This window comes from Pseudomaricurvus alcaniphilus, from assembly GCF_011440395.1.
GTDB lineage: Bacteria > Pseudomonadota > Gammaproteobacteria > Pseudomonadales > Cellvibrionaceae > Pseudomaricurvus > Pseudomaricurvus alcaniphilus.
The window spans coordinates 1-57,671 of sequence record NZ_JAAOIX010000013.1; the positions used below are offsets into that span (position 1 = coordinate 1).

The 57,671-nt window shown below is 57.7% G+C and carries 54 protein-coding genes and 1 riboswitch (1 of these 55 running past the window's edge); of the genes, 19 read left to right on the forward strand and 35 right to left on the reverse strand.

Translation table 11 applies throughout. The annotated features are described in order from the left end of the window. Positions 1-394 precede the first annotated feature (394 nt). The 3 genes from G8764_RS20100 to G8764_RS23095 form a co-directional block, all read right to left on the reverse strand. Positions 395-1,885: an ISNCY family transposase gene (locus G8764_RS20100; RefSeq protein WP_166167354.1), complete on the reverse strand. Its 1,491-nt coding sequence runs from the start codon at positions 1,883-1,885 to the stop codon at positions 395-397. A gap of 360 nt (positions 1,886-2,245) precedes the next feature. Beyond that, entirely contained in the window at positions 2,246-3,796 is a 1,551-nt protein-coding gene (locus G8764_RS20105; protein WP_166167357.1) for a relaxase/mobilization nuclease domain-containing protein, read from the reverse strand. A 34-nt stretch (positions 3,797-3,830) separates the two neighbouring features. Continuing rightward, entirely contained in the window at positions 3,831-4,154 is a 324-nt protein-coding gene (locus G8764_RS23095) for a plasmid mobilization protein (RefSeq protein ID WP_166167360.1), read from the reverse strand. A gap of 427 nt (positions 4,155-4,581) precedes the next feature. On the opposite strand from G8764_RS23095, the gene G8764_RS20115 reads away from it, so the two are divergent. From G8764_RS20115 to G8764_RS20125, 3 genes are all read left to right on the forward strand, one after another. After that, positions 4,582-5,085 carry a hypothetical protein gene (locus G8764_RS20115; RefSeq protein WP_166167363.1) on the forward strand — a complete coding sequence of 168 codons (504 nt, stop codon included), beginning with the start codon at positions 4,582-4,584 and terminating at the stop codon, positions 5,083-5,085. Between the two features lie 236 nt (positions 5,086-5,321). After that, entirely contained in the window at positions 5,322-5,486 is a 165-nt protein-coding gene (locus G8764_RS23100; RefSeq protein ID WP_166167366.1) for an MbcA/ParS/Xre antitoxin family protein, read from the forward strand. Between the two features lie 144 nt (positions 5,487-5,630). Further along, positions 5,631-5,969: a hypothetical protein gene (locus G8764_RS20125; protein ID WP_166167369.1), complete on the forward strand. Its 339-nt coding sequence runs from the start codon at positions 5,631-5,633 to the stop codon at positions 5,967-5,969. A gap of 208 nt (positions 5,970-6,177) precedes the next feature. Here G8764_RS20125 and G8764_RS20130 read toward each other — a convergent pair whose 3' ends face one another. Together G8764_RS20130 and G8764_RS20135 are read right to left on the reverse strand one after the other, a co-directional pair. After that, on the reverse strand, positions 6,178-6,549 hold the full coding sequence (locus G8764_RS20130; RefSeq protein ID WP_166167371.1) for a hypothetical protein: 372 nt from the start codon (positions 6,547-6,549) through the stop codon (positions 6,178-6,180). Between the two features lie 155 nt (positions 6,550-6,704). Further along, complete coding sequence (locus tag G8764_RS20135) at positions 6,705-7,181, reverse strand: hypothetical protein (RefSeq protein ID WP_166167374.1); 477 nt, start codon at positions 7,179-7,181, stop codon at positions 6,705-6,707. A gap of 78 nt (positions 7,182-7,259) precedes the next feature. Between G8764_RS20135 and G8764_RS20140 the strand changes: the two genes are divergently transcribed. The 3 genes from G8764_RS20140 (at position 7,260) to G8764_RS20150 (ending at position 9,610) form a co-directional block, all read left to right on the forward strand. After that, positions 7,260-7,478, forward strand: a complete 219-nt coding sequence (locus G8764_RS20140; RefSeq protein WP_166167377.1) for a helix-turn-helix domain-containing protein — start codon at positions 7,260-7,262, stop codon at positions 7,476-7,478. Positions 7,479-8,555: 1,077 nt separating this feature from the next. After that, positions 8,556-9,086 carry a hypothetical protein gene (locus G8764_RS20145; protein WP_166167380.1) on the forward strand — a complete coding sequence of 177 codons (531 nt, stop codon included), beginning with the start codon at positions 8,556-8,558 and terminating at the stop codon, positions 9,084-9,086. Positions 9,087-9,151: 65 nt separating this feature from the next. Further along, positions 9,152-9,610, forward strand: a complete 459-nt coding sequence (locus G8764_RS20150; RefSeq protein WP_166167383.1) for an RDD family protein — start codon at positions 9,152-9,154, stop codon at positions 9,608-9,610. Positions 9,611-9,661: 51 nt separating this feature from the next. Here the strand turns inward: G8764_RS20150 and lptG are convergent, their stop codons facing one another. Together lptG and lptF are read right to left on the reverse strand one after the other, a co-directional pair. Beyond that, positions 9,662-10,723 (reverse strand): LPS export ABC transporter permease LptG, encoded by a 1,062-nt coding sequence (gene lptG, locus G8764_RS20155; RefSeq protein WP_166167386.1) that lies wholly within the window; start codon positions 10,721-10,723, stop codon positions 9,662-9,664. Further along, the gene (gene lptF, locus G8764_RS20160) at positions 10,716-11,849 is read right to left on the reverse strand and encodes an LPS export ABC transporter permease LptF (protein WP_166167389.1); all 1,134 of its coding nucleotides are present in this window, start codon (positions 11,847-11,849) and stop codon (positions 10,716-10,718) included. Before lptF ends, lptG begins: the two co-directional genes overlap by 8 nt. A gap of 179 nt (positions 11,850-12,028) precedes the next feature. Here lptF and G8764_RS20165 point away from each other — a divergent pair, with 179 nt between their 5' ends. The 3 genes from G8764_RS20165 to G8764_RS20175 all read left to right on the forward strand — a co-directional run bounded on the left by G8764_RS20165 (position 12,029) and on the right by G8764_RS20175 (position 14,861). Beyond that, entirely contained in the window at positions 12,029-13,519 is a 1,491-nt protein-coding gene (locus G8764_RS20165; RefSeq protein WP_166167392.1) for a leucyl aminopeptidase, read from the forward strand. Positions 13,520-13,619: 100 nt separating this feature from the next. Further along, a complete protein-coding gene (locus tag G8764_RS20170; protein ID WP_166167395.1) occupies positions 13,620-14,072 on the forward strand; it encodes a DNA polymerase III subunit chi in 453 nt (150 codons plus the stop codon). A gap of 114 nt (positions 14,073-14,186) precedes the next feature. Continuing rightward, a complete protein-coding gene (locus tag G8764_RS20175) occupies positions 14,187-14,861 on the forward strand; it encodes a hypothetical protein (protein ID WP_166167398.1) in 675 nt (224 codons plus the stop codon). A gap of 380 nt (positions 14,862-15,241) precedes the next feature. On the opposite strand, the gene G8764_RS20180 is transcribed toward G8764_RS20175, so the two are convergent. The 5 genes from G8764_RS20180 to msrP all read right to left on the reverse strand — a co-directional run bounded on the left by G8764_RS20180 (position 15,242) and on the right by msrP (position 21,163). Continuing rightward, positions 15,242-17,032: a sugar phosphorylase gene (locus tag G8764_RS20180; protein WP_166167401.1), complete on the reverse strand. Its 1,791-nt coding sequence runs from the start codon at positions 17,030-17,032 to the stop codon at positions 15,242-15,244. Next, entirely contained in the window at positions 17,029-18,255 is a 1,227-nt protein-coding gene (locus G8764_RS20185) for a glycosyltransferase family protein (RefSeq protein WP_166167403.1), read from the reverse strand. Before G8764_RS20185 ends, G8764_RS20180 begins: the two co-directional genes overlap by 4 nt. Positions 18,256-18,298: 43 nt before the next feature. Further along, positions 18,299-19,171, reverse strand: coding sequence for an HAD-IIB family hydrolase (locus tag G8764_RS20190; RefSeq protein ID WP_166167406.1), 873 nt, complete (start codon positions 19,169-19,171; stop codon positions 18,299-18,301). A gap of 333 nt (positions 19,172-19,504) precedes the next feature. Then, positions 19,505-20,128 carry a protein-methionine-sulfoxide reductase heme-binding subunit MsrQ gene (gene msrQ / locus G8764_RS20195; RefSeq protein WP_166167409.1) on the reverse strand — a complete coding sequence of 208 codons (624 nt, stop codon included), beginning with the start codon at positions 20,126-20,128 and terminating at the stop codon, positions 19,505-19,507. Positions 20,129-20,149: 21 nt separating this feature from the next. Next, positions 20,150-21,163, reverse strand: coding sequence for a protein-methionine-sulfoxide reductase catalytic subunit MsrP (gene msrP / locus G8764_RS20200; protein WP_166167412.1), 1,014 nt, complete (start codon positions 21,161-21,163; stop codon positions 20,150-20,152). A gap of 439 nt (positions 21,164-21,602) precedes the next feature. On the opposite strand from msrP, the gene G8764_RS20205 reads away from it, so the two are divergent. Then, positions 21,603-22,079, forward strand: coding sequence for a ferritin-like domain-containing protein (locus G8764_RS20205; RefSeq protein ID WP_166167415.1), 477 nt, complete (start codon positions 21,603-21,605; stop codon positions 22,077-22,079). Positions 22,080-22,259: 180 nt separating this feature from the next. On the opposite strand, the gene G8764_RS20210 is transcribed toward G8764_RS20205, so the two are convergent. The 4 genes from G8764_RS20210 to G8764_RS20225 all read right to left on the reverse strand — a co-directional run bounded on the left by G8764_RS20210 (position 22,260) and on the right by G8764_RS20225 (position 26,689). Beyond that, positions 22,260-23,759 carry a cobyric acid synthase gene (locus G8764_RS20210; protein ID WP_166167418.1) on the reverse strand — a complete coding sequence of 500 codons (1,500 nt, stop codon included), beginning with the start codon at positions 23,757-23,759 and terminating at the stop codon, positions 22,260-22,262. Then, a complete protein-coding gene (locus G8764_RS20215) occupies positions 23,756-24,709 on the reverse strand; it encodes a cobalamin-binding protein (protein WP_341806429.1) in 954 nt (317 codons plus the stop codon). Before G8764_RS20215 ends, G8764_RS20210 begins: the two co-directional genes overlap by 4 nt. 97 nt (positions 24,710-24,806) lie before the next feature. Further along, the gene (locus G8764_RS20220) at positions 24,807-25,676 is read right to left on the reverse strand and encodes a heme ABC transporter ATP-binding protein (RefSeq protein WP_166167421.1); all 870 of its coding nucleotides are present in this window, start codon (positions 25,674-25,676) and stop codon (positions 24,807-24,809) included. Further along, positions 25,676-26,689, reverse strand: a complete 1,014-nt coding sequence (locus G8764_RS20225; RefSeq protein ID WP_166167424.1) for a FecCD family ABC transporter permease — start codon at positions 26,687-26,689, stop codon at positions 25,676-25,678. Before G8764_RS20225 ends, G8764_RS20220 begins: the two co-directional genes overlap by 1 nt. 352 nt (positions 26,690-27,041) lie before the next feature. Beyond that, positions 27,042-27,218, reverse strand: a riboswitch (cobalamin riboswitch). A 276-nt stretch (positions 27,219-27,494) separates the two neighbouring features. Here G8764_RS20225 and G8764_RS20230 point away from each other — a divergent pair. Both G8764_RS20230 and G8764_RS20235 read left to right on the forward strand, forming a co-directional pair. Further along, complete coding sequence (locus G8764_RS20230; protein ID WP_207952000.1) at positions 27,495-27,884, forward strand: PilZ domain-containing protein; 390 nt, start codon at positions 27,495-27,497, stop codon at positions 27,882-27,884. A gap of 82 nt (positions 27,885-27,966) precedes the next feature. Next, a complete protein-coding gene (locus tag G8764_RS20235) occupies positions 27,967-28,359 on the forward strand; it encodes a PilZ domain-containing protein (RefSeq protein WP_166167427.1) in 393 nt (130 codons plus the stop codon). 265 nt (positions 28,360-28,624) lie between these two features. Here G8764_RS20235 and radA read toward each other — a convergent pair whose 3' ends face one another. Next, positions 28,625-29,992, reverse strand: coding sequence for a DNA repair protein RadA (gene radA / locus G8764_RS20240; protein WP_166167430.1), 1,368 nt, complete (start codon positions 29,990-29,992; stop codon positions 28,625-28,627). Positions 29,993-30,108: 116 nt separating this feature from the next. On the opposite strand from radA, the gene G8764_RS20245 reads away from it, so the two are divergent. Together G8764_RS20245 and G8764_RS20250 are read left to right on the forward strand one after the other, a co-directional pair. Then, positions 30,109-31,227, forward strand: coding sequence for a DnaT-like ssDNA-binding domain-containing protein (locus G8764_RS20245; RefSeq protein WP_166167432.1), 1,119 nt, complete (start codon positions 30,109-30,111; stop codon positions 31,225-31,227). Next, entirely contained in the window at positions 31,205-31,825 is a 621-nt protein-coding gene (locus tag G8764_RS20250; RefSeq protein WP_243748925.1) for a replication protein P, read from the forward strand. Before G8764_RS20245 ends, G8764_RS20250 begins: the two co-directional genes overlap by 23 nt. A gap of 73 nt (positions 31,826-31,898) precedes the next feature. On the opposite strand, the gene G8764_RS20255 is transcribed toward G8764_RS20250, so the two are convergent. From G8764_RS20255 to parC, 3 genes are all read right to left on the reverse strand, one after another. Continuing rightward, entirely contained in the window at positions 31,899-33,095 is a 1,197-nt protein-coding gene (locus G8764_RS20255) for an HD-GYP domain-containing protein (RefSeq protein WP_166167438.1), read from the reverse strand. A 54-nt stretch (positions 33,096-33,149) separates the two neighbouring features. Continuing rightward, on the reverse strand, positions 33,150-33,410 hold the full coding sequence (locus tag G8764_RS20260; protein ID WP_166167441.1) for a PilZ domain-containing protein: 261 nt from the start codon (positions 33,408-33,410) through the stop codon (positions 33,150-33,152). A 67-nt stretch (positions 33,411-33,477) separates the two neighbouring features. Beyond that, positions 33,478-35,724, reverse strand: a complete 2,247-nt coding sequence (gene parC, locus G8764_RS20265) for a DNA topoisomerase IV subunit A (RefSeq protein WP_166167444.1) — start codon at positions 35,722-35,724, stop codon at positions 33,478-33,480. Between the two features lie 309 nt (positions 35,725-36,033). Between parC and G8764_RS20270 the strand changes: the two genes are divergently transcribed. Both G8764_RS20270 and G8764_RS20275 read left to right on the forward strand, forming a co-directional pair. Further along, entirely contained in the window at positions 36,034-36,630 is a 597-nt protein-coding gene (locus tag G8764_RS20270) for a LemA family protein (RefSeq protein ID WP_166167447.1), read from the forward strand. 347 nt (positions 36,631-36,977) lie between these two features. Then, a complete protein-coding gene (locus G8764_RS20275) occupies positions 36,978-38,972 on the forward strand; it encodes a M48 family metallopeptidase (protein ID WP_166167450.1) in 1,995 nt (664 codons plus the stop codon). A gap of 85 nt (positions 38,973-39,057) precedes the next feature. On the opposite strand, the gene G8764_RS20280 is transcribed toward G8764_RS20275, so the two are convergent. Further along, entirely contained in the window at positions 39,058-39,675 is a 618-nt protein-coding gene (locus G8764_RS20280) for a Yip1 family protein (protein ID WP_166167453.1), read from the reverse strand. A 199-nt stretch (positions 39,676-39,874) separates the two neighbouring features. Here G8764_RS20280 and cysK point away from each other — a divergent pair, with 199 nt between their 5' ends. Next, positions 39,875-40,843 (forward strand): cysteine synthase A, encoded by a 969-nt coding sequence (gene cysK, locus G8764_RS20285; protein WP_166167456.1) that lies wholly within the window; start codon positions 39,875-39,877, stop codon positions 40,841-40,843. A 110-nt stretch (positions 40,844-40,953) separates the two neighbouring features. On the opposite strand, the gene G8764_RS20290 is transcribed toward cysK, so the two are convergent. The 8 genes from G8764_RS20290 to G8764_RS20325 form a co-directional block, all read right to left on the reverse strand. Further along, entirely contained in the window at positions 40,954-41,376 is a 423-nt protein-coding gene (locus G8764_RS20290; protein WP_166167459.1) for a ClpXP protease specificity-enhancing factor, read from the reverse strand. 35 nt (positions 41,377-41,411) lie between these two features. Then, positions 41,412-42,050: a glutathione S-transferase N-terminal domain-containing protein gene (locus G8764_RS20295; protein ID WP_166167462.1), complete on the reverse strand. Its 639-nt coding sequence runs from the start codon at positions 42,048-42,050 to the stop codon at positions 41,412-41,414. A gap of 85 nt (positions 42,051-42,135) precedes the next feature. Then, entirely contained in the window at positions 42,136-44,352 is a 2,217-nt protein-coding gene (locus G8764_RS20300; RefSeq protein WP_166167465.1) for a ubiquinol-cytochrome c reductase, read from the reverse strand. Between the two features lie 2 nt (positions 44,353-44,354). Then, complete coding sequence (gene petA, locus G8764_RS20305) at positions 44,355-44,954, reverse strand: ubiquinol-cytochrome c reductase iron-sulfur subunit (protein ID WP_166167468.1); 600 nt, start codon at positions 44,952-44,954, stop codon at positions 44,355-44,357. Positions 44,955-45,226: 272 nt separating this feature from the next. Further along, positions 45,227-45,619 carry a 30S ribosomal protein S9 gene (gene rpsI / locus G8764_RS20310; RefSeq protein ID WP_166167471.1) on the reverse strand — a complete coding sequence of 131 codons (393 nt, stop codon included), beginning with the start codon at positions 45,617-45,619 and terminating at the stop codon, positions 45,227-45,229. Between the two features lie 15 nt (positions 45,620-45,634). Continuing rightward, positions 45,635-46,063: a 50S ribosomal protein L13 gene (gene rplM, locus G8764_RS20315; protein WP_166167474.1), complete on the reverse strand. Its 429-nt coding sequence runs from the start codon at positions 46,061-46,063 to the stop codon at positions 45,635-45,637. Positions 46,064-46,152: 89 nt separating this feature from the next. Continuing rightward, positions 46,153-47,274 (reverse strand): cell division protein ZapE, encoded by a 1,122-nt coding sequence (zapE, locus tag G8764_RS20320; protein WP_166167477.1) that lies wholly within the window; start codon positions 47,272-47,274, stop codon positions 46,153-46,155. Next, complete coding sequence (locus G8764_RS20325) at positions 47,271-47,948, reverse strand: alpha/beta hydrolase (protein WP_341806431.1); 678 nt, start codon at positions 47,946-47,948, stop codon at positions 47,271-47,273. The genes zapE and G8764_RS20325 overlap by 4 nt, the downstream gene beginning before the upstream one ends. Before the next feature lie 191 nt (positions 47,949-48,139). Here G8764_RS20325 and G8764_RS20330 point away from each other — a divergent pair, with 191 nt between their 5' ends. After that, a complete protein-coding gene (locus tag G8764_RS20330) occupies positions 48,140-48,643 on the forward strand; it encodes a ZapG family protein (protein WP_166167483.1) in 504 nt (167 codons plus the stop codon). Between the two features lie 125 nt (positions 48,644-48,768). Further along, entirely contained in the window at positions 48,769-49,908 is a 1,140-nt protein-coding gene (locus G8764_RS20335) for a trypsin-like peptidase domain-containing protein (RefSeq protein WP_279538481.1), read from the forward strand. 18 nt (positions 49,909-49,926) lie between these two features. Here G8764_RS20335 and G8764_RS20340 read toward each other — a convergent pair whose 3' ends face one another. From G8764_RS20340 to G8764_RS20365, 6 genes are all read right to left on the reverse strand, one after another. Continuing rightward, positions 49,927-53,250, reverse strand: coding sequence for an EAL domain-containing protein (locus G8764_RS20340; RefSeq protein ID WP_166167486.1), 3,324 nt, complete (start codon positions 53,248-53,250; stop codon positions 49,927-49,929). Between the two features lie 156 nt (positions 53,251-53,406). After that, positions 53,407-54,717 carry a histidinol dehydrogenase gene (gene hisD, locus G8764_RS20345; protein WP_166167489.1) on the reverse strand — a complete coding sequence of 437 codons (1,311 nt, stop codon included), beginning with the start codon at positions 54,715-54,717 and terminating at the stop codon, positions 53,407-53,409. Positions 54,718-54,739: 22 nt separating this feature from the next. Then, entirely contained in the window at positions 54,740-55,369 is a 630-nt protein-coding gene (hisG, locus tag G8764_RS20350; protein ID WP_166167492.1) for an ATP phosphoribosyltransferase, read from the reverse strand. Positions 55,370-55,405: 36 nt separating this feature from the next. Beyond that, the gene (gene murA / locus G8764_RS20355; RefSeq protein ID WP_166167495.1) at positions 55,406-56,668 is read right to left on the reverse strand and encodes a UDP-N-acetylglucosamine 1-carboxyvinyltransferase; all 1,263 of its coding nucleotides are present in this window, start codon (positions 56,666-56,668) and stop codon (positions 55,406-55,408) included. Positions 56,669-56,704: 36 nt separating this feature from the next. Beyond that, entirely contained in the window at positions 56,705-56,944 is a 240-nt protein-coding gene (locus G8764_RS20360; protein WP_166167498.1) for a BolA family protein, read from the reverse strand. A gap of 170 nt (positions 56,945-57,114) precedes the next feature. Then, positions 57,115-57,671, reverse strand: partial view of an MlaC/ttg2D family ABC transporter substrate-binding protein gene (locus tag G8764_RS20365; protein WP_166167501.1) — the 3' portion only. The gene runs 64 nt beyond the window's last position; the window shows 557 of its 621 coding nt (coding positions 65-621); its start codon lies off the right edge, out of view — the gene reads right to left on this strand; its stop codon occupies positions 57,115-57,117.

Here is a 57,671-nt window from a genome sequence, read left to right on the forward strand (position 1 = left end):
TCTTAAACATCTTTTGACGTATAAAACGATCAGTACTGTGCCTCGGGCACACGGACAACTAACCCATCTAGCTGCTCTGTAACGCTGACCTGACACCCAAGGCGACTGGTCGGCCCTGGCTCAACCACGCAATCCAACATGTCACGCTCAAGGTCAGACGGCAGCCCTACCTTTTCCATCCACCCTTCCGCTATATAGTGCCTGACCGAAAACCCTGAAAATTTCGCCATGGCTCCCGTAATTTTTGATACGGCAGTCATCGGCGGGCTCAACAGGCCAGCTCTGGCGCATTTTACGTGCAATAATTGGTTAAAATTTAACCAATTCTCGGGCTCAACCCGAATTGTGCGCATACTCCCGCCGTGGTTTTTTCTTAATATTCGTTTGCCAGTTGTTAAGAAGCGGACTTCATTTTTTTTCTGCGTTGTCGCTCTTGCTTCTTCGCTTCTTCCCGATCTCGCTTCTGCAGATCTGCACCGAGTTTCTGTAAATTCCTGGCTAAAATAGCCATCGCCGTGTAGCGCTTAAACCCCTCAATACCGCGATCTGGGCACCTGTCCAATCCGTGAACCTCCAGCGCATTGATTGCAGATTCTACAGCGGAGTGTTTGCGGCGTGCGGCCACAAACTCTTCAGCTTGCTCTCGTTCCTGATCACTTTTACCCCGCTTCCCTTTTTTTGGTAGGACCACCATATTTAACAGCTCCGCTAGTTGATTTTGATTGGCTGGCGAGTGATAGCCTTTGTCAAAGCTACAGACGTTGAAATTGGAAAAACGTGCTTGCGTCTCTTGCACGGCGCTCACAGCGACTTGATTATCGCTTTGATTTTCCATCACCTGATGGTGCAACAGGTACCCATACTGATCTTCGACGATATTTACCTTAAGGCCCAGTTCTACCGGAACGCCTGCTTTACCTTTACTAATCCATTCCGTGTGTTCCTCGAATAGGGAGAACACTTTCTCCTCGTGCGGTATGCATTCTCCTGCAATGACGCGTCGTCGTATTTGATCTATTTGCCGCTCGCCATGCACAATGAACCTCTTAATTTCTTCGACCAAGGATTCCGAGTACACATCGAGTATTGTGGGCAGGCACTTGAATGTAAATTTCGCTTTACTGATCAGCTCTTCCGACCGAGTGAGGTAGGCTGTATGTGCATCTTTAATAGCGTCTTTTTGCTGTTCCCGCTTCTTCCCACACTTTGATGTCGAGTGCTTGATTTTTTGCGCTTTTCGATACAGTTTATTGATCTGCCGTTGCTGATAGTCGTGTTGCCGCCAATCTGACAAACAGTGTCGTTCACTCAGGCGACTAGAGAGCCGGATAATGACTCTGATCGCATCGGATAACAAATTGATATCGGTTGGGTAGTGGACGTCTGTCTCTACCACAAAGGAGTCACAACGCCCCCTCAGTGGCGACTCTTCTCCCACCAATTCTCGGTGAGCATGCTTCACAACGATCTGATTGATTTTATCCAGCACAGCGGGCGTTAGCAGGCTGACGTTATCTTTTATGCACTGTAGGCTGTATCGAAGATCTTCGTCTCGAATGCCGTGACCGAGCATCTGGCGGAGGCTCACATGGTTGTTCGCCAGTTCGTGGACACGATCATAGTCACAGTTTAAATTTAGCCGTAGCATACCCAGCACTAAGATATTCCACAGTGACATGCCGGGACGACCAGTTGCCTTGTCGATCTTCTCAGGGGCCACCGATTCCAGTAATTGAAATACCGCAGTCCTGGCCGGAACATCTGTGTACAGATTCTGTAAGCCGCGAAGCAATTGGGGAATATCATCGCGTGATTGCGGGTCGAAATGAATGTTGCCGATTTCAACTTCCCCAAGCTGGCATTGAAGGGGTTGTACGTGACGCATTTTTTTATTTTTCCTGTCGAAGTTTCCGCACAAACTTTGAATTTATCGGCTATGTTACCTGATCTCTCTGCTAAAATGGGAAAATTTCGATCCGAGATTTGTGATTTTATTCAAAAATTTCAACACCTTACAATTTTCGGTCAGGCACTAGGTACCTGACGGACCATGAAGAGGATGTGGTCGTGGGGTGGTGGTGGTGTCCGTCCATGGGCCTTCCGGTGGCATACAGGTCGATGATCCCTGAACTTTAGCGCCATTGCGGCCCATATTCAACTTTACGGGCCAAACTGCTCCCAGAGATCCTACGCGCGGATCCTGCGGGGCGACAAGGGCGTGTATTCCGTGAATTTGTTAGCAGCGTTACATTGAAGGTTCAGCTCCCGTTTTGCGCCGGGCAATCCTTTCGCGGGCCACCTCGAAATACGCTTTCGCTTTCCCCAAAGCCTCCTCATCGCTGCCGTCAAACTTCAGCTGCGCAATCCTCCGGATGGTGGATTGATCGGCTTCTGAGTAGCTAGCGAGCTTCTCGTTCGATTCGGCTCTGGGGGCGTCAGGTCCCCGTCCCGGGGTGTCTGGCCTATTACTTCCAACCCCAACGCCCTCCCCCCTGGGCTTTTCCGGCTGCGCCACGCCAGCAGCCGGCGCCACAACAACCGGCAAATTGTATTCAGTGGCAAACTCCGCAACAAGCTCCTGAAAGCGCTTAGGCCCCTTTACACGGATGCCCCGCCAACCCAGCGCATGAGCGCGCTCCACCATGGCTTTGACGGCCTTTCTATTGCGGCCATAATTTGTGGTGATTTTCTGAGGCTGTGTTCGCTTTTCCTTGAAGGCTACCCGTTGGGACGAGCGCCATTTAAAGGTAATGCCCTCGTCGTAAGGGGATGCCGTGAAGGCTTCAGCCAGCGGCTTTTTTAGCAGTTTGTGGATGCTTGTGCTGGCGGGCGTGTTCTTCATTGGCGTCATTGGCGTCAAATCTGCCGGACCATCCTCCTTATCAAACGCCAGTTTTAAGCTATACAGTAACGGCTTAAAAGCCTCGGTATAACCCGCAGCTTTCTTGATTCCTCCCCAACTGTATCTTTTACCCAAATCTGACCCGGAAAAATATTCACCCTGGTGCTCAAAGCTAATACCACGTATTGGTGCATTTTCCTTTCTTAGGTTAATGACGGGAAATACGCCGGCAGTCATAATCCCATCCAGGAACAAATCAAAATCGCCCCCGCAGGTGTCAATGACACGGTCAATAATTTCTCGCACCTGGAACTTATGTGAATCAACTTTGGCGTATTTCTTCAGTTGACGCTCACCCTTTGTTAACCGAGGCACTGCGGGTTCGTCGTCACTCTTGCATTCAATGCTTCGTCCTTTCACTGGAACTAAACCATACTGCTTTTCCAACTTTATAACCGCTTGGTTCCAGACCCGGTCGTCTTGCCTTAGGTTGAACACACGACCACTACTATTAACTGTACTAGCCAGAAAATGAACATGGGTGTGCTTTTCATCAACATGAACGGAAAAAAGGCAAAACCTCTCTTCCAGAGGCCCCATCACTTTCGCGACTGCTTGCTTTGTATATTGCAGCGCTTGAAGTGGCGTAATGAGGTCATCAGGATGAAAGCTAACCACCCGATCAATACAGATTTCTGCTGGTGATTTTTTCTCACCACGAAACTGATCAGTCCAGCGGTACATTTCTGCGGCGGCATCTTCTGCGTAGCGCTCGGAGCAATCACCATGAAGGAAGGGTAAAAAGTTTGTGCTCTCTACTAGCGCGACGCGCTCAGTGAAGTTATAGCCCTGTCGTTTTGGGTCACTATCCACCAGGTAACGAATCTTATTGATAAGGAATTCAGTTGCCGAGAACTTTACCTTGCCCGAGCATGCACCCCTGCTATTTCTCATGCCCGTACGTTGGACTAACATATCGGTGCACAAACTACCGAAAGCATCTGCGCAGCAACTTAAGTTCGTACGCAAGCTCCATCAGCGCAGGTATTGATAACGGATCTCCACAGTTAGCACTATACGCGAGTTGATTGACGTTGTTCCCGATTCTAGCAATCTGATTCAGCATTTCTAAATCCGCTCGTGCCGGCGGAGGACTGATATGGCGCTCAAGTCCAGCGCGTATTAAGAATTCAGATAAAGATAGGTTAGCTGCTCTGGCCTTAGCCTTGAGTGCACACTTATCGCGATCGGTAATACGGAAATTAATACGAGACAACCTAAGCGCGGCGGCGCTGCTATTCGAGTCGTACATGGCGACCCCCTTTTCTATTTATTATTGTTATGGTTTTTTTGATTCCAAACTACGATGACACATTGTGTCATAACAGCCCACCGCAGGTGCGAGGACGTCTCGAAGAGATGAGCAACAGAGGCCGAAGGCCAACAGCGCTCACCCACCGGGCTGCAATGTACGTACATTGCCCTTCCTCGCGACTGCCGTTTTTGGAATCAAACAAGGTTATATTGACACAACCCATATCGTCGTGCAACACTTTATCTTCGTAACCTACTGATTTATATAATTATTTTTATAACTTTACTTGAACGCAACGTCAAGGTAAGTCACTGGAAACGTGAAATAGAGTACAGAAAAGCAGTAACACAACTGAACCGGTAACTGGTCTCAAGTTACCGATCACTTACTGGCAGTACCATAATAACAATAAGAGGATTACTACATGAATAGCGAAGACAGTAAAACGTTTATCGTGGTTCGGCGAACCGGGAAGGCAATCCAGATTCGTCGCAACGGCTACAAGCAGAAATCGGTAAAACTTATAACGATTACAGATGTGCCAAGCCAACTGGATGCCGTAGCGCCGCTACTGCAGAATGATGTCGAGCGGCATAAATGGCAAGTGGAACGCCGGAAGATTTTGCAAGCTGAAAAGAACACTCGGATTAAGTCCTTGATTGACGATGGGCTGGACAAACAGTTACTTGGCGTTTATGAGGCGCTTCTGACACTCCAAGCTCGGGACCCTACGGGGAAAAATCCAGACAATCAAAATATGGCCATCAACATCTGGCTGATCTGGGGGCTCATACGGCAGGTTGTGTCCTCCAAGAGCGCCTGGCACGTTCAGGACAAGGACGCTCGCGCCTTACTGCTGAATGATGAGTCCAATACGAAAAATGTTCTACGCACGCTGGCCGCACGCGGTCTCAAAATACATCCTTAAGCAAAATAGGTTCTACATGTGTAACCTGTAACCCCACCCCTGGCCAGTCACTGCCCAATTCCTTTCGGTTGTGGCATACTGGCTATACCACCAAGCTCTCGACCTTGAAACCCAGAACTGATTGCCGAACGAAAAGGCCAAAAGCAACTTTTGCATAGCTCGTCTTATTTGAAACGGGACAGGGACCATGCCTACAGCGCCTGGACAAAACGCTCTACTTGAAGAGGTCCGCGGATATGCGGTTTCTGTTTTTGAAGACCCCGAGAAGGCAGAAGCTCTGGATCAACGCGAACCTTCCAATTCTGGGCGGCCAGAAGCCAATTGAGCTCTTGCACAACAGCGCTGGCGTAAGCCTGGTCATGCAACTACTGAGAAAAATTCGCGACGGCGAATTCAGTTAACCACAAAAGTGTTTTTTTCGATCCTGAACGCATCACAGCTGATGCTGCATACTCTTCCAAATCTTCCAAAAATCTACGCGTTAAATTTCCAAAAACAGGTATAATTGAAAACTGTAACCCCTCCTTTCTTGCAGGCAGCTTACTATGACGACAGCTTATGAAGGCAATTTATTCGGCTGGTTTGAAACGGGACTCGAAGGGTTCGTTTGGGCATTGGATCGCGACAACTTCGAAGGCTATGACGCCCTGGTCATCCTGGAAGCAGGAGATAAACTGACGATTTTTAACAAAGACGGTGAGCCAGTTTATACAGGTGTGATAGAACCCGACTGCGATATCGGCCTAAAGGAAAGGCCGACAGGGCACAAGCAGCCTTCGGCGCTTGGGTGCTGGATTCATTGGACGCAGAAGGGATTCGCCGCGGATGATTGGGCGAATTTTTTCATAAGTGAAAAATTTCGAGGCCGGATCGAGCGAGCCTGATAGCTCAGTCACTCAAAATAAATCTGCTGCACACATCAAAGATAATGCTCGTAAGTAGAACCACTTTACCAAGCCTGACTTTATTTTGACGCTTTTTTTCGTAGTGTCCGCTAAAAAGTGACCACCCGATCAATTGACAACCATTGGAAATTTATTAACCAATAGAAAACTAAACCATCTGAAACACGGCGTTGTCGATTACAATTTTTTAGCTTGAAGAGCCATATGGATGGATGATCTCGCCGGCATGCCTTGGGCTAGTTATAAACAACTTGGTACCGGCAAATATAATTCCCCGTTCATTCAACTCCGGCTCGGTTAGCAGATCCAGGATGCTCTTTCCGTCAAGAATCTTGCGCCGAATTTCGTCGCTGTAGTCAACGAGCGCGTAGTGATTCCATGCCCCCCTTATACTGTGTAGCTTCGATAGTCGATCCGATTCTTCTTTCGACGGCACCCGCTTACCATCAACCCAGGACTCTATATCGGCAAAACTATCTACACGGCATATTTGAGCTAACTCTTCGTCAGTAAGGCAAAAAGTTCCGCGCAAACCCGCAATCAATCCTGCCACTTCCATACACCCACCCCACAAATGATCGACTGTACAGATTACGAATTAGGTTTGATTCAACGCCGATGAAACCACTACATGCACCAACTGGATTTTATAAAACGTGTTCAGCTTTCTAAAGCTTGAACCAAAAAATCTCTTGCTTGTGAACGACATTTCCTTCAAAGATTGAACATTATTTCCAGCACTCTACGAGCGCTCTCACGTGAAGTTTTCGGCCTGCCTCTGGTTTTTCTTCTGGTGCTCCGCTGAACAGAAGATTCGGTGTTGAACGGTATGTAAGGCTCCAGAATCCAGCTCAGCTCCAACTCGCTTCGAAGATATTTTTCTGGCACCAGTACGTACCTGTATTTTTCTTCGATGCCATCCGGGCTATCTGCGTGCGTTCCGAGTATGCAAACATTATGCTCTCTCGCCCTATCCAGGCACGAAAATAACTCGCCGTTGCTCAGCGGTGCAACACGTTCCAGCCTCACCGCTTCGCTGTCGCCACCGATGTCGACAACTTCAAACTTAGTGGGATAACCAAAAACAGTAAGCTTGCTGCCCCGCCGTTGCGTTCCCGTTCGCTTGAACAGGTAAAATTTTTCGGTAACCATCACATAAATTCCGAACTGAATGCCGGTAAAAACAATCAACAGCTGTAAATAATGCGTCTTATAAGACGTGTACCTAAAGGTACCATGAATTCATTCTTGTGCGAAAGAGGCACAAGAATGAAAGATGAAGAAATATTGAAAAACCTGGGGGCCTGCATACGCAGAAAAAGGAAGGAAGCCGGGTTTACGCAGGAGGAGTTTGCCCATGCGGCCGGCTTCGAGCGGGCGTACTACGGCAGGGTCGAGCGCGGCACCCAAAACCTGACCATATTGAACCTGTTCAAGATTGCCAGCGCCCTCAATTGTAATGCGTCGGATTTGATCGAAGGACTGTAGTGCAGTGGCGCCGGATAAAACCAGGGCAAAAAAATGCCCCGCAAGTGCGAGGCATTTTAAATGGTACCAGAGGCCGGACTCGAACCGGCACGCTTTTAAGGGCGGGGGATTTTGACATTTATCCGTCCACTTTCGTGGCGGCCAGACTATCTCATCACCCTAATAGCTTAGGGGCTGGACGCTGTTTCACTTAGGCATTACCTCTAAGCTACTTCCTGTTATTAAGCCTTTTCGCAAAAGCCCAGGTAGTCGTTGAACCTTCCGTCTCTGACGGCTTGGCTGCTGATTAGCATAGGCATGTGCCCGTAGCCTTCCAGCAATTCATCCAGTTTTTCTCACCCTCGATCGCTCGAGGGGGGGACTCAGTTTTTTAAAGACACTGGCTGTTACGCTAATCCCCTGTGTCTACCAATTTCACCACTCTGGCTTTAAATCTGTAACTCTCAATCAATGAGCTGGCCTGGCTGTTTTTCTAACCTGGCAGCTCATATAGTATAGCTTAAATATACACACCTATACTATTTATAAACTTCAATAAAAATACAATTTTTCTGTTCTAAATCAACCAGTTACATGGTTTTTAAGCGTAAACACCTTGAATTTTGAATCCCCTGTGTCTACCAATTTCACCACTCTGGCAATAATCTGTTCAATCTCGGAGTGCGGCGCTTACCAACTTCACCAATCTGGTGAGGGACGCCGTTTCGGGGCACTCCCAAAACAGGCGGCGATTATAACAGGGCCGCTGCACCGGTCAACCTTGCGGGAAAATAAATCTGCAACCGCCCCCCTCGGATTAAGGTTCGCCAGCTAAGAACATTTTCAAATATGAAGACAAAGCCGAAACAACCAAAGGCGATAAAAACCCTTGCAGCGGCTTAGTTATAAGGCCGGCGTAATTAATCCCTAACCGGCTGTCGCTTGTGAGTTCTAGAGAGCCCGCGTCCGGATCGGCAGCGGCGTGAAAATGGCGCGAATAACTTCTTTTTCAATGCCTAGGAAGCCTGATTAAAAGTGTTACCCAGCTCACTGAAAGCGGGCAAAATAAGCCTATACTCTGGCTCAGGGGTATCGCTTATGGCTCGATTCAGCAGTTGGTTCAGACCTGTTTCCTTTGGCGCTTGCACCAGGTTGTTATGCGCCCTGGCGCTCTGCTCTACCACCTCTCCCCTGGCTCTGGCGCAATCGGCGGCCGGCAACCAGTCAGGCGGCCTGATCTTCCCCAGCCTGAAGAATTACTACAACCCCCTCAAACACGGCTCCGAGAGAAAAACCAGCGGTTACTCCAGCCAGCTTATGGATAACGAGACCCTGTTGCGCTCAGCACAGCAGCTTCGTTCTGACACCATGACCCAGGAGCAACGGGCCCTCAACCACCAGTGGCTGGTACAGGGTACCGACGACAGCGCCGTAGTGGGCAGCAAGGTGTTTTCTACCTTGATGAAGATGGGCTTCAAGACCTACTGGGAAGGCAACCGGGTCCAATTTGGCGGCGACAACCGGGTGCTGCCCAACGACGATGGCGACGGCAGAATCACCGACGACATGGACTACAAGGTGCGTTTCTCCGGCGACAAGATCAAACTCAGCCTGGAGTACGAGTTCTAGTAGTATTTTTGCTGCGCTGCCTGTTTTGCTACAATGCCCGCCGCTGTATCTCCGGGCCTCTCATCATGCACAACCAATCCTACCCTTCCGCCGGTCTCCTGCGCCGTCTCGCCGCCATGGGCTATGACAGTCTGGTGATCATGTCGCTGGCCATGCTCTACGGCGGCGTGTTTCTTGCGATTAAATACTGGGCCCTGCAAACCGAGCTCCCTGCGGGCGAAAAAGCCAGCATGGGCACTGCCGGGTTTGTCGGCCTGTTGCTGCTGATTGAGATGTTTTACTGGTACTTCTGGTGCAAGGACGGGCAGACCCTCGGCATGCGCGCCTGGCGCCTGCGTGTGCGCGGCAGCGACGGCGGCCCGATTCGCCTCGAAGCAGCGGTGTTGCGCGGTCTCTGCGCGCCGCTCAGCCTGGCCCTTGCCGGCCTGGGATACTTCTGGTGCCTGTGGGACAAGCAAGGTAAAACCTGGCACGACCGGCTCAGCGGCACTGAGGTGGTGGTGCTACCGAAAATTAAAAAATAGCCTGATGACCTGGAGGCGCGACCGGCCAGCCGCGCAGCCCTGGCGCCGGCATCACTTGGCCCGGCGCAGCAATACTATGCCGATCAGCAGGCAGATCCCGATCGGTACCAGCACCGCCACCAGCGGTGGAAAGCCGTACACCAGGCTGGCTGGCCCGAGCATATCCTGGGATGTCTGGAACACAATACCCACAATAACCCCGGTAAACACCCGGAACCCCATGGTCACTTCCCGCAGCGGACCAAACACGAAGGAAACCGCGATCAACACCAGGCTCAGGGTCGCCAGTGGCTGCAACAACTTCTTCCAGAACGACAGGCGATAGTTGCTGTTCTCCTGGCCCTGCTGTTGCAGGTAGAGCGAGTAAGAGCGCAGGTCACGGATGGAGAGTGAATCCGGCTCCAGCACCAGCACCGTGAGAATTTGCGGCGACAACTCCGTATTCCAGCGGCGCCAGTAGAACTTGCGCTTGGTGATGGAGTCCTCGGTCAACTTCGATTCCTGCACCCCCTCTTCGCGCCAGTGGGTGCCCTGGTATATGGCCGACTGGGCGAAGCTGGTGGCAATCAGCTTGCCCTGCTGGTCAAACTTGAAGCGCGTAACACCGTACAGGCGGCCATTGGGCAAGACCGCGTTGAAGTGCATAAACTCCCGCCCCTCCCGACTCCAGAGGCCGTGCCGGGACTCCAGCGCCTTGCTATCCCCCTGGGCGATGGCCCGGCGGCTGTCCGCCAGCTGGCCGGTCACCGGCGTCACAAACTCCCCCAATGCCACGCCCAGCAGAATAAACAGCAGCGCCGGCTTCAATACCGCCCAGGTAATCTGGGCAACCGAAACACCGGCTGCGCGCATCACCACCAGCTCACTGGAACTGGCCAGCACACCGAGGCCTACCAGCGCCCCCACCAGGGCGGAAAAGGGGATATTGCGATAAATACGCTCCGGCAGGGTCATGCCAACGTAGATCATCGCTTCGGTGAAATCGTAGGCGCCCTTCAGCTCACCCAACTGGTCGACCAGGGCCGAGATTGCATCCAGGGCGACAATGACCAGCAGCACCACCAGCACCGCCCCGACCACGGTGCGACTGATATAAGCATTGATTCTACGCATTGGCTCGGCCCCTTTTACGACGCTGGCTGTTGAAGCTGCGGCGCAGTATCGGCCAGACGAAGAGCGTCAGGGCCACCAGTAAAAACGCCCCGTGCACAGCCCAGATTGTGCGCCAGGGGGAGGCGCCGCCCTCTTCCACTGCGCCCCGCGCAGCGTTGAGGCAGACGAGATAAATGATGTAGAGCAGAATCGACGGAATCATCTGCACGTAGCGCCCCTGGCGCGGATTGGTTTTACTGAGGGGCACCGCCAGCAGCGTCACCACTACCACCAGCACCGGCAGGGAAATACGCCAGTGCAGCGCGGCGATGTCTTCACTGCGGCTGGAGCCCAGCAGCTCCCGGGTGGGGCGCGAGTCCGACTTGCCTTTATTGCGGCTGTCGTCTTCGGCCGCCGGCAGCAGCTGCCAGTAGTATTCGAAATCTATGACCTGGTAATTGGCCTCACCGGGGTTGCCGATATAGCGCGAGCCGTTGCGCAACTTCAGGTAGCGCTGGCCGCTGTCCGGGTCTATGACCTGCTCGCCGTGCTCGGCCACCATAATACCCAGCCCTTCGCGCTGGTCGGTGCCCTCGCTGCCACCGCTGCCCATTTCGGCAATAAACACACCCTGCATGCTCTTGCGGTCATCGCTCAGGTTTTCAGCGTAAGTCACCGCATCGCCGTCGGCCGATGCCTGGAACCTGGCGGGCACCATATGATCAAACTGGCTGCGATTTTTCTGTGCCTTAAAGACCGACTCTGCCTTGGAGATACCACTCGGGCTCACCACCAGCGCCAGCAGCGCCACCAGCAGCGCGACTATGCCCGCCGGAAAAAAGCTGTAGCTGAGCAGGCGTCGCTGGCTCAAGCCGCAGGCGGTCATAACCGTTAACTCACTGTCGGTATAGAGGCGCCCATAGGCCAACAGGAAACCGATAAACAGGCCCAGCGGCAAGATCAACTCGAGGAACCCGGGCAGGCGAAACGCCATAATGGCCAGCAGCGCATCGGCTTGCAGTTTGCCCGAGGCAGCATCGGCGAGATACTTCACAAAGCGGCCGCTCATAATGATCAGCAACAGCGCAGCGCTCACGGCGATCATGCTGGTCAGGACCTCGCGGCCCAGGTATCGAAAAATTATCACTCGTTATTTCACCCGGGGAATTGGTTCCAATCGGGGCTTGGCGTACACTGTCTCGGGACAGCGTAACCGGTCAAGGCCACAGTGGCGGGCATTATCCCGTAAACCACCGGCTTTGTCTCGGTCGGATCTGGTTCACGACCACGCAAACACTTTTGTTTAAACCGTTACGGAGAAGCTCAATGATATTTCAGGCAAAAACCACCTCATTTTTGACCCAGCGTAGCGACTGCCTGGTAGTGCCCGTGCGCACCGCTGGCAAACTCGACGGCGCCGCGGCCGAGCTGGATAAAGCCTGTAGCGGTTTGCTCAAAGGCCTGCTCAGTGACGGCGATCTGGGTGACAAGCTGGGCTCCACCCTGTTTATCAGGAACCCGGCCGGGCTGGCCGCCAAACGGCTGCTGCTGGTCAGCGCCGGCAAAAACAGCGCCGACCTCAGCGCCGACCAGTTCAGCACCCTGCTCACCAAGGTAGCCAGCGCCGTTACCCAGACCAAAGCCAAAGATGTCGCCCTGTGTTTGCAGGAACTGCAAGTAACCGATCGCGACGAAGCCTGGAAGGCCCAGCAAGTCGCGAAATTGCTCAGCGACGCCTGCTACCGCTTTAACCAGCTCAAGAGCGAAAAGGGCCCGGCCGTCAGCCTGAAGAAAGCCCTGTACCTGCTGGCCGACAAAAACCCCACCGTCGCCGCCATCAACAAGGCCATGGCCACCGGCGCCGCGATTGCCGCAGGCATGGCGCTGGCCAAGGATCTCGGCAACCTGCCCGGCAATGTTTGCACGCCGCGCTACCTGACCAGTGAAGCCAAAAAGCTGGCCCGTGGCCAGGCCAAAATGACCGCCAAAGCCCTCAACGAAAAGCAGATGCGCGAACTGGGCATGGGCTCACTGCTGTCGGTGTCCGCCGGCAGCGATGAAGAGGCGCAACTGATTGTGATGGAATACAACGGCGGCAAAAAGACCGACAAGCCGGTGGTGCTGGTGGGCAAGGGCATCACCTTTGACACCGGCGGCATCAGCCTGAAGCCCGGCGCCGCCATGGATGAAATGAAATACGATATGTGCGGTGCTGCCAGCGTGCTGGGGGTAATGAAGACGGTTTTGGAGCTGGGGCTGCCCATCAACCTGGTGGGTATTGTCGCCGCCGCTGAAAACATGCCCAGTGGTCGCGCCACCAAGCCTGGCGATATCGTCACCTCCATGTCTGGCCAGACCATCGAAGTGCTCAATACCGACGCCGAGGGGCGCCTGGTGCTGTGCGATGCCCTGACCTACGCCGAGCGCTTCAAGCCGAAAGCGGTAATTGATATCGCCACCCTCACCGGTGCGGTGGTGGTCGCGCTTGGCAAACACGCCAGTGGCCTGTTCTCCAGCAATGACAGCCTGGCACAGCAACTGCTGGATGCCGGCCAGGAGACTGGCGACAAAGCCTGGCGCATGCCCCTCTGGGAGGACTACCAGGAACTGCTCGACAGCAACTTTGCTGACATGGCCAACATTGGCGGTCCCACTGCCGGCAGCATTACCGCCGCCTGTTTCCTGTCCCGCTACACCAAGGCCTATGACTGGGCCCACCTGGATATCGCCGGCACCGCCTGGGTTAGTGGCAGCGCCAAGGGGGCCACCGGCCGGCCGGTGCCCTTGTTGGTGCAGTACTTGATGAAGCAGCTGTAAAAGCAGCTGTAAACCCGCACCCGAGCAAGCCGCCGCGCAACCCACCGCGGTGGCGCAGCAGTAAAGCTACCGCCAATTGAGTGGCCACTATCGAACTTTTATGACCAGCATAGATTTTTACGTCCTCCCCCATTCGTCCATGGAACAGCGGCTTGATTTTGCCTGCCGCTGGACGCAAAAAGCGCTGCGCAACGACCACAGCGTCTACGTCGCGGTCGACAATGAAAAACAGGCGGACTACCTGGACCGGTTGTTCTGGCAGTTTTCGCCCGACAGCTTTGTGCCCCACGACTGCGAGGGCAAGCCGCAACTGCAAGCGCGGGTAAAGATAGGCTTTGGCGATGACTGTGGCGACTTTCACGACTGCCTGGTCAATCTAAGCCAGCAGGTGCCGGGCTATTTCAGCCGCTTCCAGCGCCTGGCAGAAATCGTCTGCCAGGAAGAGAAGGTACTGGCCAACACCCGCCAGCACTACAACTTTTACCAGCATCGCGGCTATCCCATCGAGACCCATCGCCTGCCCGACAAGCGGGCCGATACAGCGCGCCCCTAGCAAGCCCAAACCGAGAGCAAGCCCAAACCGAGAGCAAGCCCAAACCGAGAGCAAGTCCAAACCGACGGCGAGCCCAACCCGACAACCCCAGGATTAAACAGGATCGAGCCACCCATGAATTCCGACACCCACAACAGCAGGGCAGCACTGCTGGGAGAACTGGAATCCCTCAAACACTTGCTGAACGGCGACAGTGATACAATAACCGAATCGGCGGATAAAAGTGCAGCCAGCGAACCCGACAGTACAGCGCCCGGTGCGCTGCCAGGGCAGCAAAACCTGTTTGACCGCCCCCCGATTGACCAGCCGCAAACACTCAGCGCGCTGGCGCTAGCGACGCCTGCTGACGCCAGTGGCGCACCACTGGAGGAGCCCGAAGCTCCCGAGTCAGAGCCACTGGCCACGGCCAGCAGCGAAAACCCCTTCCTGCCCGAGCACATGCGCACTCGCCTCAATACCGAACGGCCACTGCTGGAGGCCATTCGCCAGGCCGTGACGAATGGCGCTGGCGAGCAGGCCGGCGGCCCTCTTGCCAATCTGGAGCTGGCCAACCTGAGGCTCACCAATCCCGAACTTGCCAATCCCGAACTTGCCAATCCCGAACTTGCCAATCCTAAAATGGCCAACCCGGACCTGCAGCCAGCCGCCGCTCAACCTTTATCCGAGGCCACCATCAGCGCTTATGTCGACGAGATTGTGCAGCAGTGGCTGCCTAAAATTGAAAGCGACTTGCGCCAGCGGCTACGGCAATCGTTGCAGCAGCCTGAAGCGCCGGCGGTGAAAAAATAAGCCGTGCAGGTGCGGCCGCGAAAGTGTCGGACAACTGGAAAGCGCCGCAAAGCTGCATAATACCAACCGGTGGCGGGAAAAGGCTCACTCTTGTAGGACATCTCCCACACCCGGCTGTGCCTTTCTCCACTGTTCAACCTCCCCCAAATAAAGCACCATAGCAACCGTACACGGAGGTACAGAAGGATGCTCTCGCAGGCCATGTAAGGCCACTGGACGCCTGGGGCGATATTAAGGCGGCAAACACAGGGATAACGTCAGGAACGACAATATTACGCAACGTAATAGGTTAAGGGTCAGGGAACTTACACAGACCAATCGGTGATGGATCACAAAAAGCGGACACGACTCCCGGTTGTGTCCGCTTTTTTGTGCCTGCTTCAGCCCTCCCGATTCGTGATCCAAAGTGTTTGGTAGGGCGCCATGGTGTAGGCTTCGGTCCAGCCCGGCATCACCTCGCCGCTCAACAAATCTTTCCACTCATCGGTGGAGATAAGGTTGATATCCGACATCTGCAGTGAAATCTCTTCGCTGCTGATGTTGCTGATGCAGAAAATACTCTGGCGACGACTCTGGGACTGGCGCCAATAACCAAACAGCTGCCCGCCCAAATGCAGGGTGAACTGGGTGGCGCTGGGGTGGAAGGCCGACTGCTTTTGACGTATGGCCAGCAGGCGTTTCATCTCCCCAAACACCACCGCATGGGATGACTGCGGATCGGCCAGCGCTTCCTCCAGCTTGTCGTAGGGCCACTGGTGCCGGTTGATGGCGCGGTTATGACCGCTGTGCTCCATGCGCACGTAGTCATTGCGCGTACCCAGCATGCTGTGGACGTAGATACCTGGAATCCCCTCCAGCCCCAGCATAATGCTGTGCGCACAGAGAAAACGCGCGATGCCCAGGTCATCCTCACCGGCCACCGTCCCCTTGAGGGCGTCGAACAGGGAGATGTTGATTTCGTAGGGCTTGTTCTCACCGCTGTCCAGCGCCCGCCAGGAAATTCGGCCACCAAACGACTGCAGGGTATCCACCAGGGTGGCGGTCTCCTCATCGCTGAGCAAACCCTCCACCGGCCGCAGGCCCACGCCGTCGTGGGAGGCGATAAAATTGAAATAGGTGGTGCCGTTTTGCGCCGGCGGCATGCTCATCATCCACATTTTCAAGTGATGGCAATCACCGGTGACCAGGGTATTGATCAGCAGCGGCGGCAGGGAGAAGTTGTAAACACAGTGAGCTTCGTTGGCGTTGCCAAAGTAGGAGAGGTTTTCCCGGTTGGGGATATTGGTCTCGGTAATGATCACTGCCTCGTTTGCAGCGTGCTCGATCAGCAGGCGAAACAACCGCACCAGCCCGTGGGTTTCTTCCAAATTAATGCTGGGCGTGCCGGGGATCTTCCATAAGAAGGCCACCGCATCAAAGCGAAAAATGCGCACGCCCATATCCAGATACTGGCGCACAATGGAGACAAACTGCTTCAGCACCGCCGGGTTGGCGAAATTCAAATCCACCTGATCATGACTGAATGTGCACCAGACATGCTGCAGCCCGTTGACCGTTTCTGTCTCCCGCAACAGCGGGCTGGTGCGCGGCCGCACCACCTGGCTGAGATCATCACTGGGTGAGGCGGTAAAAAAGTAATCGTGGCCCGGCCCCTCGCACTTCTGGAAATTATCAAACCAGAGACTGCGGCTGGAGCAGTGATTGATTACCAGGTCGCTCATCAACCGGTAGTGGGCCGAGATATCCTGGATATCCTGCCAGCCACCCAGGGCCTCGTTAACGCTGGAAAAATCAATAACGGCAAAACCGTCGTCCGAACTGTAGGGAAAGAACGGCAGAATATGTACGCTGTTGATCAAGCCTTCGCAGTGCTCATCGAGAAAATGCTTGAGTACCTTGAGGGGTTTTTCACCGCCCTCCTCGGCCGGCAAAAAAGTATCGCCGTAGGTAATCAACACCACATCGCGCTGCGTCCAGGGGCTGTGGTGCGGCTTGGGCTCTTGCAGCTCTGTATCCAGCCGCATGATCTCAATCAGCTCCGCCGCCAGCTCCGGGTAGGACATCGGCAGTTCGGTATTGTGGTAAATAAGTGCCAGTTGGTGTTCCAGCCCGACCCTGAAACGTGCAAAGGCTTCCGGGTCGATGGTTGGCTGGGTATTGGACTGGGTCATAAAGCCATAAACTCCTTGTAGTCGTCTTCGACCGCCCGGTGCAAGCGCTCGAGAATATCCGGTTTGGCGCTGATAACCCGATTCCAGCTGGGAATAAACGGAGTATCCATTGGCCCGTCCAAAAACGCCTTACCGGCCTGCATGATATTGTGCGCGAACAGCTCCACCGCTTTTTCTTCCTGGTGAATATCCAGCGACAGCCCGTTCATGATGGCATCATTGTTGTAGGTTTCAACAAAGTCCAGCGCAATGCGGAAGTAACTCGCCTTCAGGGTGCGGAAGGTGCCCTCGTTAAAGCAGATACCGTGGGTGGCCAGCTTGCGGAACAGGGCCTTGGAAATATCGATCGACATTTTCGACAGGCCTTTATCGGCATCGTCGAATGACAGGTCCTGGTGCTTGTGGTCGTAGGTGTCGGCGATATCCACCTGGCAGAGACGGTTGTGGGCGTAATTGCGGTGCATCTCCGACAACACACCGATTTCCAGGCCCCAGTCACTGGGGATGCGAATATCGTTGAGCACATCCTTGCGGAAGGAAAACTCGCCGGCCAGGGAGTAGCGGAAACTGTCCATATACTGCAGGTATTCCAGCTCGCCAAACACCTTCTTCAAGGCGCGTAACAGCGGCGTCACCAGCAGCCGGCAAACCCGGCCGTTGATCTTGTTGTCAGCGACCCGGGCGTAGAAGCCCTTACAAAATTCGTAGTTAAAGCGCGGGTTGGCGATGGGGTAGATCAGGCGCGCCAGCATTTCCCGGTCATAGGTGACAATGTCACAGTCGTGCAGCGCCACCGCCTCGGATTTCTTCGAGGCCAGGGTATAGCCCATGCAATACCAGACGTTGCGCCCTTTGCCCAGCTCCTTGGGCGCGAGGTTAAGGTCTTGCAATTCGGCATCCAGGGCCTGCAGGCGTGGCCCCTCGTTCCACAGCACCCGGTGGTGCTGGGGCAAGCTGCCAAAGAAATCCAGCGCGTAGCGATACTGGTCGAGGTCGGCGCGATCCAGGCCAATAACAATCTCCGCCAGGTAATCCGCTCCCTTGAGATGCTCGATAATGTTCGGCAGCGCCTCCCCTTCCAGCTCGGAGAAAAGCGACGGCAAGATCAGCGACATGGGTCGTACCCTGGCGAACTGGCGCAACTCGTTTTCCATATCCTCAAGCGGTCGATCCGCAAGGTTATGCAGTGTTGTCACAATCCCGTTTTGATAAAAATCAGCCACTGTGCACCTCTCTGTTTAACTATGATGTTGTTGGTATAATGAATTATTCCCCGGTGGGGTTGGCGGCCAACTGTGCCAGCCAGTAATCGACTCCCTCCACCCAGCCCTCCGGGCCGTAGCCGCGGGTAACATAAACGTTGTCGCTGCCACTGACGGTTGGAGGGGCGTGACTGGGCGAGCGAATTACCACCGCGCAGTCGGCCTGCTCAAGCATATCCACATCGTTGTGGCTGTCGCCCAGCGCCAGTGACACCCACTGCCGTTGCGGCTGGGCCTGTTGGTAGCAGGACACCAGCCAGCGCAGGGCGCGGCCCTTGTCACTCTGGCCCGCCACGTGGACAAAGCGGCCGCCGCGCAGAACCCTGGCACCGCGCTCGGCAAACCAACGGGTAAATTCCTGCAACACCTCGTCACTGGCCAACCACTGCAGCGGCTCACCGTAACCCCGGTCGCGGGCGCGTTCCGCTTGCGCCAGCGACAAACCGGTAAGCTCCGCCACCCTGGCCACCGACATGGCGGCAAAGTGATCGAAAGCATTGGGAAAGGCTTGCTTGGCTTGCTCCAGCAGCCCCAGCCAGTGACTGCGCGGCGGGCAAAATTCAAATACGTCGTAATCGCCCCGGCGCACACAACCTGGCGGCAACTGGGCAAAATAATCTCGCGGCAGATAAACCGCAGCGCCATTTTCCACGATAAACGGGCTCTGGTTGCCCAACTCATCCCGCAACTCAGCCACTTCCGCCAGCGTCTTGCTGGTGCAGAGCACCACCGGTACCTCCGCAGCGGCGAGTTCGGCCAGGCGCGGCACGGCAGCGGCGTAACTGTAGCTGTGGTGATCGAGCAGCGAACCGTCGAGGTCGGTAATAATCACCAACTGCATGCTGTTGCTGCTGCTTTTGCTACTGCTGTATGCCACGCCAGTTTCTTCCCAAGCTAGTTACTTCCCACAATATTAGTTACTTGCCACAATATTCGTTACTGGGCTCCAGAGTGGATTTCCGAACGTCCCCGTTTTGTACTGGACTCGATCCAGTAACCGGGCTTGCACGATCTCTTCCATTCACTGAGCAATTACCGTGCCCGCACTGGCCACATCACGGCTTGGTAACGGATTTTCAGGGTTAAAGCGCATCAAAGCACCAAAATAGAGCGCCACTTTACAGGGGTGCCCGAAACAAGAGCACTGTGACTTTGCCTCGTAGACAAAAATCTCGCCCGACCAACGGGCAAAGGAAATTTTCAGCCGGATTTACCCGGGCCAACTGAAAGGGCGTCGCAGTTGGCGACCGCGTGTTGCCAGCAACACCAGGGTGATCGCCAGGTAAATCATCGGCTCGGTGATGTCGGCTTTCACCGACCAGGTAAAATGCAGGCACACCAGCAGGACCGCGATATAAATCCAACTGTGCAGGAGTTTCCAGCGCCGGCCCAGCGCCCGCACCAGCGGCGGTATAGAGGTAATCGCCAGCAGCAGCAGGATAATAAACGCGCACAACCCCACCACGATATAGGGCCGCTCGGTTAACTCCTCGGCAATCAGGGGCCAATTGAACTGCAAATCGAAGGTCAGGAAGTTGACCAAGTGCGCCGCGGCGTAGGTAAAGCAGTAAAGACCCAGCAAGCGCCGCACGCGCACCAGTCGCCCCTGGTGGCTCCAGCGGCTCAGCGGCGTCACCGCCAGGGTCAGCAGCAACAGATTGAGTGCACCGATACCGGTAAAATGGATGATGGCTTTGACCGGGTCGCCACCCAATTGATCACTGAAACCCAGATAATAGACCCGCAACAAAAAGAACAGACACAAGCCGTGAATCAGCAGTTTCAACAACAGCACGTGACGATCGCTCATCACTCTGGTTTTCGGCACGGGCATAAACGGCGGCGCTCCTCGGGTTTAGAAATACTTGCGCAGGTTCATGCCGGCGTAGAGGTCCGCCACCGCCTCGCCATAACCGTTAAACATCTGTGTGGGGATACGCTCATCACTGCCGAGACCGCCGCGAGTAATACGCCGCTCACTGGCCTGGCTCCAGCGCGGGTGGTCCACCTGGGGGTTCACATTGGCGTAGAACCCGTACTCATTGGGGGCGGAAATATTCCAGGTGGTGGCCGGCTCCCGCTCCACCAGCTTTATCCCGACGATGGATTTGATGCTCTTGAAACCGTATTTCCAAGGCACCACCAGGCGCACCGGGGCGCCATTTTGCGGGGGCAGGGTTTTGCCGTAAACGCCCACCGCCAGAAACGTCAACGGGTGCATGGCTTCGTCCAGGCGCAGGCCTTCGATGTAAGGGTAGCGGATACCACCGCCGAGAAAGCGATTGCCCTGGCCCGGCATCTGGGCTGGATCGTGCAGGGTTTGGAAAGCCACATAGCGCGCCGCAGAGGTCGGTTCCGCCTGCCGCAACAGGGTCGCCAGGGGATAGCCCACCCATGGGATCACCATCGACCAGGCTTCCACACAGCGCAGGCGATAGATACGCTCTTCCAGTTCAGGGGCGAACAGTGCGTCGTAATCCAGCTGCAGCGGCTTGTTCACCGCACCACTTACCGTCAACTGCCAGGGATTGACCTTAAAGCCCTGGGCGTTGGCCTTCGGGTCATCTTTACCGAGTCCGAATTCGTAAAAATTGTTGTGCCCGGTGGCTTTGCTTTCCGCGGTCATGGTTTCAGCGGTGGAATATGGGGAGCGGATAGAGGTCAACGGAGCCTGCTGAAACTGGGGCCCGGCGGGCTTATCGCCAGAGCTGAAGAAATCCAGCAGGCCGGCGCTGGCACTGCTGGCCAATAAGCTGCCGGCGCCGAGGAAACCCATTTGCTGCAGCAGCCGGCGGCGGTTGTAAAACACGGCTTCGTCGGTCACTGCCGCTTCGGTCAAATCGTAGGATTGTTTGGATTTTAACAGCATAAGCTGGCTTGCAACCTCTTTACCGTCGGTGGGTACAATATCGATAGGTACGTTATCGGTGAATACAACAGTCTGTTTACGCAGCAACGGCCGGATTGCGCCACTGCCGGTAAAACACCTGGAAATTAAAGCTCTTGGAAAATACTCGTCGGCCAGCAACGGCAGACTGAGAATATGACCGTGTATGCTGCTTCAGACCCTATTCGGCGATGAGAGTTCGGCTCTGGGAAAATGCGCGACAAATAACCTGCAAAAATATCAAAGTTGCTGCAAAGACTAATTGGCTATCAGCGGCCCCCGCTGTCATCGCGCCGGGTTTCTCCCGACAACAACAGGTATATACTCGGCGCTATGGTGGCAATCGCAGCTGCGCTATCGCTATACCTGCACCTGATATACATCGACAGCGGGTGCAGCCACAACAGGGAGACGGATAACAATGAGAACTGAACTGCCCAACCAGAAACAAATCATCGAAAAACTCAATCAAATTCTCGAACATGAATTGGCCGGAGTGGTGCGCTATACCCACTACTCCTTTATGATTTTTGGCTTCAGTCGCATCCCGGTGGTGAGCTGGTTTCGCGACGCCGCCAACGAAACCCTGCTGCACGCCACCGAAGCAGGCGAGATGATCACCCTGCTGGGCGGCCACCCGTCACTGGCGATTGGCAATCTGCTGGAAACTCACCAGCACGACATGGCAGAGATCCTGAAGGAGTCCATGGACTTTGAAATCAAGGGGGTGGAGTATTACCGGCAACTGCTGACCCTGGCCGAAACTGCCGAGTCCATCACCCTGGAAGAGTACGCGCGGCAAAAAATCGCCGAGGAGGCTGTGCACATCGGCGACATTGACAAGATGTTGCGTCGCCCGGGGGACATCAAACAGGCGATCAAAGCCGAAGCGCCCTGATAGGGTGACCGGGCTTACGCGCTGTGGTCAATCGCCTGACGTCGTGAGCGGGAAGCATCTGTTAATGGCGGTCTTGTGCAAGACCGCCAGGTTAAAGACTATCTTCAAGGCTGGTTAAGGCTGGTTAAAGACATTTTTATAGCCGGTTAAAGACTTTTTATAACTGGTTAAAGACTCTTTTCAAAGAAAGCCCAGCTGCGACCAATCCAGCGCCGCTTCCACGGCATCGGCGAGGCGATCCACTTCCGCGCTTTTTAACGCCTCGTAGTCAAATTCCGCCTCGACCTCGAGGCCGGCCCACTGCAGCAACGCCTGCAGTGCCTGAGGGCGGTCAAACAGTCCGTGCCAGTAGGTGCCGAGCACCTGGTTGTCGGCGCTGATGGCACCGTCCGTGAATTGGGTGCCATCGGCGTCGGCAAACGCCAGCACCGGGCGTTGCAATCCGGCTCCGGCAGTAACACCGGCGTGAATTTCATAACCGCTGACTTCGGTTTGACCATCCCAGAGCAGGCCGCTGCGGTTGCGCAGTTGTTTGTGCGGCCGCAACTCGGTCGTCACCGGCAACCAGCCCAGGCCGGCCTCGGCCGCGCAACTGCCCTCGATGGCGAGCGGGTCGCTGACGTTCTCACCGAGCATCTGGAAACCGCCACAGATGCCCATCAGCTTGCCGCCGTAGCGCAAATGACGGCGAATCGCCTCGTCCCAGCCCTGCTGTTTCAAGTGTTGTAAATCCGCAATCACACTTTTGCTGCCGGGTAGGATAATTAAATCTGCGGCGGGGATGGCTTGCTGCGGGCCGATAAACCGGAACTCCACCTGCGGGTGCAGGCGCAGGGCGTCGAAGTCGGTGTGATTGCTGATCCGCGGCAGCGCCGGCACGATGACCTGCAGCCGCCTGGCTTCATAGCCCGGCGCGGCCACAGTGTTGGCGGTGATGGCGTCTTCCGCCTCCAGGTGAAAACCCTGCAGGTAGGGCAGCACCCCCAGCACCGGCTTGCCGGTTCGCTGTTCCAGCCAGCGCAGCCCGGGGTTAAGCAACTCGATATCACCGCGAAAACGATTGATGACAAAGCCGACCACCCGCGCCTGCTCCGACGGCGACAACAACTCCAATGTGCCCACCAAATGGGCAAAGACACCGCCCTTATCGATATCGGCGATAATCACCACCGGGCAGTCCACCGCCTCGGCAAAGCCCATATTGGCAATATCCCGATCGCGCAGATTGATTTCCGCGGGGCTGCCCGCCCCCTCCACCAGAACCAGTTCATAGCCGGCCTGCAGGCGCCGAAAGGACTGCAGTACCGCTTCCATAGCGACCTGCTTGTAGTCGTGATAGAAGCTCGCCTCCATATTGGCCACCGCGCGACCGTGAATAATCACCTGGGCGCCGGTATCGCTGTTGGGCTTCAGCAATACCGGGTTCATATCGGTGTGGGGCTGCAGCCCGGCGGCAAAGGCCTGCACCGCCTGGGCCCGGCCGATCTCGCCCTGGTCCACGGTAACGGCACTGTTGAGCGCCATATTTTGCGATTTAAACGGCACCACCCGGCGCCCGCGGCGGGCGAAGATTCGGCACAGGGCGGTCACCAGGGTGCTCTTGCCCGCGTCCGAGGTGGTGCCCTGGATCATCAATGTGTGTGCCGCCGCAAAGGAGCTGCGCGTAGGTATTGTGCTCATGGCCGCCTCCCATAGTGATCCCGGGCCGCCTGCAAGTGTTCACACATCAGCCGTGCTCCCTCGATAATGCGCGGAGTATGGCGCTGCAACACGTCCGGCGGGATAAACTTTAGTTGCCCCTCTTGCACCGCTTGCAGACTGGGCCAGCGGTGCCAGTCGTCGAGCCACTCGGGGCGCTCCTGGGCCATGCCGCTGGCGATGATAACCTGGGGATTGAGCCGCAGGATCGACTCGACACTGACCTGCGGTGCCAGCGCCGTCGCCTCGGCAAATATATTGCGTCCGCCGCAGAGGCGCATCACATCGCTGATCAGGTGCTCGCCGTTGAGGGTGCGCAGCGGCTCGTTCCACATCTGGTAAAACACGCTGATGGCGGTTTCGCGGGAATAGCGCTGGCGCAGCTCTGCCAATGCCCCATCGAACTGGCGCCGGGCCTCAACCGCTGCCGCCGAGCCAGCCAGCAGGCCAATTTGTGCCATCGCCCTGCCGATATCTTCCAGCTGCCGCGGCTCCGTATAAAACACCGGTATTCCCAGCGCCTTGATCGGGGCAATTCGCTGGCTGCCGTTACCGGAATGCCAGGCCAGCACCAGATCCGGCTTGAGGCGTGCGATCGATTCAATGCTGAAATCCTTGTGACTGCCGACCCGGGGGATCTGCTGCGCTGCCACCGGATAGTCGCTGAAGCTCACAGCACCCACCAGTTGCTCGCCGGCGCCCACCGCGTAGACAATCTCGACCAGGCTGGGTGCCAGGGCAACGATGCGACGGGCCGGTTGACTAAGGCTTACCCGGTTGCCCAGGTCGTCTTCCACCACCACCTCTGCTAACGCCCGCGGTGCTGTCAGGGCGGCTATAAATAGGGGGCACAGCAGCAGCGGGCAAAGCAATAACCGCAGCCACAGGGGGCCCATCAAACAGGCGACCTTCACGCCATTGACTCCAAACACAATACTGCTCTCACTTTAATCGACTCACAATGCTGCTCTCCAAAGGTGAGGCTCCATTTATTGCGCCCGCTTACCGAGCACTGGCGCCGCTGCGTGTTCAACTCAACAGCCAGGGGCGGCCGGTCAGGGGGTGCTCGACCCGGTGGAAGGTCACCTGGAATACTTCGCGCAGCAGGTCTTCGCGCAGCACCTCGTCCGGGCTGCCCACGGCGTAGATCTCGCCGCAGCGCATCAGCACCATTTTATCGGCGCAACTGGCCGCCAGGTTCAAGTCGTGCATGGCTAGCAACACCGAACATCCGGCTGCGGCGCGCTGGCGCAACAGGGTCATCAGCATCTGCTGGTGGGCATAATCCAGCGCCGAGGTGGGCTCGTCCAGGATCAGCAGGCGTTCAGCCGAGCCTGCCTGTCCGGCATCGCTCTCACCGCTACTTTCACCGCTACCCGCACCGCTGCCCTCGCCTTTGCCCGCACTTTTGCCCCCTCTGCCGCTTTCGCCCTCGGGGGCTTGCCACACTTGCGCCAACACCCGCGCCAGTTGTACCCGCTGCTTCTCGCCACCGGAGAGGCGGGTGTAAATCTGCTGGCTTAAATAACTGGCGTCCACCGCCGCCAGTGCCTGGGCGACGATATCCCAGTCGATGGCCACGCCGGTGGCGTGGGGGGTACGCCCCAACATCACCACTTCTTCCACGGCATAGGCAAAGCTGAGACTGGAGTGCTGTGGCAGCACCGCCATGCGGCGTGCCTTTTGCGCCGGGCTGTAGCTGCCCAGGTCGCGCCCGTTAAAATGCACCGCACCTGCACTCGGCGGGATTTCGCCGCTGGCCACTTTCAGCAGGGTGGACTTGCCGACACCATTGGGCCCCAGCACGACCGCGACTTCTCCCGCCGCAATTTGCAGGTTAATGGCATTGAGTATGGACAGCGAATCGTACTGCAGCTGCACATTGTTTAATTCCAGCATCAGAGATCTCCGTGCCGACGCTGCTGGCGCAGCAGGGAGAGAAAGAAAGGCGCCCCCAGCAGCGCGGTCACCACCCCGATGGGCAGTTCACCCGGGGCCAGCAAGGTGCGTGAGGCGGCGTCCGACAACATCAGCAAGATGGCTCCGGCAAGCATGCTGCAGGGGATCAGCCAGCGGTGATCGGGGCCGATCAATAGCCGGATTATGTGCGGCGTCACCAGTCCGACAAAGGCGATGGTGCCGGTAAATGCCACACAGATACCCACCGCCAGCGCCACCAGCACAATCATTTGTACTTTTATCCGATCCACATCGATCCCCAGGTGACGCGCTTCCGACTCCCCCAGCAGCAGGGCGTTGAGAGCCCGGCTGTAGCGCGGAAAGGCGGCCAGCAATCCGGCCACCAGCGCAGCTGCCAGCAGAACCCGGGGCCAACTGGCGCTGCCCAGCGAGCCCATTTGCCAGAGACTGATCTGGCGCAGCATGTGATTGTCGGCGATAAAACTGAAAAAACTGTTGAGCGCCCCGGCCAGGGCACTGATGGCGATGCCCGCCAGCAGCATGGTAGCCACCGAGGTCCCGCTCTCACTGGCGGCCAGCCGATACACCACTGCGGTGGCCAGCATGGCACCGACAAAGGCACCCAGCGCAATGGTCGATACGCCGATCAACTCGTGGGAGCCGAGCAGGCCGGCGCCCAGTACGATGACAAAACTCGCACCCGCCGAGGCGCCACTGGTGACACCAATCAGCGAGGGGTCCGCCAGCGGGTTGCGGAACAAGCCCTGCATCATCACTCCGGCCACCGCCAGGGTAGCGCCGACAATGGCGGCCATACACACACGCGGCATGCGAATTTGCGCCACAATCAATTCGTTAGACACCAGCTGCTGACCGGAGGCGGGAAAAAACGGCAGAATAATCTCCGGCCCCAGCGCCAGCCCGCAGGCGAACACCAGCGGTGCCAACAGCAGCAGTAGAACCGTTAAATGGCGGGGCGATTGGCGCTGCATCCATCAATACCGAAAGGCGCCGGTGACAGGGCAAACGGGCAGTCTGGCAACCGCTGCCAGGCCCGGGCAGGCGAGCCTGCCGCCAGCGTGTGGGGAGAGTGAATATGGGCGGTTCTGCATCATCGTATTCCTCGCGCCCCTGCGGTTACAGAAGGCAAAAATGCTGCAGGCCCGCGGCGCTGCAGTCATCCGGCAGTCAGGTCATCAAGAGTGAGAGGCGAGAGGGTAAAATGTGGCGCCAGCAGTGTGTCTCTGGCCAATGCCCGGCGCATGATTCGAGTTGTAACAACCCGGGGTGCAAGCCGACAGGGGTTTCCACAGATAAAGCCCTCCGCTTCATCGTTGCACGCAGTTAGCGCTATTATTGATGGCCGGTATCGGGCTTGGCGTCGCTGTCCCGGGGCAGCCGACACATCACCGTTGCGGGGGCAGCGTTGGTTTTGCAAGCTTCTGGCCTGCGCACCACTCTTCCCGTTTAACCCCTCTGCCGCCCTGAGGCCGGCGCAGGAGCACCACAAATAATGGCGGGCAGGGTAAGAGGCGCCTATTCATTAGTCAAGTTTTATCCTGTCGCAGTGGCCGGCACATTCAACTGCCAGGGCAAATACCGGCGCTTACAGCAGGCGGCCTATGGTAGCTGGTTAATCCGGGCACAGCGAATACTGGCGCTGCAAACACTGGCGTAATGCTGACGGGCGTCCTACACTGGGTATAACTGAAACCGGGGAAACTGCAGCCAGTAAAGCTGTGGTTTTTCAGCCCGGCGCGTTATGGCAGCGCCGCGCAGCCCAGGAAAGGCTCGCTGATGGACGTAAATATTGAGCGACGACGCTTTAGTCGGGTGCTGTTCCACACCCCCGTAGCCCTGCATCAGGGTGAACAGGCATGGCAGTGTCAATTGCTGGATATATCCCTGCATGGGCTCTCGGTAAGCAAACCGAAACACTGGCCCGCCGCGAGTAGCGCACCGCTGCACGCCAGCATTCAGTTGGCCGACGACACCCTGATCCACATGCGGGTCTGCCTGGCACGCCAGAGCAGCCGGCAATTGGGGTTCGCCTGCGAAGACATTGACCTGGACAGTATCGGCCTGCTGCGCCGGCTGCTAGAACTCAATCTGGGTGACGCAGCCACCTTGCAGCGAGATTTATCCGAATTGGCCTCACTCCGGCCCCCGGACGGAATTGTAAATTGACATACCCCGCCCATCCGGAGATCATCGGGTGAGGGTAAGGAAATCGATCTCCAGCAGTTAATTCCCAAGGGTTTTCAGCATCATGAGTCAAAATCAGCAGAAAGGCCACGAGCGCCGCACGTTTCCCCGAGTAAAGTACCGCGCCTACGCCGAACTGGCCACCAGCAATGAGCGCTGGCCTGCACACGTTATCGACCTGTCGTTTCACGGTGCCCTGATCGCCATCATTCAAAAGCACCACATCGACAACGGCGAAGAAATTCAATTGACAGTGGAAACCGCGCAGGGAGAAGAACCGCTGCGGATGGTGGGCCACGTCGCTCACCAGAATGCCCATATGCTGGGTATCGAGTGCCGCGCCAATGGCATCGACCAGCAACAGCGGCTGCGGCAACTGGTCCGCCAGAGCCCATCCATCGACTATATGAATCGCTCTGTGCAAACCATGATGGACGAGCACAAGGAGCACAGCTGAGCGGAGCCCCGCGCCCGCCAAAAGCCACAACCACTGAGCCACGGCAACGACTGAACCGCCGCAATAACCGAGCTATGGCAACAGCTGCATAGCCGCAACCACCGCAATTCCATCCTCCGGTCAGCCTGGCACCAGCGGCCGACAATCCACCCGCCAATAACCGACCTCGCCACAGCTGGCCCAGCCACAACAAACCTGGCAATGTGGCCCGACAATTTAGCCCGACAATTTAGCCCGACAAAAAATGGCCTGGCAGCCAGCCGGCTCAGTCAATGGCCGCGAGCGCTTCCTGCAGGGTTTTGACCGCAATCACTTTTATCCCTGCTGGCGCCTGCCTGGGGGCATTGCCGGCCGGCACGATGGCGGTTTTAAAGCCGTGTTTGGCCGCCTCCCGCAGCCGCTCCTGACCGCTGGGTACCGCCCGGATCTCGCCGGACAGCCCCACTTCGCCAAACGCCATCAGGTCGTGCCCCAGCGGGCGGTCGCGAAAGCTCGACACCGCGGCTAGCAACAGCGCCAGGTCGGCACTGGTTTCCACCACTCGCACACCGCCCACCACATTGACGAACACATCCTGGTCGCCGATAAACATGCCGCCGTGGCGGTGCAGCACCGCCAGCAGCATATTCAGTCGATTGGCATCCAGCCCCACCGCCACCCGCCGCGGGTTGCCGGTGTGACTGTCGTCCACCAGCGCCTGGATCTCCACCAGCAGTGGCCGGGTTCCCTCCCACACCACCATCACTACCGAGCCCGCCGCCACCTCGTCGGCGCGCTGCAGGAATATGGCTGAGGGGTTGGTGACCTCCCGCAAGCCCTGCTCGGTCATGGCAAACACGCCCAGTTCGTTGACTGCGCCAAAGCGGTTCTTGCTGCCGCGCAAGGTGCGAAAGCGGGAGTCGTGGCTGCCCTCCAGCAAAATGGAGCAGTCGATCATATGTTCCAGCACTTTTGGCCCGGCCAGGCTGCCGTCTTTGGTGACGTGCCCCACCAGCATCACCACGGTACCGGTCTGCTTGGCGAAGCGAGTCAGGTAGGCGGCGCTCTCGCGCACCTGGGAGACTGACCCCGGGGCCGAGGCGATATCGGTCATATGCATGACCTGGATGGAGTCCACCACCATCACCCTGGGCCTGACTTTTTGCGCCGTGGCCACCAGCGCTTCGACACTGGTCTCCGACAGCATTTTCAACTTCTCCATGGGCAGGCGCAGGCGCTGGGCGCGCATGGCCACCTGTTGCAGGGATTCCTCACCGGTGCAGTACAGGGCCTCCATAGTTGCCGCCAGCGCGCACATGGTTTGCAACAACAGGGTCGATTTGCCCGCGCCGGGGTTGCCGCCAATCAGCACCACCGAACCCGGTACCAGGCCGCCGCCGAGCACCCGGTCAAATTCACTGGCGCCGGAGGAAAAGCGCGGCAAGTCCTGCAGGTCGATTTCCGCCAGGGTCTGGACCTTGGCCTCGGGGGTGCCGGCGTAGCCGGCAAAGCGCTGCGCCCGGTTGACCGGGGTCGGCCCCAGGTTAACCTCGGCGAGACTGTTCCAGGCGTTGCACTCGCTGCACTGGCCCTGCCATTTGTTAAAATCCGCGCCGCACTCGTTGCACACAAATGCGTTTTTACTCTTTGCCACCCTGGTCTCCGCTGCACCCGAATCAATTGGCCGCAGTATGTTACAAGCGGCTGCAGATTTCATTCACTGCGCTATTTTTACGGCACTGGAACCTCGAAAAGTGATAAAATTTCGCCATGACATGCCCCCTGATTCCCGAACGCCCCATTCTTGTCTCCCCTGCTCTGGCCGCCAGCATCGGCCTGGAGGACGCGGTTATGCTCAGCGTTCTCGATGAGAAGACGGCCACGGTGCGGCCGGTGGCCAGCCAGGGGCAACACTGGTACGAACTCACTGGCGAGGCACTGGCAGCGGCCCTGCCCTTTTGGAGTGAGCAGGACATTCACCGCATCAGCCAGAGTTTGCGCGCCAAGGGCCTGCTGCACCTGCAGTCGGCGCCGTTCCTGCAGAGCCAGCATTTGGTGTTTGCCTTTGCGGAAAACACGGCCGCTGCCAGCGCCGCGCCCACAGCGCAAGTCAACGCCGAACCGATCCTGGTGGGCGCCAGCCTGATGCCACCGGACTGGCAGCCCAGCCAGGAGGTCGTCAACCGCATCGCCCAGCACAATATTCCGGCCGCGTTTATCCTCGAGCAGGTGCCCGAGTTTGTCACCTTCTGGCGCGACAGTGGCGAGTCCCAGCGCTCCTGGGGCGCCAAGTTTCACCAGCACGTGGTGCACCAGTGGCGCCAGCGGGAGACCTTTGTCACCCGCAAGGACCAGGAAACGCCGATGACCAAGCAGTGGCGCCCCAGCCAGGATGCGGTCGATGTGCTGGTGCGGCAGGCCGGCATCAATGCCCAGTTTGTCGAGGACGCCATCCCCGAGTTCGTGCTCTACTGGTCAGAGCGCGGCCAGCGCTCGCGCACCTGGAACACCAAGTTTATCCAGCACACCCGGCGCCAGTGGGTGCGCTACACTTCGGCCCTGGAGTACGACACCGAGCCGCGCCGCATCGCCGACAACTGGCAGCCCAACCAGGATGTGCTGGACGTGCTCAGCATGGCCAATATCGACATCGACTTTGCCCGCCAGCTGGTGCCGGAGTTTGTCCTCTACTGGCGCGACAGCAACCAGGTGCACAGCTCCTGGAATACCAAGTTTTTACAGCACGCCAAATTCCACTGGGCCAAGCGGCACCAATACAGTTCCCCACAAGGCAGGAGTTATGAAGGACAGCAAGCAGCTACTCAATCGGGCCGAACGCGAGATCGCTCGCTCGCAGAAGACCTCAATGACCGCAGCTGGGCCAGCTGAGGCAGACTCCGACAAGCGCAGCAAAGGCCCCATGGCGGCCGACTATATCGACGCCATCAACCAGGTGTTCGCGCTGTTTCGGATCAATTATCACAACCAGTACCACGCCGCCTTCGGGGATACCCAGCTGTTGACCCAGGCCAAGAAGCTGTGGGCCGAGACCCTGCTCGACTTCAGCCCGGAAATCATCCTGCGCGGCGCCAAGAAAGCCATTGAGCAGTCCGATTACCTGCCGACCCTGCACAAGATGATTGGCTACTGCCAGGGCTCACCGGAACTGCACGGTTTGCCCGATATCCACAGCGCCTACCTGGAGGCCTGCCGCGCCCCCAGCCCCAAAGCCGAATACCGCTGGAGCCATCCGGCGGTGTATCACGCCGGCAAACTCAGCGACTGGTTCTTTCTCGCCAACAACGCCGAGCGCGACACCTTTCCGGTCTTCAAGGGGCACTACCTGGATTTGTGCGGCCGGGTGCTGCGCGGCGAAGAGCTGCCGCCACCGGACGTGAAGAAGCTGGAGCAAGCGCCGCAGACCCCGCTGTCGAAAGAGGAAAACCTGAAGCGCCTGGCCGAGCTGCGGCAGCAACTGCAACTCTGATCGGGCGTCGGGCAATAGCTGCCGCTGCCGGCCCGCCATAGCCCTGCAGCTCGCTTCAGCCTTTTAGCTCGCCTCAGCCTTTTAGATAGTTGCCGATGTCGAGCTGATAATCGATGGGGGATACCGCGAATTTGATCTCGCCAAAGCGTGTGCTGGTGACCAGGTCAACCACCTGCTCATCCAGCTTTACCCGGCGCTTGCTGTCGTATACCAGCAACACCTTGGCGCGGGTGGGCTTTTTCAAATTGGGCTCTTGCACCAGCGCCACCAGCCCGCTGCTCAGCATAACCCAGGCGCCGGCGGGATAGACGCTGATGCAGCGAATCAACTGGTACACCAGCTCCCGATCGAGATGGGTTCCGGTCCATTCCAGCATTCTTTTCAGCGCCACCGACGGCTCGATGCCGGCGTGGTAGACACGGTTGGCGGTGACCGCATCGTACACATCCACCACCGCCGCCATGCGCCCGTGGGCGGATATTTGCTCCGCCGACAGGTTGTAGGGGTAGCCAGTACCGTCCAGGCGCTCGTGGTGCTGCTCGCAGATTTCCATGGCGACACCGGTGATACCGTCGATAGTCTTGAGGGAGTCGACGCCGTAGTCGACGTGGCGTTTCATTTCCTGCCACTCAGTGGCGTCGAGCCTTCCCGGCTTGTTCAAGACCTGCTCCGGCACCAGGATTTTACCCACGTCGTGCACAAAGGCACCAAACACCAGCTGGTGCAGTTCGTCCCGGTTAACGCCGAGGGACTTGGCCAGAATACCCATCAGCACTGCCACATTGGTGGAGTGTTCCAGCAGGTAGGAGTCCATGTTGCGCAGGCGCATCAGGCTGGTGAGGGCGTTCTGGTTGGAATCCAGTGACTGGATCACCTCGGTCGTAATGACGTCCACCGCTCCGGTATCGAAGCCGCGCCCCATTTTCACATCCTGCATCGCCTCTTGAATCAGGTTGAGGGCCTTGTCCCGCACGTCGCTGGCATTTTTCAGCTCCGCTGCAAAGCTGGCAGGCTCCGCGAGCGTCGGCCCGGCAGACAACTGCGCCCGCACGGCCGCCGGCACCGGCTCGCTGTCGGCGCAGTCGCTGCCCTTGGCAATATCGATATACAGCTCGGTAACGCCCGACTGCTGTACCAGGTTTACTGTCTCATCACGGGTGACCAGCCCACGGGCCTTCAAGCCGCTGGCCTGGGCCAGCTGTTCACCCAACTCGGTCAGGTACATGCCGGTGGTCAACTGGCTTGATTTAATGCGACGGATACTGTCCATGGTTTATTCGCTTTGCATAGCGGCAGGTGCTGCCAAAAATGGCACTAATAGAATTCAGACGAACTTGAGGCCGACCCCTTCGTCGTCAATTCTCACCACCTCCATTTCCAGTGTCGGGGCATCGCCTCCGGGGAGGCCCATGACCTGGGCCGTTACCACATCCCCCAGGTCGAGATAAAAGTCACCGTTCAAATACAAATAGGCTCCGGAGTCGGAAATATCCTTAGTAAAGGTTTCCGCCAACTTTTGACCGTTGTGATCGATGCGAATTCGACTTTTAAATGGTGTTCTTACTGCTATTCGTTTGTTGGCCATGGCAACCCCAAGTTAACCGTTCTCTAGAGCAGTATAGACGCTATATTGCGCATTGCCCGGCCCGGGATTAACTCACTGCTGCCCCGTCCACCTTCTGGAAGCCGCGCGGCAATTTATTCCCGCGCCGCCCGCGCTCGCCCCGGTAATGCTCCAGGTCGCTGAGCTTCAGCGACAGGTGGCGCTTGCCCGAGTAGATGGTCAACTGCGCCCCGCTGCCAACCACCACCAGCGCCACCAGGTACTCCTCCCGGCTCTGTACTCGCGCCGAGGGAATATTCATGATCTTGTTACCTTTGCCCCGCGCCAGTTCCGGCAGCTCGCGCACCGGGAACACCAGCAGCCGTCCTTCATTGCTGATGGCGGCGACCAGGTCCGCATCCATATCGCCGATCACCAACGGTGCCAGCACCCGTCCGCCTTTGGGCAGGCTGAGGCTGGCCTTGCCGGCCTTGTTCTTACTCTGCAGATCCGCCAGTTTACCGACAAAACCATAACCCGCATCGGACGCCAACAGGATGCGCTGCTCATCCGGCCCCATTAGCACCCCTTCAAAGGTCGCCCCGCTGGGCGGGTTGAGGCGGCCGCTGATGGGCTCGCCCTGGCCCCGTGCCGAGGGCAGGGTGTGGGCTGCCAGGGCGTAGCTGCGGCCGGTCGAGTCCAGCAGGATCACCTGCTGGTTGGTCTTGCCCTGGGCGGCGAGTTTGAACTTGTCGCCGGATTTGTAACTCAGCGCTGTCGGGTCGAGGTCGTGGCCCTTGGCGGCCCGAATCCAGCCCTTGTCAGAAATCACCACCGTCACCGGTTCGCTGCCGAGCAGGTCCATCTCGTTAAACGCCTGGGCCTCGCCACGGCTGACAATGGGGGAGCGACGGTCATCGCCAAACTCTTCCGCCGCCGCCTGCAATTCCTTCTTCACCAGGCTCTTCATGCGCCGGGTGGAATCCAGGGTCTGGCGCAGGTCTTCCCGCTCCTTCTCCAGCGCGGCCTTCTCCTCCAGGATCTTCATCTCTTCCAGCCGCGCCAGTTGCCGCAACTTGGTTTCGAGAATGTACTCGGCCTGCATCTCGATAAGGTTAAAGCGCTCCATCAGCACCGGCTTGGGATGCTCCTCAGTGCGGATGATGTGGATCACCTCATCCAGGTTGAGGTAGACGATCAACAGCGCCGCCAGGCGCTGCAGTCGCTCTTCCACCCGCGCCAGTCGATATTCCAGCCGGCGCCGCACGGTGACCATGCGGAAGCTCAACCACTCGCTGAGGATGCCGTTGAGCGGCTTCACCTGGGGCAAGCCGTCGATGCCAATCATATTCAAATTGACCCGGTAGGTGCGCTCCAGGTCAGTGGTGGCAAACAGGTGGTTCATCAGGGCATCGATATCGACCCGGTTGGAGCGCGGAATAATCACCAGCCGGGTGGGGTTTTCATGATCCGACTCGTCGCGCAGGTCCGCCACCATAGGCAGCTTTTTCGCCTGCATCTGCGCGGCAATCTGCTCCAGCACCTTGGCTCCACTGACCTGGTAGGGCAGCGCCGTAACCACCACATCGCCACTTTCCCGCGTCCACAGTGCCCTGACCCGCAGGCTGCCGCGGCCGCTCTCGTACATTTTCTGCAGTTCGGCCCGGGGGGTGATCAACTCCGACTCCGTGGGCATATCCGGCCCCGGAATAAACTCCATCAACTCGGCGACACTGGCCTTCGGGTTGTCCAGCAAATGAATGGTGGCCTGCACCACTTCGCGCAGGTTATGGGGCGGAATGTCGGTCGCCATGCCCACCGCTATGCCGGTGGTGCCGTTCAGCAACACATTGGGCACTCGCGCCGGCAGCACCGTTGGCTCGTCCATGGTGCCGTCGAAGTTGGGCTGCCAATCCACAGTGCCCTGCCCCAACTCGGACAGCAGCGCCTCACTGTAGCGGGTCAGGCGCGATTCGGTGTAACGCATGGCGGCAAAGGATTTGGGGTCATCGGCGGAACCCCAGTTGCCCTGCCCGTCCACCAGCGGATAGCGATAGGAGAATGGCTGCGCCATCAACACCATGGCCTCGTAGGCGGCGGAATCCCCGTGCGGGTGGAATTTACCGATCACGTCACCCACGGTGCGGGCCGACTTCTTGAACTTGGCCGAGGACTTTAACCCCAGCTCGCTCATGGCGTAGACAATACGCCGCTGCACCGGCTTCAGGCCGTCGCCGATGCTGGGCAGGGCCCGGTCGAGAATGACGTACATGGAGTAATCCAGGTAGGCCTTCTCGGCATAGGTTTTCAGCGGAATACGTTCAGTTGAATCCAGAGGAGAAACCTCAGTGGTCATAGATTATCCTATATGGTCAAGCAGCAAACATCTGGCAGTGGTGATTGGTTCAGGGTGGCCCAGCTTATAGCAAATAGCGCCACCAGGCAGCAGGAAATCCACCGGCATCGAGCCTCTACCATTGCCCCACCAACCCTGCCCGTCATCAGGCGGCGCGATTATAACCCGTAAAGCCCGCGCGTAAATCCGGGACCGGTCGGGGCCCGGGTAAAGTGCTACACTTTGCCGCAGGTAGCCAACACACCGCAACCCGGGAGTCACTGGCCAATCCAGAACCTCCCCAAGCCTGCAAACTGCGCGAGGAACCCAATGGAAATATCCACCATCATCGGCTGGGCTGTACTTATTGGCCTGGTTTTTTACGTCATCAATATCTACAACACCCTGGTCAGCCTGAAAAACCGCTACCAGAACGGCTTTTCACAAATCGAGGTGCAACTGAAGCGCCGCTACGACCTGATTCCCAATCTGATAGCGACGGCAAAGGGATACCTGAAACACGAACGGGAAACCCTGGAAGCGGTCATCAGTGCCCGCAACGGCGCCCTGGCCGGCCTGCAGGCAGCGGCCAGCGCACCGGGCGACAGTGATGCCATGGCCAGGCTCGGCGCCGCAGAGGGAAACCTGAGCGCAGCCCTGGGGCGCCTGAATGTGGTAATGGAAGCCTATCCGGACCTCAAGGCCAGCCAGAATATGCTGCAGGTGGCGGAGGAATTGACCAGCACCGAAAACAAGGTGGCCTTCTCCCGCCAGGCGTTTAACGATGCGGTAACCGCCTACAACACCTATCGGCAGAGCTTCCCGCCGGTATTTTTCGCTGGCTTCTTCGGCCATCGCAGCGATGCCAGCCTGCTGGAATTTGCCGACAGCGCCGCCATCCAGGCCGCTCCCACTGTCGCCTTCTAGGAGCCTGTCGGACTTAGGGTTGCCCTGCTGCGAAAAAGCCGAGCTTGGCCGTTTTTTAACCATTTTCTCGTTAAATAGAACCACTATTCGCCTCAAAAATGGTTAAAAACTGACTCAAATCGGACTTTCTCTCGCTACGGGCACCTAAGTCCGACAGGCTCCTAGGGAATGACTTGCGCTCGGGAGTGACTTGCAGAAAGTGACTTACAGAAAGCGACTTGCAGCAAGTGACTTGTTAAGAAAAACGGCTGCCGCCCTGGGGCCCTGACCATCAGTTTCAACAGCCGTACCACCACCGGCATTGCCCCCTCCACCCGGGTGATGCCCCGCGGAGACCAACAGGCAACATGGATTTTTTTCAACACCAGGACCAGGCGCGTAAAAACAGTCGCCGCCTGCTGGTCTTTTTCCTGGCCGCGGTGCTCGCACTGATTGCCATCACCACCTTCTTTATCAGCGCCGTGCTCTATTACCTCGATGGCAACAGCGGGCTCGGGCATACAGCGTCGGCTGGCCGCCAACCGGGCGGACTCGAGCAGATGTTCAACTGGGAGCTGAGCGGGATGATTGCCCTGGTGGTAGTGTTTATCGTCGCCGTCGGCAGTGGCTACCGGCTGCTGCAATTGCGCGCCGGTGGCGACAGTATCGCCGCTGCTCTGGGGGGCAGGCGCCTGCAGCCCAATAGCGCGACCCCAAGCGAGCGCCGCCTGCTGAACGTAGTGGAGGAAATGGCGATTGCCTCCGGCACCCCGGTGCCCTCGGTCTATCTGCTGGAGGAGAGTGGCATCAACGCCTTTGCCGCCGGTCACAGCAGCAGCAACGCGGTGATTGGCATCACCCGCGGCTGCATGGAACTGCTCGACCGCGACCAGCTGCAGGGGGTGATAGCCCATGAGTTCAGCCACATACTGCACGGCGATATGAAGCTCAACTTGCGCCTGCTGGGGGTGCTGCATGGCATCCTCCTGATCGGGCTGCTGGGCTCCATGCTGCTGCGCGCCAGCAGCGGCCGCCGCAGCTATGGCATGCGGCGGCGGGACAAAAACTCCTCCGGACTAGCGCTGGTCGGGCTGGGGCTGGTGGTTATCGGGTACGCCGGCACCTTCCTTGGCAAGCTGATCAAAGCGGCGCTCAGCCGCCAGCGGGAGTTCCTGGCGGACGCTGCAGCGGTGCAATTCACCCGCAACCCCCGGGGCATCAGTGAGGCGCTGCAGGCCATTGGTGGCTACAGCCAGGGGTCGCGCCTGTCGCACCCGCAGGCGGAGGAATTCAGTCATATGTATTTCGGCGCCGGAGTGCGCACCGCGCTCGGCGGTATGCTGGCCACCCATCCGCCGCTGGCCGAGCGCATCCACCGCATCACCCCCGGCTGGAATGGTCGCTACCCCGAAATCAAACTCGCGGCGAGTGCCACGGCAACCGCAGCGGCGGGCAACACTCATTCAGCGACCGACTCTGGACTCGCCGCCGGCATCACTGCCAGCTCTACCAGCACTGCCAGCGCTACCGATACAAACGGCGCTGCCAGCGGCAATAGCGAATCCGGCGCCGACCTGACTCACATTGCCAACCCCGGGGCCCAGCACCTGGACCGGGCGGCCAGCTTGCTCAGTCAACTGCCCGACCCACTGCGCCAGGCCGCACGGGAACCCTTCAGTGCCCGCGCCATTATTTACAACCTGCTGCTGCAGCCGGATGCCGGCGATACAGCAGCCCGCCAGTGGCAGCAACTGCAGCAGCGGGCACACCCGGCCGTGGTCAAGCTCACCCGCCAACTGCACAGCCAGGTAACCGACCTGCCCCGGCCCACCAGACTGCCACTGTTCGAGCTCACCCTGCCCGCCCTGAGAACTCTGTCAGCGCCACAATACCGGGTCTTCAAAACCAACGTCGCAGCCCTGATCAAAGCCGACCGCGAGGTGGCCGTGTTCGAGTGGGCCCTGTACCGGATGCTGGTCAATGCGCTGGAACCCGCCCCACGGCAAAGCGGCAGCAACACGGACCTCCGCCAGCTGGGGGTTCCCATCCAACAACTGTTGAGCAGCCTCTGCCACAGCGACCAACAGCAGCAAGAGACGGTAGCGGCGGCTTATAGTGCCGGCATGTCACAATTGGGCCTGACCAACCTGCCGCTATTGGACCGCAACCGCATAACACTGCCACTGCTCGATGCCGCCATCAAACAACTGCAAGCGCTAAAACCCCTGCAAAAACCGGCGCTGCTCAAGGCGCTGCTGGTCTGCATTCGACACGATCAGCAGATCACCGCCGCCGAGTACGAGCTATTCCGCGCCGTGGCCGATTGCCTCGACTGCCCAGTGCCGCCGCTGCTGGAAAGATAAGCCCAATGTAAAAATGTCACCACCTGAAACAAGCAAAGGGGCCAATGGCCCCTTTGTTGTAGTCTGTTGTTGTCTGCCCGACAGGTCAGGTCACATACACCGGACCGATACCGATACTCCAAACAATGACCGAACCGACCCGCACCACTACCATCATCACCAGCCCCACGGTTACCACCGAGGTCGCGTACATAAATGCGCGCTCCTTGGGAATATTCATCAGGATTGGAATGCCCTCGTAGACCAGGTACACCGAGTAGCACCCGGCAATCACCGTGACGATGGCGTTTAACCACAGATCCGGATAGACACCAAAAATTCCCACCAGGAACACCGGCACGGTAATGTACACCGCCAGCGCCGTACCTTCGTAGTGACGCTTCTCTTCACCGTCCTTGACCCCGTAGGTCTTGGCCATCCAGTTAATAAATTCACCCAGGACGTAGACCCCCACCAAAAATGCCACGTAGGTGGCAGCACAGAGGCTGAGCGCGCTCTCGGAGGTCAACCAGACTCGTTCACCATCGCCAATCACCCAGCCAACCTGGGTCACCCCGTAGTATGTAGCCAAAGGGGGAATCAGCGCTAAAAATGGCACGTGACTCAAAAATACCTGCAAGAACGAGTGTCGTTCATTGCGGATTGCTTTCCACTCGCTGTCCGGGTGCAACAGAATGCCGAGGGTATGTTCCAGTATGGCCATTCAATACTCCTTTTTAATTATGATTGGTTACAACCTTGCCGACAGTATTATGGACTTGGGTGCAACTCACCAATACGTTTTAATACTTATAAAAAAACCTCTAATACCTAACAGCTATATACAATGACCTTGCTTAATAGGTTCGCGGGGGGTTCAATGTCTCTCCCCCAGCCGCGCAATAAACTTTTGGAGAGCATAGATGAGCGCTATCTTCGACGACAATTCCCTGACCATTGGCAAGACCCCGTTGGTCAAACTGAATCGCATTACCGACAAGAATATTTTCGTCAAGTTGGAATCCCGCAACCCGGCCATGTCGGTAAAGTGCCGTATTGGCGCCAGCATGATCTGGGATGCCGAACAGCGCGGCGTACTCAAAGCGGGCATGACAGTGGTTGAACCCACCAGCGGCAATACCGGTATTGCCCTGGCTTTCGTGTGCGCCTCCCGGGGTTACCGGTTGGTGCTGACCATGCCCAACACCATGAGCCTGGAGCGGCGCCAGCTGATTAAAGCCCTTGGCGCAGAATTGCAATTGACCCCCGGCGAGCTGGGTATGAAAGGCGCGATCGCCAAAGCGGAAGAAATTGCCGCCGCAGACCCCGCAGGCACCTTTATGCCACGGCAGTTTGAAAACCCCGCCAACCCGGCCATTCACGAGCAGACCACCGGTCCGGAAATATACGCCGATACCGACGGCAAGATCGATTTCTTTGTGGCCGGCGTCGGCACCGGGGGCACCATTACCGGTGTTTCCCGCTACCTGAAAAACAGTCGTGGCCTGAAGTTGCAATGCATTGCGGTGGAGCCCGCGGCTTCGCCGGTGATCAGCCAGGCATTGGCCGGCCAGGAGCTGACGCCGTCTCCCCACAAGATACAGGGCATTGGTGCCGGCTTTATTCCCGCCAACCTCGACCTGTCCATACTCGACGGTACCGTTCAGGTCAGCAATGAGGAGGCCATCGAGGTGGCGCGACGACTGATGAAAGAGGAGGGAATTCTGGCGGGAATATCCTGTGGTGCGGCGCTGAGCGCAGCACTCAAATTGGCCGAGCAATCAGAGAACGCCGGTAAAAACTTCGTGGTGATACTGCCGGATTCGGGCGAGCGCTACTTATCCAGCGCCCTCTTTGCTGGCCAGTTCAACGAGCAGGAATTACAGCAATAGCGGCCACACTGCCTAACAATTATCACTGGCAGGATCGCAACGCTAAGGGTGTGGGGTCTCACAAGCAAGCCTGACCGGCTTGCCCGCACCAGCGCTGCCGCGCTAGTGCTCTATTTCACCACCTTCAAGCTCGGGCGTTTGCTCTCCGCTTTGGCGGATTCCAGCTTCGGTTTGGGCTTGGTTTTAGTGGGGTGCGGCGGCTCGGGCCCCTTCTCGGATTCCGGCTCAAAGATCATTCCCTGGCCATTTTCACGGGCGTAAACACCCAGCACCGCTGCGCAGGGCACAAAAATATCAGTGGGAATACCACCAAAACGGGCATTAAAGCTGACGAAATTACTTTCGATCGAGAGCTCCATAACCGCAGTGGGGGCAATATTGAGGACAATTTGCCCTTCTTTATTGACGAACTGCTGCGGTACCTGCACACCGGGTGCGTGAGCATCAACCAGAATGTAGGGAGTACACTCGTTGTCCACTATCCAGTCGTACAGTGCACGAATCATGTAAGGTCGACTAGAAGTCATGCCCATTGTTGCTACTACTCCAGTGTTGACTGCGCCCGGGATCAGGCTTTGCGGCGCATTTCTTTTTCCATTTCAGTGAGGCTTTCCTGAAACGACTCACGGGCAAACAGGCGATCCATATAATCCTGCAGCGGCTTGACCTGCTTGGTTTTGGGCAGCGCAATTTCCATGTCGTCCAGGCGCCACAAGATAGGTCCCAGGCAACAATCTACAATAGTGAACTCCTCGCTCATAAAGTAGGGCAACTCGGAAAAAATGGGCGCGATGGTCATCAGGCTGTCGCGCAGGTCCTTGCGGGCCTTGGCCGCAGCCTCCTTGCTCTTGCCGCTGACGATGATATCCACCAGCGGGCTCCAATCGTTCTCTATGCGGTGCATCCACAGGCGACTTTGCGCCCGGGCGACCGGGTATACGGGCAACAGCGGTGGATGCGGAAAGCGTTCGTCCAGATACTCCATCATCACCTTGGTCTCGTACAGCGACAAGTCGCGATCAACCAGGGTTGGCAAGGCATTGTAGGGGTTCAGCTCGGCCAGTTCTTCAGGCTTGTTTTTGGGGTCAACGTCGATGATATCGACCGACACCCCTTTTTCTGCCAGCACGATACGAACCCGGTGACTGTAGTGGTCACGCGCATCGGAAAAATAAGTCATGGAAGAACGTTTGGCGACAACGCCCATTAGCAATTACCTCAAAATAAATATTCAAAAACACAAAAGGGCGACCTGCCTGAGCAGCCCGCCCGAGAAACCCGCTGCCGAAATCCTAGTGAATGCCTCTCCAGTATTCACGGTTCAGCAAGTAGACAAAGACGAAAAACACCGCCAGGAATAGAAGCACATACACCCCTAGGCGCTCCCGCTCCACGGCGATTGGTTCGGCCATATACTCCATAAAATTGACCAGGTCATAGATAGCCTTGTCAAATTCCGCCGGCGACATACTGCCTTTCAGCGCGCCATCCTTAAGACTGCCACAGTGGCCGTCAGCAATGGCCTCACCGGTAACCGGATCGCGAATGATCTTACCATGGCTGTCAAGTACCGGCCCTGGGCCACACTCTAGCAGACCTTGCAATTCAAGCATGACATGGGGCATTGCCACCTTGTCAAAGACCCGGTTATTCACCCCGGTGGGACGGGTTTCATCGGCGTAGAAGTTGCGCAAGTAGGTGTAGAGCCACTCCGGTGAACGCGCTCGAGCAACCAGTGTCAAGTCCGGGGGAGTAGCACCAAACCAGGCTTTGGACTGATCCGCCTGCATGGGAATATCCATCAGCTCGCCAATTTTCTGGTCACCAAAAACCATGTTTTCCAACATCAGGTCATGGGGAATGCCGAGGTCATCAGCGACCCGCTCATAGCGGGAGTACTTGGCCGAGTGACAGCCCATGCAGTAGTTGGCGAACCACTTGGCACCGCTTTGCAGCGATGCCTTGTCGGTCAAGTCCGGCTCCATAGGGTCACAGTGCATGGCTCCGCAATCAAACGCACCACCTGCGGCCACGGCCTTGATCGGGGCTATGGTGAAGATAAGGAAGAGTGCGAAACCACCCCACACCATGGCTTTTGACAGGCCTTTCATCTGCACCCGCTCCGGCTCCTGGGCGACACTGTCTTTCGCCGTCAACCAGGGGGTTGCCGCCACGAACAGCGCCATCAGAGTACCAAACAGGCTGATAAACAAGGGGAACTTATCGGCACCGTCCCAGGACAGCTTCAGTAACAGGGCACCCAGCACAATGCTGATTGCCATGCCTACCACACCGACTTTGCGCAGCGGGTTGGTGAACATCGGCATCTGGATAAAGTAGGCGAAGTAATAAACCGTCGCCAACTGGGCCAGTACGGTGCGCCCCTCGGTCGGGGCCTTAACGCCGAGGTAACCGAGTACTACGAACATGGCGGAGAACAGCAGCAGCGAGATGCGCGGCATAAAACCCTTGTAGCGCATCGACTTCACCGGGCTCTTGTCCAGCCAGGGCAATACGAACAGGATCGCAATCGCACCCGCCATAGCCACCAGGCCAAGGAACTTGGAACTGAGGGGGCCGATATCAATGGTGACCGCGCGCAGTACCGCGTAAAACGGCGTGAAGTACCAGACCGGGGCAATATGCGGCGGTGTCTTCAGGCCATTGGCCTCTTCGAAGTTGGCATACTCGAGGAAGAAGCCACCCATCTCCGGCATAAAGAACAGGACAAAGCAGAATACGAACAGGAATACGGTAATACCGACCAGGTCGTGCACAGTGTAGAAAGGATGAAAGGCCACGCCGTCCAGCGGCACGCCGTTTTCATCTTTCTTCTTCTTGATTTCCACGCCGTCCGGGTTATTGGAGCCCACTTCGTGCAGTGCCAGGATGTGCATGACCACCAGCGCCAGCAGGACGATAGGCAGGGCCACGACATGCAGGGCAAAAAAGCGGTTCAGGGTGGCACCGGAGATGAGGAAGTCACCCCGCACCCACTGCACCAGGTCCTCCCCCACCACCGGGATAGCACCCACCAGCGATACGATCACCTGCGCACCCCAGTAGGACATCTGGCCCCAGGGCAACACGTAGCCCAAAAAGGCTTCGGCCATCAGGATCAGGTAGATGGTCATGCCGAAAATCCACACCAGCTCCCGCGGCGCCTTGTAGGAGCCGTACATCAGGCCCCGGAACATGTGCAGATAGACCACCACGAAGAACGCCGAGGCGCCGGTAGAGTGCATATAGCGCAGCAACCAGCCGTAGTCGACGTCGCGCATGATGTATTCCACCGAGGCAAAGGCTTCCTCAGCGCTCGGGGTGTAGTTCATGGTCAACCAGATGCCGGTAAGCAGCTGATTGACCAGCACCAGCAGGGACAGGACCCCGAAGAAATACCAGAAGTTAAAATTCTTGGGCGCGTAGTATTTACCCATGTGGGTATCCCACGCGCGGGTCACAGGCAGGCGAGCATCAACCCAGGCCAAAAGATCTGTCATCCACTTCATATTCAAGCCTCCTGATCTACACCGACCACCACCAGGGTGTCGGATTCATATGAATGTGGGGGAACCTGGAGATTGATGGGCGCGGGCACACCTTTGAATACGCGACCGGCCAGGTCAAACTTGGAGCCGTGACAGGGGCAAAAGAAGCCACCCAGCCACTCGCTACCGCCGAGGTCAGCAGCGCCGACATCGGGTCGGTACATGGGTGCGCAGCCCAGATGGGTGCACAGGCCGAGCAAAATAAGGAACTCTTCCTTGCCAGGTATGGTGCGCGCCAGGCCCTGCACATAGGCGGGCTGCTGCGGCTCCTGGGACTCAGGGTCACGCACCCGGTCGTTCAGCTTGGCCAGGTCGGCGACGGTTTCCGGCGTGCGGCGGACAATGTATACGGGCTTGCCGCGCCATTCGACAATGATCATTTGGCCCGGCTCAAGCTTGCTGATATTGGCTTTTACCGGGGCCCCGGCAGCTTTCGCCTTGGCGCTAGGGTTCCAGGAACCAACAAAAGGTACGGCTACTCCAACCACACCGGCGGCTCCCACCACTGAGGTGGCGGCGGTTAAAAAACGCCGACGCCCCACATTTACACCGTCATTGCTCACGACGCTTTTCTCCCATAACAGCGCTACCCTTACCGCCGTATGGCAGTGAGTAACTTACTGAATTCCAAAGGTTTACGGTAGTTTCGGATTGATCCTGTAAAAATCGCCACATATTAATGAAGTTACTTACCTGTTACAAGGTAAACCACAGGTTCAATATGGACATTGCCACCCACTCGCCCAATGCCGAACAAAAAAAAGCCCAGACTGAAACCAATCCGGGCAAATTTTCAGGTACTACGCAATAACAAAATTGCGATACCACACAATCATTAACGCTTGGAGAACTGTGGCTTCTTGCGCGCCTTGCGCAGGCCGACCTTCTTCCGCTCCACTTCACGCGCGTCACGGGTTACGTAACCTGCGCTGCGCAGAGTTGGGCGCAGACCTTCATCGTAGGCCATCAGGGCGCGGGTCAGGCCGTGGCGAATTGCACCAGCCTGGCCGAAACTACCACCACCCTTGACGGTCACTTTGACATCAAACTTATCGCCCATATCGACCAGTTCCAGCGGCTGACGCACAATCATGCGAGCCACTTCACGGCCGAAATATTCGTCCAGGGACTTATCGTTTACAACGATATTGCCACTGCCCTGTGAAATAAACACGCGAGCTGTGGACGTTTTACGGCGTCCGGTACCGTAGTATTGTGTTGCTGCCATGGTTTCAGCTCCTGATTATATGTTCAGTACTTTGGGCTGCTGAGCAGTATGGGGATGCTCAACGCCAGGATAGACTTTCAGTTTTTTGAACATTGCACGACCCAGGGGTCCGCGGGGCAACATGCCTTTTACCGCAGTCTGGATGGTGCGCTCAGGGGCTTTCTGGATCAGCTTTTCGAAGCTGATAGACTTGATGCCACCGATAAAGCCGGTGTGGTGGTAGTACATCTTGTCTTTCGCCTTGTTACCGGTAACACGAACCTTCTCGGCGTTAATAACGACGATGTAATCGCCAGTATCAACGTGAGGGGTGTATTCCGGCTTATGCTTTCCGCGCAGACGTGTAGCGATCTCAGCAGCCATACGGCCGAGAGTTTTACCTTCTGCGTCGATTACGTACCAGTCGCGCTGGACTGATTCGGGTTTGGCACTAATAGTCTTCATGTTGTATTTGCCTTCGACGTGTTGAATACAATACCCGAAAAACGGGAGCGCGGATTCTAATCGACTGACCGGGAAAGTTCAAGCGTATATCAAGGCCTGTGTGGCCTGGCCAAATAATCCCGACTTTGCATTTCCAGCAGGCGGCTTTTGGTGCGCTCAAACTCGAAATCCAGCTTGCCGCCGGCGTACAGCTCCATCAGTGGCACCGCAGCCGACACCACCAATTTGACGTTGCGGTCGTAAAATTCATCCACCAGGTTGATAAAACGCCGTGCCTGGTCATCGGTTTCACGGGACAGGCGCGGGATATTGGCGATCAACACCGCGTGGTACTCCCGCGCCAGCTCGATATAGTCGTTCTGGGAGCGGGGGCCGTCGCAGAGCGCGAGGAAGTCAAACCAGGCCACATCCTCGGCTTCATAGCGTGCGGTGATTGAACGCCCCTCCACTTCCACCTCGATATTGGCGCGAATACCCACCATATCCGGCACCAGGCCCTCGAAACTTTGCAGCAGGCTGGCATCCGCAGCGGCATCCAGCGGGTGATGGTAGAGCTCGGCCTGCTCCAGTATGCGCAGCCGGTAATCGACCCCGCCGTCGACATTGACCACCAGCGTATAGCGATTCAGCATGTCGATGGCTGGCAGGAACCTGGCCCGCTGCAGGCCGTCCTTGTAGAGCCCGTCGGGAATAATATTGGAGGTAGCCACCAGGGTAACGCCGCGCTCGAACAGCGCCTGGATCAAGCCACCCAGAATCATGGCGTCGGTGATATCGGAGACAAAGAATTCATCGAAACAGATCACCCGGGCCTCTGCCGCGAGGCGATCCGCGACCAGCTGCAGCGGGTTCTTCTGGCCGTCGAGCTCTTTCAGCTCCTGGTGGACCCGGCGCATAAAGCGGTGGAAGTGGGCCCGCATCTTGTCGGGAAATGGCAGACTTTCATAAAAGTTATCCATCAGGTAGGTTTTGCCGCGCCCGACTCCGCCCCAAAAATACAGCCCTGTCTGGGGCGCTTTAGCCGGCGCGGCGGTCAGCGCACCCTTCAGGCGCCCGAACAGTCCTTTCGGGGCCAGCTCCTCCGCCCGCGCTGCCACCAGTCGCTCGTAGAGATCCTGCAACAACTTAACGGCCATTTCCTGGGCCGGGTCGTAATTGAAGCCGGCCGTTTGCAAGTCGCGCTGGTAGCGCTCAAGAGGGGTACCACTCATGCTGACAACGCACCCTCTAAAGCGCTCGCCAGATCCTTTTTCAGGAGCCCCAGCTTGCCGTGAAAGAAATGCGTGGCATCCGCATAGGTGATCAGCTCGCAGTCACTGCGCAGGCTTGCTACCCAGCGCTGCACCCCGGGCACATCCACCAGCTCATCCTGCTCACCAATAATCACCAGCGCGGGACAGGGCAGCAACTTGTCCTGATCGTAGCTGTAACGCTCCACCGGTGGCGCCACCAGCACCAAATGGCAAACTGTCGACTGCAGCCGCTGTGCCGCCTGGGCGGCGACTCCCGAGCCGAAGGAAAAGCCGGCCAGCAACAACCGCTTGCCGGGCAGCTCGGCCTGCAGCCAGGCAATCACCGCCAGCAGGTCGGCCAGCTCGCCGACACCATCGGCGAACTGGCCTTCACTCTGCCCCACGCCGCGAAAGTTGAAACGCACCACCGGCACACCCAGGTCGCGATAGGTGCGCGCCAGGGTCGAGGCTACCTTGTTGTCCATGGTGCCGCCGTGCTGCGGATGCGGGTGACAGACTACCGCCACATAGCCAGCGCCGCTCAGTGGTCCTGTGGCCAGCGCTGCTGAGGTCGCAACCTCCAACTGCCCGCACGCACCGGCGATAAGCCCCCGGCGCTCTTTGTCTGCAAACCACTCACTGCACTCCCCCACTGCTCTCCCCCGTATCCTGAAACACCGCCAATCGGCCGGTCGTTGTGCCATAAATTACAAGCACACACATAAAGAAAGTGCTTATAATAGCAAAATTGAACTTGATAATGCGGCTTCATCGCTATTGAATCCGTGCGGCTGCACCCTTCCTGAGCCATTACCGAGCCAACACCCACCAAAAGGAGATTGCTGTGTTTACACTGAGCACGCTTATTATTGCCGTTATCGCCGCACTGATTGTCGGCGGATTGATAGGCGCTGGACTATTCAAGGGCCTGGCCCCGCAACAAAAGCAAAACCGCAGCCTGGAAACCCGCTTGCAAAAGGCCGAGGACCAACTCAAGGAATACCAACAGGAGGTCACCGAGCACTTTATCGAAACATCGGAACTGGTTAACAATCTTACCCAGAGCTACAAGGACGTGCACGAGCACCTGGCCAGTGGCGCACTGAAGCTGACCAATCCAGACATCAGCCGCCAACTGATCGATGCCGGCAAAGGCAACCTGATCGCCAAAGGCAGCTCGGAACAGGATGAGCCGCCCCATGAAGCGCCCCGTGACTGGGCACCGAAAGACCCCGGTGCCAAGGGTCAACTGAGCGAAGACTTCGGCCTCGACGCGAACGCCGACAACTCCGCCGCTGACTCCACTTCTGACCCCAGCACTGAGCCCACGACTAAAGCCGCCTCCTGAGCGGCGCCCGGCGGGCGACTAGTGGCTTCGCGGCTGGGCGGATTTCCCCTCGCTCGCCGGAGCCCCTATAATCCCCCGACGCCTTTACTAGCAACCCGGAGCCCTGCTTGACTCTGCCAAAACTGATGCGCTTCGCCGGCTGGCCCATAATAACCGGGTTGCTGCTCGGCCTATCCCTCAGCCTTTGGCTAAACCTGGAGCGCCTGCAGAACAGCCGCCGCTCTGGCGGCACGGATATACACCTGGGCGCCTGGACCAATGACGGCGCTGACTGGGGGCCGGCCTCCTACGCCGAGGCAGTGACCAATGCCGCCCCGGCGGTAGTCAATATTTACACCCGCAAAAAACTCCAGCGCGCCTACCACCCGCTGCTCAACGACCCCCTGTTCCGGCACTTTTTTAACAACTCGGACCAGCCGCAGCAGGAACGCATGCAATCGGCGCTCGGCTCCGGGGTGATTATCAGCCCCGAGGGCTACCTGCTCACCAACAACCATGTGATCGACGGTGCCGACGAAATACTGGTATTGCTGCAAGACGGCCGCGACGGCCAGGCCACCCTGGTGGGCACCGATCCGGAGAGCGACCTGGCGGTGTTAAAAATCGATCTGGACAACCTTACCGCCATCAGGATTGGCGATCCCAATGCCGCCCATATTGGCGATGTGGTACTGGCTATAGGCAATCCATTTGGGGTCGGGCAGACAGTGACCCAGGGTATTATCAGTGCCACTGGCCGCTACGGCCTCGGCATCAACACCTACGAAAACTACTTGCAAACTGATGCTGCCATCAATCCCGGCAACTCCGGTGGCGCGCTGATTGATGTGCAGGGCAACTTGTTAGGTATCAATACTGCGATTCTCGACAAGACCGGCTTTTCCGTAGGTATTGGCTTTGCGATACCGGCGGACACCGCGGTAAAAGTGATGCAGGACCTGGTCAGCTACGGCCAGGTGGTGCGCGGCTGGCTCGGCATCGAGGCCCAGCAGCTGACGCCGGAGCTGGCCCAGTCGCTGCAACTCAGCGCCACCAATGGTGTTATCGTCACTGCCATTTACAACAACGGCCCCGCCCACAAGGCAGGTTTGCGACCCGGCGACATCATCCAGCGGATGAACAATATCGTGGTCAGTGATGGCCGCCTGAGCATGCAGCAAATCGCCCAGGGGCGCCCGGGGGATGAAATTACCATTGAGTTTCTGCGCCAGGGCAAACTGGAAAAGGTGCAAGCCGTACTTGGCGTCAAACCCAGCAAGGGTTAATGCCCAAAACCGGCCCGCTCAGACCACACTGCTCAATTGCGCTTTGCGCTGGTGGGCCTGGTCGACAACCTCCTGCACTACGTGTGCCAGCGGTTTCGGCACACCAATGCCGTAGCCCTGGGCATAATCGACGCCGAGCTGGCGCAAAACGTCCAGCACTTCCTCATTTTCGACAAACTCGGCAATGGTTTTTTTGCCCATCACCTGGCCGATTTCATTGATTGATTTCACCATCGCCAGGTCGATGGGGTCGTCGGCAATATCCTTGACAAACATACCGTCAATTTTCAAATAATCGACCGCAAGGTTCTTCAGGTAGGCAAAAGATGACAAGCCGCTGCCAAAATCATCCAGCGACAAACCGCAACCCAGTTGTTTGACGGCATCGATAAATTTGCGCGCTTCCGCCAGGTTGGCAATGGCAGAGGTTTCGGTGATTTCAAATTTTATCCAGCTGGGGTCAATTTTACCGCGCTGCAACTCGGCGTAGATGGCGTCCAGCAATTTGCTGTCCCCCAGCGAGTGACCGGACAAGTTGATGGCCAGTGCATCTACCACTTCGCCAAAACCGCGGTACTCCGCCAACCACGCAAACGCCTTGCGCACTACCCAGCGGTCGATCTTTGGGGACAGGCCATAGCGCTCCGCCGCCGGCAGGAAAGCCCCCGGGTTAATCAATTCGCCGTCGCGGCGCAAGCGCACCAGCACCTCAATGGACGGTTTTAACGACGCATCCAAAATCGGCACAATCAACTGGCCATAGAGCTCGAAGCGATCTTCCTCCAGCGCCGTATTGATCTCGCCCACCCAGTAGATCTCGCCCTCGCGCTTGGCCAGCAATTCGTCATCGGCCTTGTACACATGGACCCGATTGCGGCCCGCATCCTTGGCGGTGTAGCAGGCCGAGTCGGCATTTTTAAGAATATCGGTTATGTCGTTGCAGTTGTCGTCGATAAGCACCACACCGATACTGACGCCGAGCGAGTGCAGGGAGCCCTCCCACACAAAGCGAAACTGCTCCAGTTCCGCCAGCACCTTGTGAGCCACCAGCTCGGCCTCGGCGAGGGAACAGTTTTCCATCAGTATGCCAAATTCATCTCCGCCAAGCCGCGCCAGGGTATCGCGTTTGCGCAAAGTATTCTGCAGGATCACAGCGACCTGTTTCAGTAGGGCGTCACCGGCCGCGTGGCCGCTGGTATCGTTGACCACCTTGAACTGATCGAGATCGCAAAAACAATAGGCGTGGGTGCGCCGGTCTACTTTCCGGCTATCGAGCAGGCGCTGCAACTGGCGCTCAAATTCGTAGCGGTTGGCCAGGCCGGTGAGCAAATCATGACTGGCCTGGTAGCTGATTTGCTCCTGGATGAATTTACTCTCGGTAATATCCTGGTGCACAGAGACGATATGACGCAGGTCGCCGTCATCATCAAAAATGGGGGCCAGTGATAGCTGCGCCCAATAGCGCTCGCCGCTTTTCTTTTGACTGTGGACTTCGCCCTTCCACTCCCCGTCCACGCGCACCTGGCGAATCAGGTCGGCATAGAAATCCTGGCCGTATTCGTCCAGGTACAGGCAGCCGGCATTTTGACCCAGCAATTCTTCCGGCAGGTACCCGGAGACTTCGGCAAATTTGGGGTTCAGGTATTCAACCAGGCCCTGCGGATCGGTAATCAGAACCATGCTGGGACTGTGCTCAACCGCCAGCGACAATTTGCGCAGCTCTTTTTGCACCAGGCTGCGCTCCGCCACTTCCTGGCGCAACTCCAGGGTACGCCGCTCCACTTCCCGGGTAACTTGCAGCGTGCGTCCGGTCAGAGACAACAGCCAGCCGCCAAACAGCGCGGTAAACATCATGCCGCCCAGCAACAGCCACAGGCTGCCCCAGTGCAACTGCGGATTAATGCTGGCAGCGCCGGGGTAATAGGTAACCTTCCAGCGTCGCCCACTAAACTGGACCTCTCGCTCCAGGGCCAGCAGATCGGCCCCTGCCGCAGCCCTGCCGTCGCTAATATAGACCGGCACTGGCGCTGCGGTTACGTCGATAATTTCCAGGTACAGGCTGTGAGGAAAGGTAAATGTCCGTTGCGCCAGCGCCTGGATAAACGCGTCGAGTCGCAGCACCGTGGCCATAAAGCCGCTAAATTGCCCCCGCGGGTAGGTGGCCAGGTAAATCACCAGCCCGTTTTGGTCGGCACTTCCCTGCACCAGCCTTAGCGGTTGGGTAGCGATAGCCTCTGGCGCCTGGCGCGCCCGTAGCTGGGCCTGCCGCGCGACGGGGCTGGAAGACACGTCGAAGCCATAGGCAGCCTCATTGCCCGCCAGTGGCACTACATACTTTATCGGGTAATACTCCTCTCCGGGCTGCGCCGGTTGCAAGCGCCCCTGCGCATCCCGGTAGGTAATCTTGCCTGGCCCTTCCGGATCGACTTCAAACTCACCGCGCTGCGCTGCCGTGACCCTGGGAATCCACTCCAGCGCCTGCAGGTGCGGGTTGCGCAGTAACATGTTGTGGCCAAAGCGCTCAAACTCCACTGCCGAAATGTATTCACTGCCTTCCATATAGTGTTTCAGGGCGTAGACCGCATCCAGGCTCTGCTCCAGTTCTGCCTCGAGGTCCATCTGCAGACGCGAAGCACTGGCATTGAATTCGCGCTGCGCCTGCTCCAACTCTCGCTTCTGGTTGTTGTAGAACAGCAGGATCACCGCCGCCAGCAGGAGCAGCATGGGCACGCCCACGGACAGGCGCCGACTGGGAACCCTGCCCCCCGTTTTTTGCAGCAACACCAACAGCAATGGCGCCACCGTGATCACACCGATGACGTCGCCTATCCACCAGGTAAACCAGCTCAGGAAAAAGTCGGCGGGTGTCACGACACCAAACAGCAACAGAACTCCGACACAGAGGCTGCTGGCAACCAGGCAACCCAAAGGGGCATAGGCAAATAGAAACCGGAGGATAGCCCCCTCGGCGACAAGCATCGGCGACCGGCTCTCAGTACGCCGTACCAAAGTTGCGATCAGCAGCCCCTGTAGGGTTGGCCCGACACTGAGACACAGGGTCAGCGCACCGGATGACAACAGGCGGGCAGCGGAACCGGTATCCAGCCAGGACAGGCCGTAGGCGACCAGGGCGCCGAGCAACACCCCGATGCTGGCGGAATTGCCCAACAACAGGATAGCGGCGACCGCAATTCCGGCTGGCGGCCAGACCGCGGTCGCCTCGCTGAGGGGAATCGCCAGTAACAGCGACAACCTGGCAGCAATGCAATAGGCGATCGCGGTTGCAGCCACATTGAGGAGTAAGCGAGGCAGGTTCGAGCCGGCGACGGCGAGGTTTGACATAGGTCCAATTAACAGGCTTGTCTTCCCTGGCTAAAAGTAACGTCAATGCATTCCATTGCAGCGACCGGGAGCTGTCCCATGACTAAGGATAGACTACCGGTGGCGATCAGTCCGGGTTTTATAACATCGAAAGGTTTGTGGCCGGCGGCCGGGCGTTTACTTGCGTACACGGTATTCAGCCGAGCGGGCGTGGGCTTCCAGGGATTCCCCGCGCGCCAGCACAGAGGCCACTTTGCCGAGTGTGGAAGCCCCCTCCGGCGAACAGTGGATAATCGAACTGCGCTTCTGGAAGTCGTAAACCCCCAGCGGTGATGAGAACCGGGCCGTGCCAGACGTGGGCAATACATGGTTGGGACCGGCACAATAATCACCCACCGCCTCGGCGGTGTGCCGGCCCATAAAAATAGCCCCGGCGTGGCGAATGGCAGGCAACAGGGATTGCGGGTCGGCAACTGACAGCTCCAGGTGTTCCGGGGCAATGCGGTTGCTGACCGCCACCGCCTGCGCCAGGTCACTCACCAGAATAAACGCGCCGCGCTCACTCAGGGACTGGCGCGCTATGGACTCCCGCGCCAGGGTCGGCAATAAGCGGTTGATGCTCGCCTGCACCTGACCGAGAAATCCGGCGTCCGGGCTTATCAGTATCGACTGTGCCTGCTCGTCGTGCTCGGCCTGGGAGAACAGGTCCATGGCAATCCAGTCGGGGTCGGTCGCGCCATCGCAGACCACCAGTATTTCCGAAGGCCCGGCAATCATGTCGATGGCGACCGTACCGAATACCGAGCGCTTGGCCGTGGCCACATAAATATTGCCGGGCCCGACGATCTTGTCCACTTTGGGCACCGTCGCCGTGCCGTACGCCAGCGCCGCTACCGCCTGGGCGCCACCGATGGTAATAACCATGTCGACCTCGGCCAGCGCCGCTGCCGCCAATACCAGATCGCTGATTTCACCGTCCGGTGCCGGTACCACCATCACCACTTCGTCGACCCCGGCCACCTTGGCGGGAATGGCATTCATCAGCACTGACGAGGGATAGGAGGCCTTGCCGCCCGGCACATAGAGGCCGACTCGCTGCATCGCGGTGACCTGTTGACCCAGCACTGTACCGTCGGCCTCGGTGTACTGCCAGGAGGCCTGCTTCTGGTGTTCATGGTAACTGCGGATACGGGCCGCCGCCGCCTCCAGTGCCTCGCGCTGCGCTGCAGGGATTGCCTGCAACGCAGCAGCCAGCCGGGCCGCGGGCACCACCAGCTCGGCCACCGCCGTGGCGCTGACCCGGTCGAAACGATTGGTATAGCGCAGCAGGGCGGCATCGCCCTCGGCCTTCACCTCGGCCAGAATAGCGGCCACAGTGGCTGCTACCGCGCCGTCCGAAACCGACTCCCAGGCCAGTAACTCGTCCAGCCGGGCATTAAAGTCCGGTGCGTTGGCATCCAGTGTTTTGATCGTGGTGACTGTGCTCATGCAGATTCCCGGGCCCTGACTACTACTGGATTGCCGCTGCAACCGCGTCAATCAATTGCTGGATACGCTGGTGCTTCATTTTCATGGAAGCCTTGTTGACGATTAACCGCGAACTGATATCGGCGATCAGTTCCCGCGGCTCCAGACCGTTAGCTTTGAGCGTATTACCGGTGTCCACAATATCCACGATTTCGTCGGCCAGGCTCATAATTGGTGCCAGCTCCATGGCCCCGTAAAGTTTGATCAAATCCACTTGGCGCCCCTGGGCCGCGTAGTGACGCCGGGCAATATTGACGTATTTGGTGGCCACCCGGATGCGGCCAGCGGGAGTTTCGGCGCCCTTGACGCCGGCCGTCATCAGCCGGCAGCGGGCGATGCCCAGGTCGATGGGCTCGTACAAACCGTCGTTGCCGCTCTCCAGCAGGGTATCCTTGCCGGACACACCCACATCGGCGGAACCGAACTTGACGTAGGTCGGCACGTCACTGCCGCGCAATACCAACAGCCGGGTATCGGGCTGGTTGGTGGCAAACACCAGTTTGCGACTCTTGCTGATATCTTCGGTGGGCTCGATGCCGGCTGCGGCCAGCAGGGGCAGGGTCTCCTTCAGGATACGACCCTTGGTGAGCGCTATGGTTAATTTTTGCGACATAAAATACTCAACTTTCTATCAGGGCGGCGCGCGCCATCAGGAGGCGACGCGCCGAATGTTTGCACCCAGCAACTGCAGTTTTTCCTCAATGCATTCGTAGCCACGGTCAATGTGGTAGATGCGATCGACTATGGTCTGCCCCTGGGCAACCATGCCGGCGATCACCAGGCTGGCCGAGGCGCGCAAATCGGAAGCCATCACCGGCGCGCCCTTCAGGGTTTCAACACCAGTGACAATGGCCGTATTGCCCTCCAGGCGGATATTGGCGCCCATGCGATTCAATTCATGTACCTGGATCAAGCGGTTCTCAAATATGGTCTCGATCACCGTGCCGGTGCCCTCGGCCACCGCGTTCATGGCGGTAAACTGGGACTGCATATCCGTGGGAAACGCCGGGTAGGGTGCGGTTTTCAGGTTTACCGCGCGGGGCCGATTGCCTTTCATATCCAGCTCGATCCAGCCCTTGCCGGTGCGCAAACTGGCCCCGGCTTCGGTCAATTTTAACAGCACCGCTTCCAGAATATGCTCGTCCGTATTTTTCAGCATTACCCTGCCGCGGGAAGCCGCCGCCGCAGTCAAATAGGTACCCGTCTCGATCCGGTCCGGCATCACGTGGTAGGTGCAGCCGTGCAACCGGTCGACGCCGTGAATCGTCAGGGTGTCCGTGCCGATGCCCTTGATGTCGGCGCCCATGGCAACCAGGCAGTTAGCCAGGTCCACCACTTCCGGCTCGCGGGCGGCGTTTTCCAGTACGGTCTTACCCTCTGCCAGCACCGCCGCCATCAGCAGGTTTTCAGTGCCGCCGACCGTAACCACATCCATAAAAATATGGGCGCCTTTGAGGCGGCCATTGGATTTGGCGCGGATATAACCCTCATCCACCTGGATCTCTGCGCCCATGGCCTCCAGCCCGCGCAGGTGAATATCCACCGGCCGGCTGCCAATGGCGCAACCGCCGGGAAACGACACATTTGCCACACCGTGGCGGGCCAAAATCGGCCCCAGCACCAGGATGGACGCGCGCATGGTGCGCACCAACTCATAGGGGGCGGTGAAGTCATTGATTGTGGTGGGGTCTACTTCCACGCACATCTTTTCATTGATGGTAACGCCAACCCCCATACAGCGCAGCAATGCCAGCATGGTAGTGATGTCGTTCAGGTGCGGCAGGTTGCAGATCTGGACCGGCGCATCGGCCAGTAAGGTCGCGGCCAGGATTGGCAGCCCCGAGTTTTTGGAGCCGGAAATTCGTATTTCCCCGGACAGCGGTTTGCCGCCGGTAATGATGAGCTTATCCATAATCTACAGAGTCACCTTGGAGGGAGTGGGCCGCAGTCAGGCACGCTTGCCCCACTGCTCCGGTGTATAGGTCTTCATGTTGACGGCGTGGATGGTGCCGCTGGCTATTTGCTCCTGTAAAACGGCATACACCAGCTGTTGTTTCTTGACCGGGCTCAGGCCCTCGAAGGCAGGGCTCACGACCACCAGGTTGACGTGGCTGCCGTCGACATTGACGTCTACCTCGGCATCCGCAATCTGCGCTTGCAACAGCTCTTTAATTTGTTCCGGGCTCATTCGTGCTCCTCATTGGGTTGTTCTGCGCCTTTTAATACAGCGAGAGCTAGTCAACGCGGCGGCGCCGGTTTAGGCAGCGCGCCGCAAAAACCGGCATTCTATAGTGAACGTCGACATTAAGCACCCACCAACAAGCAGCCGCCAGCCCTGGCCAGCCAATGCGGCAGGCCTCAACTTGACCAGTTATCGATCACCAGATCCAGGTCGCCGTGTTTTTTCATGGCCTGGGCGAACTGGGAGCGGAAGGTGTTGCCAAGATTTACACCGTCAATAATGACGTTTAACAGTTTCCACTGGTTGTTGAGTTTGCTTTTTCCCATGCTGTAGACCACTGTGTGGTTGCTGCCATCACCGAGGATTTTCTGCACCACACTGGCTTTGCGCTGGTCGCCCGGCTCCTCCACCGGTGGCAAAATCTCCACTTTCTGGTTAGCGTAAACCACCATGCCCTTGGCATAGGTGCTGATCATATTGGTTTGAAATACCTCGCTGAAGCGCTTGCGCTGCGCCGCACTGGCCTGGCGGGCAAAACTGCCCATAACACCGTTGGCGATGTAATCGAAGGCCACGACCGGCTCCAGGATGGCGCCAATCTCCAGGTAAAATGCCGCCGGGTCCCGCTCCAGCAACTCGCCTCGCGACTCCACCACACTCAATACTTCAGCCGTGACCCGCTGCACCAACTGGTGCGGCGTCTCTTCAGTGGCCTCTGCCTGGGCCGCTGCAA

Excerpts from the sequence above, each read along its gene's own strand:
- G8764_RS20100 (WP_166167354.1), bottom strand. The coding sequence starts at position 1,885 with ATGCGTCACGTACAACCCCTTCAATGCCAGCTTGGGGAAGTTGAAATC.
- G8764_RS20105 (WP_166167357.1), bottom strand. The coding sequence starts at position 3,796 with ATGAGAAATAGCAGGGGTGCATGCTCGGGCAAGGTAAAGTTCTCGGCA.
- G8764_RS23095 (WP_166167360.1), bottom strand. The coding sequence starts at position 4,154 with ATGTACGACTCGAATAGCAGCGCCGCCGCGCTTAGGTTGTCTCGTATT.
- G8764_RS20115 (WP_166167363.1), top strand. The coding sequence starts at position 4,582 with ATGAATAGCGAAGACAGTAAAACGTTTATCGTGGTTCGGCGAACCGGG.
- G8764_RS23100 (WP_166167366.1), top strand. The coding sequence starts at position 5,322 with ATGCGGTTTCTGTTTTTGAAGACCCCGAGAAGGCAGAAGCTCTGGATC.
- G8764_RS20125 (WP_166167369.1), top strand. The coding sequence starts at position 5,631 with ATGACGACAGCTTATGAAGGCAATTTATTCGGCTGGTTTGAAACGGGA.
- G8764_RS20130 (WP_166167371.1), bottom strand. The coding sequence starts at position 6,549 with ATGGAAGTGGCAGGATTGATTGCGGGTTTGCGCGGAACTTTTTGCCTT.
- G8764_RS20140 (WP_166167377.1), top strand. The coding sequence starts at position 7,260 with ATGAAAGATGAAGAAATATTGAAAAACCTGGGGGCCTGCATACGCAGA.
- G8764_RS20145 (WP_166167380.1), top strand. The coding sequence starts at position 8,556 with ATGGCTCGATTCAGCAGTTGGTTCAGACCTGTTTCCTTTGGCGCTTGC.
- G8764_RS20150 (WP_166167383.1), top strand. The coding sequence starts at position 9,152 with ATGCACAACCAATCCTACCCTTCCGCCGGTCTCCTGCGCCGTCTCGCC.
- lptG (WP_166167386.1), bottom strand. The coding sequence starts at position 10,723 with ATGCGTAGAATCAATGCTTATATCAGTCGCACCGTGGTCGGGGCGGTG.
- G8764_RS20165 (WP_166167392.1), top strand. The coding sequence starts at position 12,029 with ATGATATTTCAGGCAAAAACCACCTCATTTTTGACCCAGCGTAGCGAC.
- G8764_RS20170 (WP_166167395.1), top strand. The coding sequence starts at position 13,620 with ATGACCAGCATAGATTTTTACGTCCTCCCCCATTCGTCCATGGAACAG.
- G8764_RS20175 (WP_166167398.1), top strand. The coding sequence starts at position 14,187 with ATGAATTCCGACACCCACAACAGCAGGGCAGCACTGCTGGGAGAACTG.
- G8764_RS20180 (WP_166167401.1), bottom strand. The coding sequence starts at position 17,032 with ATGACCCAGTCCAATACCCAGCCAACCATCGACCCGGAAGCCTTTGCA.
- msrQ (WP_166167409.1), bottom strand. The coding sequence starts at position 20,128 with ATGCCCGTGCCGAAAACCAGAGTGATGAGCGATCGTCACGTGCTGTTG.
- msrP (WP_166167412.1), bottom strand. The coding sequence starts at position 21,163 with ATGCTGTTAAAATCCAAACAATCCTACGATTTGACCGAAGCGGCAGTG.
- G8764_RS20205 (WP_166167415.1), top strand. The coding sequence starts at position 21,603 with ATGAGAACTGAACTGCCCAACCAGAAACAAATCATCGAAAAACTCAAT.
- G8764_RS20210 (WP_166167418.1), bottom strand. The coding sequence starts at position 23,759 with ATGAGCACAATACCTACGCGCAGCTCCTTTGCGGCGGCACACACATTG.
- G8764_RS20220 (WP_166167421.1), bottom strand. The coding sequence starts at position 25,676 with ATGCTGGAATTAAACAATGTGCAGCTGCAGTACGATTCGCTGTCCATA.
- G8764_RS20225 (WP_166167424.1), bottom strand. The coding sequence starts at position 26,689 with ATGCAGCGCCAATCGCCCCGCCATTTAACGGTTCTACTGCTGCTGTTG.
- G8764_RS20230 (WP_207952000.1), top strand. The coding sequence starts at position 27,495 with ATGGACGTAAATATTGAGCGACGACGCTTTAGTCGGGTGCTGTTCCAC.
- G8764_RS20235 (WP_166167427.1), top strand. The coding sequence starts at position 27,967 with ATGAGTCAAAATCAGCAGAAAGGCCACGAGCGCCGCACGTTTCCCCGA.
- G8764_RS20245 (WP_166167432.1), top strand. The coding sequence starts at position 30,109 with ATGACATGCCCCCTGATTCCCGAACGCCCCATTCTTGTCTCCCCTGCT.
- G8764_RS20250 (WP_243748925.1), top strand. The coding sequence starts at position 31,205 with ATGACCGCAGCTGGGCCAGCTGAGGCAGACTCCGACAAGCGCAGCAAA.
- G8764_RS20255 (WP_166167438.1), bottom strand. The coding sequence starts at position 33,095 with ATGGACAGTATCCGTCGCATTAAATCAAGCCAGTTGACCACCGGCATG.
- G8764_RS20260 (WP_166167441.1), bottom strand. The coding sequence starts at position 33,410 with ATGGCCAACAAACGAATAGCAGTAAGAACACCATTTAAAAGTCGAATT.
- parC (WP_166167444.1), bottom strand. The coding sequence starts at position 35,724 with ATGACCACTGAGGTTTCTCCTCTGGATTCAACTGAACGTATTCCGCTG.
- G8764_RS20270 (WP_166167447.1), top strand. The coding sequence starts at position 36,034 with ATGGAAATATCCACCATCATCGGCTGGGCTGTACTTATTGGCCTGGTT.
- G8764_RS20275 (WP_166167450.1), top strand. The coding sequence starts at position 36,978 with ATGGATTTTTTTCAACACCAGGACCAGGCGCGTAAAAACAGTCGCCGC.
- G8764_RS20280 (WP_166167453.1), bottom strand. The coding sequence starts at position 39,675 with ATGGCCATACTGGAACATACCCTCGGCATTCTGTTGCACCCGGACAGC.
- cysK (WP_166167456.1), top strand. The coding sequence starts at position 39,875 with ATGAGCGCTATCTTCGACGACAATTCCCTGACCATTGGCAAGACCCCG.
- G8764_RS20290 (WP_166167459.1), bottom strand. The coding sequence starts at position 41,376 with ATGGGCATGACTTCTAGTCGACCTTACATGATTCGTGCACTGTACGAC.
- G8764_RS20295 (WP_166167462.1), bottom strand. The coding sequence starts at position 42,050 with ATGGGCGTTGTCGCCAAACGTTCTTCCATGACTTATTTTTCCGATGCG.
- G8764_RS20300 (WP_166167465.1), bottom strand. The coding sequence starts at position 44,352 with ATGAAGTGGATGACAGATCTTTTGGCCTGGGTTGATGCTCGCCTGCCT.
- rpsI (WP_166167471.1), bottom strand. The coding sequence starts at position 45,619 with ATGGCAGCAACACAATACTACGGTACCGGACGCCGTAAAACGTCCACA.
- rplM (WP_166167474.1), bottom strand. The coding sequence starts at position 46,063 with ATGAAGACTATTAGTGCCAAACCCGAATCAGTCCAGCGCGACTGGTAC.
- zapE (WP_166167477.1), bottom strand. The coding sequence starts at position 47,274 with ATGAGTGGTACCCCTCTTGAGCGCTACCAGCGCGACTTGCAAACGGCC.
- G8764_RS20335 (WP_279538481.1), top strand. The coding sequence starts at position 48,769 with ATGCGCTTCGCCGGCTGGCCCATAATAACCGGGTTGCTGCTCGGCCTA.
- G8764_RS20340 (WP_166167486.1), bottom strand. The coding sequence starts at position 53,250 with ATGTCAAACCTCGCCGTCGCCGGCTCGAACCTGCCTCGCTTACTCCTC.
- hisD (WP_166167489.1), bottom strand. The coding sequence starts at position 54,717 with ATGAGCACAGTCACCACGATCAAAACACTGGATGCCAACGCACCGGAC.
- hisG (WP_166167492.1), bottom strand. The coding sequence starts at position 55,369 with ATGTCGCAAAAATTAACCATAGCGCTCACCAAGGGTCGTATCCTGAAG.
- murA (WP_166167495.1), bottom strand. The coding sequence starts at position 56,668 with ATGGATAAGCTCATCATTACCGGCGGCAAACCGCTGTCCGGGGAAATA.
- G8764_RS20360 (WP_166167498.1), bottom strand. The coding sequence starts at position 56,944 with ATGAGCCCGGAACAAATTAAAGAGCTGTTGCAAGCGCAGATTGCGGAT.